The sequence below is a fragment of the Solirubrobacter soli DSM 22325 genome, assembly GCF_000423665.1.
GTDB classification, from domain to species: Bacteria; Actinomycetota; Thermoleophilia; order Solirubrobacterales; family Solirubrobacteraceae; genus Solirubrobacter; species Solirubrobacter soli.
Window position 1 is genome coordinate 1 of record NZ_AUIK01000009.1, and the last position, 56,591, is coordinate 56,591.

The window sequence follows — 56,591 nt, forward strand, 5'->3', positions numbered from 1 at the left end:
GCGACCTGTTCGCGAAGCTCGGGTTCGGTCGCCTCGCCGAAGCGGTCGATGACCTCACCATAGGTGGCGAGCGCTTCCACGAAGTGACCGAGCCGCCCAAACTCAAACCCCTTGTTGGCCAGCGCCATAGCAGCTTGCTCGCGGAGTTCGGGTTCCGTGGCGTCGCCGACGCGGTCTACTACCACGTCATACGCGACCAGAGCGTCGTCGTGTCGGTTGAGTGTCCCAAGCACGGCGGCGCGGTTGAGTAGTGCTTGAGCCACGCTTTCGCGCAGCGCGAGATCGCTCTCTTTGCCGAACCGGGTCACGACGTCGTCATACGCATCCAATTGATCGGCTGGGCGATTGAGATCGCCCAGCACGACCCCCTTATTGAAGGCCGCCATGGCCGCCTGCTTCTGGAGCGCGACGTCGCTGGAGTCGCCGAAGCGGTCCACTACCTCGTCGTAGACCGCGACCTCTTCTTCAAGGCGATTGAGTTCGCCCAGGGCGACACCCTTGTTGACCAATGCCATGGCGACCTCCTCGCGTAGCGCGCCGTCGCTGGCGTCGCCGAAACGCGCCACGACCTCGTCGTAGACCGCGAGCTCATCCTCATGACGTCTAAGGTCCCCGAACGCAACTCCCATCTTTCTCAGTGCCCTGGCGAGTTCACGGGCGGAGACCTCTGGAGCGTTTCGCAAGCGAGCCACTATCTCGCCGTAATAGGTGAGCGCTTCCTCACCTACAAGTGGCGCGGCCTCTCCCGGCTCGTCAGCTAGGACGTTCTCGGATTCATCAACGGTCGAGGAGCGGAGCCCTCGGATCGCCATCGGGGAACCGATTAGACCGACTCGCTCAGCGGCTGGGGCGTTGAACCATGCTTCAAGCGTCTCGATTTCGTGTTGTTCGCTGGCGAATGCGCCGACGGCACGCGATCGTGGCGCAGTCTCGGATGGTTGCCGAGGGACGCTCGCGCGTGCCAGTGCGACCTCGGGAGACGCGAGCTCTGGATCCCTGTCGCCAGCGCGCGCGGCTGCTGCGCCGGCGCCGTGTGACGAATCTTCACGCTTGCTCGCGGATGGACCCGATGCCGAAACGTTTGGCGAGGGCCTTGGCGACGCGCGCCGGTACGCAACGAGAAGCGTCGAACCGAACGCCACGCACACCACCGCGACGGGTACCACCAGAAACGCGACGGGATTGAGCCAGCCTTGCACCAGCGCAACCAGTCCCAAACCGGCGACGCTCACGGCCCCCGAAGCGGCGGCGGCCATCAAGAGCTGCCGGGGGTTCGAGGCCTGCTGTTCCAGCACGTCGGCGAACCGGGCCTTCGCACTTTGATCGGTGCCGCTCATGAAGACGAAGTAAGGTCGGCAAGCCGGAGTACCAGGGCCATGAGCGCGACCGGAGCACCGGCGACCCAGCCGAGCGCCACACCGAGATCGACCCATCGGCTGACTCTTTCGCCCACGTCTGGCTCACCAAGGTTCGCGACAAGTGCAACGGTGGCAGCCAGGCCGCTCACAGCCGCCATAACTCCGCCCAGGACCGCGAACGTTAGGAGAGTGGCCTCGACAAACTTGTCGAGCATGGGCGGATTCTTCACGGCAGCTGAGTAAACCCCGGGCAGGATCACGATCAGACTTTAGGCTAGACCGTGCAGGGCGCGGGTGACGCTCGACGGGATGATTCGGCTCCGGGTTGGTGATCGGACGAACGTCAAGGTCGCTGCCGGGGCGGACGGCGCTCAGCGGCAGTCTGGATAGGAACCTCGTCCTCAGCCGAATGGGCTACCGAGATGTCTGCTCATGTCGGAGTTCAGGCCGCCGGTCTCGAACGTGTGGCGCGGTGCGCGACTCGCATGCCGACCGGACGATTCACAGCGCGCGTGTCGGTCGCGGTTTGCAATCGTCGCATCACGCCGGCGGTGGGCGAAACGCTCCGTGGCCAACGCGCTTGGCGGCCACTCTCCGCGCGCGCGTCCAGCTTCTCGTTAAGTCTGCGCCTTGAGTTGGGTGCATTTCGTTCGAAGAGTTTCATGTACCGCCCCGGCGATCTGCTCGGAGATCAGTGCCGCGATTCGCGCCCGCGCCGCTGTGCCACCCCCCTCGACATCCACGCAGCGGTTGGTCTTGCGCACCGACGCGAGGATCGTGTCGAGGTCGAGCGAGCGAGACCATGTGCGGTACCTCCCATGAAGATCAGACGAACCACACCCGACGACGCCGACGCGCTCGTCCGCATCCACGCCGACATGGGCGCGTACTACGCCCAGCTCGCGCCGGAGCTCTTCCACAACCCGGACCTGGAGGGCTTCGAGCTCGTCCTCGCCGAGGAGATCACCGACGACCTGCACGCGCTGCAGCTCGTCGCGGAGGTCGACGGCGAGGTCGTCGGCGCGCTCGACGCCCGGCTGGAACCCCCGCACCCGGGGGCGCGGTTCGCGTTCACGCGCGACCTGTTCGCTTCACGGCTGAAGATCGAGTACGTGGCCGTCGCGGCGGCGCACCGCCGCAGCGGGGCGGGAACCGCGCTCGTCGAGGCGGCCGAGGCCTGGGGCCGCGAGCACGGGGCGGTCGTCGCCGAGCTGACGACCTACCAGGACTCCCCGCTCGCCTACCCCTTCTGGACCGAGCGGGCGGGCTATGCGCCTCGCAGCGTCAATCTCAGAAAACCGCTCTGAAACGGTGCGGTAACGCTCGAGTGGTGACGTGTCCTGGCATGAAGGCACTCGTTTACGGCGGGGCCGGGCAGCGGTCCTGGGACAACGTGGCCGATCCGGGCATCAAGGATCCGACCGACGTGATCGTCAAGGTCGACACGACGACGATCTGCGGCACCGACCTGCACATCCTCAAGGGCGACGTGCCGGCGGTCACGGAGGGCCGCATCCTCGGCCATGAGGCCGTCGGCACGGTGGTCGAGACGGGCGCGGCGGTCACGTCGCTCAAGCAGGGCGACCACGTCCTCGTCCCCGCGATCACCTCGTGCGGGCACTGCTCGTACTGTCGCGCCGGGATGGCCGCGCACTGCGAGACGGTGGGCGGGATCGGCTGGATCTTCGGCCACCTGATCGACGGCGTGCAGGCCGAGTACGCGCGCGTCCCTTACGCCGAGACGTCCGTGCACGTGGTGCCCGAGGGCGTGTCCGACGAGCAGGTCCTCTTCCTCGCCGACATCCTCCCGACCGGCTACGAGATCGGCGTCCGCAACGGCGGTGTCAAGCCCGGCGACACGATCGCGGTCGTCGGCGCCGGCCCGGTCGGCCTGGCGGCGATGATGACCGCGGCGATCGCCGGCGCGGCCCGGATCATCGCCGTCGACCTCGAGCCCTCACGGCTCGAGCACGCCAAGCGCTTCGGCGCGACCGACGCGGTCCTCTCGGGCGACAGCGCCGCCGCCGAGATCCTCGAGCTCACCGGCGGTGGCGTGGACGTGGCCATGGAGGCCGTCGGCGTGCCGGCGACGTTCGACCTGTGCACGCAGATCGTGCGCGCGGGCGGCACCGTCGCCAACATCGGCGTGCACGGCGCACCGACCACGCTGCACCTCGAGGACCTGTGGATCAAGAACATCACGATCACCACCGGCCTCGTCTCGGGCGACACGATCCCGACGCTGCTCAAACTCGCCCGCGGCGGCCGCATCGAGGCCGAGAAGCTCGGCACCCACCACTTCAAGCTCGACCAGATCCAGGAGGCCTACGACGTCTTCGGCGCCGCCGGCGAGCACGACGCGCTGAAGGTCGTGATTCAGGCCTGACCTCGCGACTCAGCGGTTCGGCACACGCGGCCAATCGAGTTGGTCGAGCGCGGCGTCGGGCACTCGGCCGACCTGATCGATCGCCTCGTCGAACTGTTGACTCAGCCAGGCCAACCCGGCCGGCGTGAGCCGAACCGCAGGGTGCTGGCGGATTGCCTTGCGAGGGTTCGTGTTGCCGGTCCCGCTGAGCGCGTTTTCGTTCGTGCTTGCGAACGCTCTGCTCCCGAGTTCGTCCATGAGCTCCGACAGCGGAACGCCGTTGCTCAGGGGCCCGGCGATGAACTCTGCGCCGTGGACGCGAGCGTAGTGCGGCCACTGCGCCTTCCACGGGCGGCGGCGAATGTCCGCTCGGGTCGCGTCGTCGCGCCCGGGCATGTAGGCCAGCGCCGTTGCCCGGCCGAAGACGAGCAGATCGTTCGGCCCGCTCACCAGCCGTCCCAGGTACACGGTGTCGCCGTCATTGACGCTCTTCGGTCGCCGGTTGTGCGGATATGTGCACGCCCAGTGGCATCCCGACCGTCGAACCTCTTCGATCGTCTCGACGTCGCGCGAGACCCGGTTGTCGCCTTCGCCGAAGAACTTCACGAATCCGCTGCCCGAACCCGATCGGGCACTGACCGGTGGAGCGACTTGCGCCATAGGACTCGCAGCACCGTAGTCTCGAAGACCCGCGGTCAGCTTCGGGCGACTGCCTTGAGCGATGATCGGCTCCAGGAGGTCGTCCCACTCCTTCAGCCGCTTGAGCGTCAGGTCCGGCTTCGCCTGTCGCCACAGGTCGTCGAAGTACCGGTTCGCCGCCGTGACGAACTGCCTCTGGTCTGACACGCACCCGAACTCCTGGTTCTGGTGCATGGCCGCGATCGTCAGGTTCGCCGACGTGACGATGGCGCGTGCCGAACCGCAGACGTACAACTTCGCGTGGAGCCCCTGAACTCCGCGGACACGGCCGCCGGCGAGGAGAATGCGGCGCAGAGCGGCGGTGTCGCTGACGCCACTCGCGAAGTCGGCGAGATTGAAGCGGGTGATGACGTCGATCGCGGCGGGACGCCGACGGCGCAGGAGCGCCTCGAGCGCCGCGTCCTTGATGAACGGCGCCACGATTCTCAGGCGACTGCCGTCAGCTTGGATTCCGTCGCGGATCTCGGTGAGCCAGCCAGAGTGGATCAATCGCACTGCGGACAAGGCGCGAGCGTACTCAATCCAGTCAGCTTGTGCTGCCTAATGGGTGATTCAGGCCTGGTAGCGGCGCCACTTGGCGAGGAACTCGTCCGCGTCCAACTGCGCCAGGTCGGCGCGCAGGGCGCGGGCGAGCTTGCCCGTGTCGCGTGGGCGGGTGTCCCAGAAGAGGATCACCTCGCCGGTGTCGATCTCGATCACCTCGACCTGCTCGATCGCGTCCGAGGGCCGGAAGAACCGGCCCTGGCGGTGGACGATCAGCTCGTAGGCGCGGTTCGCTCTCATGCCGGGATCGCCCGCTCGCCGGAGAGCACGTGGCCGTCGATCCAGATGGCCGGGAGCTCCGTCACGCCATCGGCGGCAGCGCGCGTGTTGGCCGCCTCCAGCGCGCGGGCGGTGGAGGCCATCTCGACGCCCTTGATCACGGCGTTCGGGTGCATCTCGCACGCGGCCGCGGCGATCAGCACGTTGTCGGGCACGCTCAGGTCACGGCCGGCGGCGAACGCCTGCCGCAACGCCGCGAGCGAGAACGCGACGCCGCGCCCGATCCACTTCGCATAGGTCGCCGCCAGCAGCGCCCAGGACTGATCCTCCGCCGGGAACGGCGACGGCCAGCGCAGCCGCATCAACCCGAGCTCGGCCGCGCGCCGCTCGACGTCCTCCTGAAAGGACGCGACCTCCTCGGCACAACGGAAGCCGAACGACCCCACGCCCACCGGAATCCACTCGGGCACCTCGCCGAGCGCGGTCAGTGCGCGCTCGGCAACGAGATAGGACTCCGGTGAGGCGAAGTCGTAGTAGAAGCGGGGCTGCTGCGAATCAGCCGTGGATGAGCCAACCGTCGGCGGCACGGGCAGCCTCCATGACGCCCTCGGACAGCGTCGGGTGACCGTGGACGATCCGCGCGACCTCGGCGTATCCGCCCTCGAGCGCCTTGGCGTTGACGAGCTCCTGGATGAGCTCGGTCGCCTTCGCGCCGACGATGTGGCCGCCGACCAGCTCGCCGTATTTCTTGTCGCCGATCACCTTGATCAGGCCGCCGCGGTCGCCGTAGACCGTGCCGGCGCCGACGGCGCCGTACTGGACCTTGCCGACGACGACGTCCATGCCGGCCTCGCGGGCCTGCTCCTCGGTCAACCCGAAGGAGGCCACGTTGGGCGTGCAGAACGTCGCGCGGGGGATGTCGACGTACTCGATCGGGTGCGTGTCCAGGCCGGCGGCGTGCTCGACCGCGATCACGCCCTCATCCGAAGCCTTGTGCGCCAGGGCGGGACCCGGGACGAGGTCGCCGATCGCGTAGATCTTGTCGGCGCTCGTGCGCAGGTTGCCGTCGACCTCGATCAGGCCGCGCTCGGAGAGCTTGACGCCCGCCGCCTCGAGGCCGAGGGCCTCGACGTCCGGTCCGCGGCCGGCGGCGATGATCAGGTACTCGGCCTCGCCGGTCTCGTCGCCGTAGGAGAACGTGACCTTGTCGTCGTGCGACTGGACGTCCTTGACGAGCACGCCGGTGTGGACCTTGATGCCCTGCTTGCCGAAGGAGCGGTTGGCGATCTTCGAGATGTCCGCGTCCTCGGTCGGCAGGACGCGGTCCAGCGCCTCGAAGAGCAGGACCTCGGTGCCGAGCCGTGCATAGGCGGAGGCGATCTCGGTGCCCGACGCGCCCGCGCCGAGCACGGCGATCTTCTTCGGCAGCTCGCTGAAGGCCCACGCCTCCTCGGTGCCGACCACGCGGCCGCCGAACTGCGTGCCCGGGACGGGCTTGGGGACGCTGCCGGTGGCGAGGATGATCGCCTTCGACGCGGAGTACGTCTCGTCGCCGACCTTCACGCCGCCGTCGACCAGTGAGCCGACGCCTTCGATGTAGTCGATCTTGTTCTTCTTGAACAGGCCGCTGACGCCGCCGGTGAGGGTCTTGACGACCTTCTCACGGCGCGCGGAGACCTTGGAGAAATCGACCGTGCGCGAGGGGATCTCGATGCCGAACTCGTCGGCCTCGTCGACCTCGGACAGGATGTCGGCCACGCGCAGCACCGCCTTGGCGGGGATGCAGGCGTAGTTGAGGCAGCGGCCTCCGACGGAGTCCTTCTCGACGACAGCGGTCTTCATCCCGAGCTGGGCGGCACGGATCGCGGCGACATACCCACCCGGCCCGGAGCCGATAACGATGCAGTCATATTGCTCGGGCATAAGGGCGGTGACGTTAGCGGGTGAGCAGCAGAATCACCGCGACGGTGAAACCACCGATAACAACGATCCATCGCAGGACCTCGGACGGGATGTGGCGTCCGTAGCGCGCGCCGACCTGCGCGCCCACCACCGATCCGACGGCGATCAGCGCCGCCGCCTCCCAGGCGACGCCGGCGACGGCGATGAAGAGGATCGCCGCGACGCCGTTCGCGACTCCCGCCAGGACGTTCTTCAACCCATTCAGGCGCTGCAGGTCGTCGGCGAAGCAGAACCGCAGCAGCGACATCAGGATGATCCCCTGCGCGGCGCCGAAGTAGCCGCCGTAGATGCCGGTGGAGAACGACGCCGCGGTGCCGCCGACGAGGTTGTCGTGGTCGGCGTGCTGCTGCGTGGGCGTGCGCTTCGGGAGCGCCATCAGGACCACCGCGAGCAGGATCAGGATCGGGACGACGGCGTCGAACACGCTGCTCGGCAGTTCGAGCAGCAGGATGCCGCCGATCAGCGCCCCGGCGCTCGTCCCGCAGGCGAGGATCAGTGCTCGTCGCCACTGGCCCTCCAGCTCGCGCCGGTAGCCGATCACGCCCGACACGCCGCCCGGGACCAGCCCGACCGTGTTGGAGACGTTCGCGACGACGCTCGGGTACCCGACCGCGAGCAGCACGGGGAACGTGATCAGCGAGCCGCTGCCCACGATCGCGTTGACGCCGCCCGCCGCGAAGCCCGCGGCGGTCACGGCGATCGCTTCCAGGAACGTCACTCCCGCGGCACCTGCAGGCGCGCCATCACCCGCACCAGCAGCCAGAACACCGGCGCGCTCAGGCCGATCACCGCGACCGCGACCAGGACCCCGAGCAGGTTGCTCGCGAACGCCAGCGAGAGCGCCGAGACGATGATCGAGATCGCCAGCAGCGCCTGGAAGAGCAGCAGGACGAGGTAGATCCGCGCCCACAGGCCGGCGGCGAGCGCGAACATCGCCAGCGCCCAGACGACGCCCGCCGCGGGCGACTCCCCGCCGGCTCCGACCGCGGCGCCGACGAGGCTGGCGAGGCCGATGAAGAGCGCGAGCGCGACCGCGAGCTTGATGCCGAGCGGGCGCTCATCCGGCCCGAGCGGCTCCAACTGCGCCTGGATCGCCTCGGTCTTGGCGCGCGAACGCGCATACCCGCGCGCCATGCCGGACTCGGGCGCGGCGTCCTCGCGCGGCTCAGCGCCCGGCGCCGACATGACCCTCCAAGGCGGCTCGCAGCGCCCGCGCCGCGGCTTCCGGGTCCTCGGCGTCGGTGATCGCGCGGACGACGACGATCCGGGTCGCGCCGCGCTCGACGACCTCGTGCACGTTGCCTTGGTCGAGGCCGCCGATCGCGAACCACGGCTTGGTCACGACGCCAGATGCGAACGCGACGTAGTCGAGACCCGCGGCGGGGCGTCCCGGCTTGGTCGGGGTCTCGTGGACCGGGCCGACCGCGAGGTAGTCGACGTCCGGGTCGGCCATCGCGGCGACGGCCTGGTCGGGCTCGTGGGTGGAGCGGCCGACGATCCGGTCCGGCCCGACCGCGGCACGCGCGATCTTCGGCGGGTCGTCGTCCTGGCCGACGTGGATGCCGTCGGCGCCGCACTCGTCGACGAGGTCGGGGCGGTCGTTGAGGATGAACAGCGCGTCGTGGCCGGTGAACGCCTTCGACGCCTCGACCAGTTCGGCGTCGGACAGGGACTTGTCGCGCAGCTGGATCAGGTCCACCCCGCCGCGCACGGCGGCCGCGATCCAGTCCCGCGGTCGGGCCGGGCAGACGAGGTAGAGGCGGGCGGCGGCGAGGCGCTCTCGTGGCGTCACCCATCAGGGGATACCATGAAGGGCTGAACACGGGAGCCCGCCGTCGGGCTGAGAGGGCACCACCGGGGTGCCGACCGTCGAACCTGATCCGGGTCGTACCGGCGTAGGGAGGCCGTAAGCAGTGCCAGCACAGTCCGAGAGCTTCGACGTCGCCGTCGTCGGTGGTGGCGCGATCGGGCTCGCATGCGCCTTGCGGGCGCAGCAGCGCGGAGCCCGCGTCTGCGTGATCGACCCCGGCGCGCCCGGAGCGTGGCACGTCGCGGCGGGGATGCTCGCCCCGGTCTCGGAGGCCGAGTTCGGCGAGCGCGAGCTTCTGGAGCTGGGCCTCGAGAGCGCAAAGCGCTACACGGCCTTCTGCGCGTCGCTCGACGACCCCGGCTACCGGACGGTGGGAACGCTCGTCGTCGCTCGCGACCGCGACGAGGCGGAGGCTCTGGACCGCCTGGCGTCCTTCCGGCGCGAGCTCGGCCTGCCGGTCGAGCGGCTGCGCCCGACGCAGGCGCGCAAGCTCGAGCCGGCGCTCGCGCCGACGATCCGGCTCGCGCTCGACGTCGAGGGCGACCATGCGATCGATCCGCGCAAGCTGGTCGCGGCCTTGTCGCGGGCGTTCACGGGATCGCGGGTCGCCGCGCGGGCGACCGCCCTGGCGTTGTCCGGCGATCGCGTCGTGGGCGTCGAGACCACGGACGGGCACGTGCGCGCCGACCAGGTCGTCCTGGCCGCCGGCGTCGACAACGCGAACATCGAGCTCCCGGCGCACGCCCGCGTTCCCGTCCGCCCGGTCAAGGGTCAGGTGCTGCGCCTGCGCGATCCACGGAGACACCGCCCCCACCCACCCCTCGTGGAGCGCACGATCCGCGGGGAGTACGCGTACTTCGTCCCCCGCGGCGACGGCCGCTACGTGCTCGGCGCGACGATGGAGGAGCGCGGCTGGGACACGACGCCGACCGCGGGCGGCGTCTACGAGCTGCTGCGCGATCTGAGCGAGATCGTCCCCGGCATCCTCGAGCTCGACATCGAGGAGCTGATCGCGGGCCTGCGTCCCGCCACGCCCGACAACGTGCCGGCGATCGGCCGCGGCGTATTGGACGGCCTGATCTGGGCCACCGGCCACTTCCGCAACGGCATCCTGCTCACGCCGGTCACGGCCGACCTGGTCGCCGCCGCGCTGGCCGGAGAGCCGCTGCCCGAGTTCGCGACCGCGGCCGACCCGCGCCGCTTCGAAGGAGTGCTGGCATGAAGGTCCTGCTCAACGGCGAGTCCGCCGAGTTCGTCGACGGCGCGACGGTGAGGATGGCGCTCGAGGCGCTGGACCTCCCGGGCGCAGGCCGCGGCGTTGCGGTCGCGGTCGACGCCGAGGTGGTCCCGCGCGGACAGTGGGACGCGACGCAATTGCACGAGGGGGCGCGGGTGGAGATCCTGCGCGCGATCCAGGGAGGCTGAGATGGCCGTCACCGACACCAGCACCGACGTTCTGACCATCGCGGGCACGGAGCTCTCGTCCCGCCTGCTGCTCGGCACCGGAGGCTTCCGGTCGCTCGACGCGCTCGCGGGCGCGCTGGAGGTCTCCGGCTCGCAACTGGTGACCGTCGCGCTGCGGCGAATCGATCCGACATCGCGCGGCTCGATCGTCGACGTCCTCGACCGGGCCGGCGTGCGGCTGCTGCCCAACACCGCGGGCTGCTTCACGGCGCGTGATGCGGTGCTGACCGCGAAGCTCGCCCGCGAGGCGTTCGAGACCGACTGGGTCAAGCTCGAGGTCGTGGGCGACGAGCGCACGCTCCTCCCCGACGCCGTGGCGCTGCTCGAGGCCGCCGAGGAGCTCGTCGACGACGGCTTCATCGTGCTCCCGTACACGAACGACGACCCGATCCTCGCCCGCCGCCTCGAGGACGTCGGCTGCGCGGCCGTAATGCCCCTCGGCTCCCCGATCGGCTCCGGCATGGGCCTGCTCAACACGTACAACCTGCGCCTGATCCGCGAGGCCGCCAACATCCCCGTCGTCCTCGACGCGGGCATCGGCACCGCGAGCGACGCCGCCCTGGCGATGGAGCTCGGCTACGACGCGGTGCTCTGCGCGACCGCCATCTCCCGCGCCGAGGACCCGGCGACGATGGCTCGGGCCATCCGCCTCGGGGTCGAAGGCGGCCGCCTCGCCTACCGCGCGGGCCGCATCCCCCGCCGCCTCTACGCCCAGGCCTCCACCCCCGAGGACGGCGTGGCGCAGTTTTGATGCACTTTTGGTGCAGTCACGTGTAGACCCGTAACGCGTGTTCGGGACAAGCTCCCGGCATGTGGTCGCCAACACACCCAGCAGGTGCTTCCGCGACCAGTGACGCGCGCGCGGCGCGACTCGCCGCGGGCCAATGGAGTGTCCTGACGCTCGACAACCTGCGCGCGTGCGGCTTCACTTACCGCCAGGTCCAGGGCCGCGTCGAGCGCGGCCTTCTCCACCCGCTCTACAAAGGCGTCTACGCCTGGGGGCACCACAACATCCCGATCGAAGGGCGCTTCTTGGCCGCGGTCCTGGCGTGCGGGCCGTACGCCGTCCTGTCGCACTACTCCGCGGCGGCGCTCCACGCCCTCGTGCGCTGGGACGGTCGGCCGTTCGAGATCACTGCGCCGTCCAAGCATTCCCATCCGCGGATCAAGGCGCACCGGAGCCACGACGTCGAGCGAGTGATCGTGAAGGGCATCCCCGTCACGCCGAAGCTGCGGACTGTCATCGATCTCGCGCGGGTGGAGGACGACGAGACCTTCAAGCGCGCGCTCCGCGCAGCCAAGCTCAGCGGTGAGGAGCTGGCCCAACTTCCACGTTCCATTCTCGACCTCGGAGCTGTGCCCACACGGAGCGCGGTAGAGGACAGCGCGTACGACATCGTGTGCGGGAGCGGGCTGCGGCCGCCGGCGGAGGTCAACGTGCCGTACCGGCTGGCGTCCGGAACCGTCTATCCCGACCTGCGCTGGCCCGAGCTTCGACTGATCGTCGAGGTCGACAGCGCGGAGTGGCATGACGACCCGCTCGCGCAGGTCGCGGATCGCAACCGCCAGGCCGAGCTCGAAGCGGCCGGCGAGCGGGTGCTGCGCGTGCGCAAGCGGGAGCTCAGGCACCCGCGGTTCGTCGCGCGCCTGCGCGCCGCGGGTGTGCCGGATGCGTGAGGTCTACTTCTTCTTGGCGCGCGCCGTGTAGGACTTCGGCGCGCGGATGATCTTCTTGATCCGCTTCACGTAGTCCTGGACCTCGACGACGCCCTGCGCCACGCGGGTGAGCGTGGTGGTGCAGCTGTCCTGGACGAGCCACTTGGTGCCGCGGACGGTTGCCGCGGAGTACTGGCCCTTGGTGCGGAACTTGCCCTTGCCGTCGCCCCAGAGCTTGCGCGACTTCGGCTTCTTGGCGGCGATGGTCGCGTCGGACTTCTTGGCCTTCGGGCAGCCGGTGAGCTTCTCGGTGAGGGTCAGCACGGTGTAGCCGCCGGAGTGCGAGAGCTTGAAGATGCCGTCGTAGAACTTGGCGACGCCGCCGTCGGAGCGGGTGATCTCGACGGTGCCGTTGCGCGCGTCGACCTCGGCGCCGTTGCGGATCAGCGACGGGCTGAGCGGGACGAACGTCTTGGCGCCCGGCTGCTTGACCAGCACGGTGCCGGTCACGGGCTTGGCTTCGACGCTCTGGTTCGCGACGGGCGGTTGCGTCCCGGTGGGCGCGACCGTCGGCGTCGGCGTGGGGGTCGGCGTGGCCTGCTGCACCACCGTCACCGTGAACGCGCGCTGGGTGAGCTGCGTGTTGCCGGCCGCGTCGGTCGAGCGGACGAAGAAGACGTAGTCGCCCGGCGCCAGACCGGAGAACGCCTTCGGCGAGACGCATGCGCCGAACGAGCCGACGGCGCCGGCAGGCCCGTCGAGCCGGCACTCGGTCTTGGCGGCGTCGACGGCGGCGAAGCCGAACTGCGGCGACGGGTCGGTCGTCGGGCCGCTCGGGCCGGAGACCTCCGGGGCGGGCGGCGGCGTGGTGTCGAGCACGAACGTCTGGGTCGCGGGCGAGGCGTCGACGTTGCCGGCGGCGTCGATCGCCCGCACGTCGAAGGTGTGGCTGCCCGCGACAAGGGCGGAGGTGGTCACCGGCGAGGCGCACGCGGTGAAGGCCGCGTTGTCGAGGCTGCACTCGAACGTCGCGCCCGCCTCGCTGGAGAACGCGAACGTCGGGGTCGTGTCGTTGGTCGGCGACGCGATCGGGGTCAGCGTCGTGTCGGGCGCGGTGGTGTCGACGGTGAACGTCTGCGATGCGGGCGTGGCGTCGATGTTGCCCGCGGCGTCGATCGCCCGCACGTCGAACGTGTGGCCGCCCTGGCTCAGCGCCGCCGTCGTGAACGCCGACGTGCAGGCCGTGAAGGCGGCACCGTCGACGCGGCACTGGAACGTCGACCCGGCCTCGTCCGAGGAGAACGAGAACGTCGGTGTCGTGTCGACGGTCGGTGAGGCGATCGGGGTCAGCGTCGTGTTTGGGGCGGTGAGATCGACCACGAACGTGCGCGAGGCGGGCGACGGGTCGGGCGTGCCGGCGGCGTTGAGCGCGCGGACGTCGAACGTGTGCGTGCCGACGCTCAGCACGCCGGTGGTGAACGGCGACGTGCAGGCGGCGTAGGCGGCGCCGTCGACGCGGCACTGGAACGACGCCGAGCCGCCCGACCCGCTGAACGAGAACGTCGGCGTCGTGTCGTTGGTCGCCGTCGGCCCGGCGGTGATGTCGGTGTTCGGCGTCGTGGTGTCGACCACGAACGTCTGCGTCGCGGGCGTCGCGTCGACGTTCCCGACGGCATCGATGGCGCGCACGTCGAAGGTGTGGCTGCCGTCGCTCAGCACCCCGGTCGTGAACGGCGACGTGCAGTTCGTGTACGTCGCGCCGTCGACGCGGCACTGGAACGACGACCCGGGCTCCGTCGAGGTGAACGTGAACGTCGGCGTGTTGTCGTTGCCCGGGTTGTCGGCGCCGACCGTGATCGTCGTGTTCGGCGCGGTCGCGTCGACGGTGAACGTCTGCGACGCGGGCGTGGGGTCGACGTTGCCCGCGGCGTCGACGGCGCGCACGTCGAACGTGTGGCTGCCGTCGTTGAGCGCCGCGGTCGTGAACGCCGAGGTGCATGTGGCGAAGGCGGCGCCGTCCACGCGGCACTGGAACGTCGCACCCGCCTCCGAGCTGAACGTGAACGTGGGCGTGCTGTCGTTCGTGGGCGTGACGATCGGCGTGAGCGTGGTGTCGGGCGCCGTCGTGTCGACGGTGAAGGTCTGGGACGCGGGCGTCGGATCGATGTTTCCGGCCGCGTCGATGGCGCGGACGTTGAAGGTGTGGTTGCCCTGCAACAGCGCGTCGGTGGTCAACGGCGACGTGCAGGACGTGAAGGCGGCGGTGTCGACGCGGCACTCGAACGTCGAACCCGCCTCCGTCGAGCTGAACGAGAACGTGGGCGTCGTGTCGTTGGTCGGCGAGGCGATCGGCGTCAGCGTCGTGTTCGGCGCCGTGGCGTCGACCGTGAACGTCTGCGAGGCGGGCGTGGGGTCGACGTTCCCGGCCGGGTCGATCGCGCGCACGTCGAACGTGTGCGAGCCGTCCGCCAGTGGCGCGGTCGCGGACCCCGGGATGCACGCCGCGAACGCGGCGCCGTCGACGCGGCACTGGAACGTCGAGCCGGACTCCGTCGAGGTGAACGTGAACCCCGGCGTCTTGTTGTTGGTCGGCGAGCTGATCGGGGTCAGCGTCGTGTCCGGCGCCGCGGTGTCGACCCGGAAGCTCTGCGAGGCGGGCGTGGGGTCGGTGTTCCCGGCGCCGTCGACCGCGCGCACGTCGAACGTGTGCGAGCCGTCCGCCAGCGCCGTGCTCGTGAACGGCGTGGTGCACGTGGCGAACGCGGCGCCGTCGACGCGGCACTGGAACGACGAGCCCGCCTCCGTCGCGGTGAACGCGAACGTCGGCGTGTTGTCGTTGGTCGGCGTCGTGATCGGCGTCAGCGTGGTGTCCGGCGCGATCGTGTCGACGGTCCAGGTGCGTGAAGCGGGCGTGGCGTCCGTGTTCCCCACGGCATCGGTCGCGCGCACGTCGAAGGTGTGCGAGCCCTGCGCGAGCCCGGTGTAGCTCACCGGGCAGGCGGCGAAGCCGCCGCCGTCGAGCTGGCACTGGAAGGTCGAGCCGGCCTCGGTGGAGCTGAAGGTGAACGCGGCGGTGGTCGACGCGACGCTGCCGGTCGGCCCGCCGGTGATGGTCGTGTCGGGCGCGACGGTGTCGACGGTCCAGGTGCGCGAGGCGGGCGAGGCGTCGGTGTTCCCCGCGGCGTCGATCGCCCGCACCTGGAAGGTGTGCGAACCCTGCGCCAGCCCCGTGTAGCCGACCGGACACGTGGCGAAGGCGGCGCCGTCGAGCGCGCACTGGAAGGTCGACCCGGCCTCGGTCGAGCCGAACGTGAAGGTGGCCGAGGTGGATGCGACGGTTCCGCTCGGCCCGCCGGTGATGTTCGTGTCGGGCGCGACGGTGTCCACGGTCCACGTACGAGATGCGGGCGAGCCGTCGATGTTGCCCGCGGCGTCGATCGCCCGCACCTGGAAGGTGTGCGAGCCCTGCGCGAGGCCGGTGTAGCCGGTCGGGCACGTGGCGAAGGCGGCGCCGTCGAGCACGCACTGGAAGGTCGACCCGGCTTCCGTCGAGCTGAAGGTGAACGTCGCGCTGGTGGACGCGACGCTGCCGGTCGGCCCGCCGGTGATGCTCGTGTCGGGCGCTACGGTGTCGACGGTCCACGTGCGCGAGGCCGGCGTGGCGTCGGTGTTCCCGGCCGCGTCGATCGCCCGCACCTGGAAGGTGTGCGAACCCTGCGACAGCCCGGTGTAGCCCACCGGACAGCTGCTGAACGCGGCGCCGTCGAGGGCACACTCGAAGGTCGACCCGGCCTCGGTGGAACCGAAGGTGAAGGTGGCGCTGGTGGACGCGACGCTGCCGGTCGGGCCGCCGGTGATGCTCGTGTCGGGCGCGACGGTGTCGACGGTCCACGTGCGCGAGGCCGGCGTGGCGTCGGTGTTGCCGACGGCGTCCGTGGCGCGGACCTGGAAGGTGTGCGAGCCCTGCGCGAGCCCGGTGTAGCCGACGGGACACGACGAGAACGCGGCGCCGTCGAGCGCGCACTGGAAGGTCGAGCCGGCCTCGGTCGAGCTGAAGGTGAAGGTGGCGCTGGTGGACGCGACGGACCCGGTCGGGCCGCCGGTGATGTTCGTGTCGGGCGCGACGGTGTCCACCGTCCAGGTGCGCGAGGCGGGGGTGGTGTCGGGATTGCCGGCGGCATCCACGGCGCGGACCTGGAACGTGTGTGAGCCCTGCGCGAGCCCGGTGTAGCCGACCGGACAGCTGCTGAACGCGGCGCCGTCGAGGGCGCATTGGAAGGTCGATCCGGCCTCCGTCGAGCTGAAGGTGAAGGTCGCGCTGGTCGAGGCGACCGTGCCGGTCGGGCCGCCGGTGATCGAGGTGTCGGGCGCGGTCGTGTCGACGGTGAACGAGCGCGACGCGGGCGTGTTCTCGGGCGCGCCCGAGGCGCTCAGCGCGCGGACCTCGAAGGTGTGGGCGCCCGGGGCGAGAGCGGCGGTCGTGAACGGCGACGAGCACGCGGCGAAGCTCGCGGTGTCGACCCGGCACTGGAACGACACCGCTCCATTGGCGCCGGTGAACGTGAAGGTCGGCGTGGTGTCGTTGGTCGGCCCTGCCGGCCCGCCGGTGATGGTCGAGTCGAGCGCCGCGACCGTGAACGTGCGCGTCGCGGGCGTCGAGGACGGGAAGTCGGCGTCGCGCACCGAGAACGTGAACGTCCCGTTCGCCAGGTTCGTGTAGAGCGCGGCGTTGGACTTGTAACACGCGGTGTAGCCGCCCGCCTGGCCCGGGCCGGTGAGCTGGCACTCGGGCGTCGCCGTCGGGTCGCTCGAGGAGAAGTCGATCTGCGCGCTGTCGCTCGAGATCGTCCCGCTCGGCCCGCCAGTGATCGTGTACGTCGCGGGCTGGTCGAACTCGTACGCCCCCGAGTCGCACGCGCTGCCCTGTGGGCGGTAGAAGCCGCGCTGGTCGAGCGTCCCGGCCGTGCAGTTGGTGGCCGACACCACGAGCCGGTCGATCGCTGGGCTGCTGGAGGCGAGGACGAGCACGTCGACATCGCCGCCGGCGTTGGACAGCTTCGTGTCCAGGCGCGGATCCGCGGTCAACGTGAAGCCGCAGGTGTCGTTGTCCTCGACGTTGTAGCCCCCGTCCGTCGGGCGCAGCGTGGGCGCGCAGTTGGTGGTCGCGCCCGACGGGTTCACGTTGCGGGCGAGGATGCTCCCCGCCACCTGGATCGAGCCCGTGACCTCCTGGGTGATGCCGCCGACCAGCGAGCGCAGGCCGCCGGTGTTGTCGGCGATCGTCGTGCGCAGGATCGAGGTCAGGCCGCGGTTCGTGTTCGCCAGGCCGCCCGGGGCGCCGGTCGCGCCGGTGTTGTCGAAGATCGTCGAGTCCGAGATCCCCACGAACGTGATCGGGGTCACCTCGGCGCCGCCGATGTTGAGCACGCCGGTGCCCGTGTTGGTGTCGATCAGGCTGTGCGTGATCGCGATCCGGCCGCCGGAGAGGTTCGCGACGCCGCCGTCGCCGGAGCCGGTCACGCGGACGTTGTCGAGGGTCGTGATCCCCTGGTTGAGGACGCCGCCGCCCTGGGCGAACCCACCGCCACCGCCGGCGCCGTTGCGGATCGAGAAGTGATTGAGGTTGACCGTCGCGCCCGCGCCGACCCGCAGCCCCCGGTACTTCGCGCCACCGTCGACGATGTTCGTGCGGGCACTGACGCCGTTGATCGTCATGTCCGAGAAGGCCGCGAGATCGTTGTTGATGTTGATCGTGCCCGCCGGCACGTTGATGACGTCCGCGACGTCCTTCGTCGACTCGGAGGCGGCGATGGCCGCGCGCAGGCTGACGCAGGTGTGCGCCGTGGCGTTGCACGACGTCGTGGCGTCGCTTGACCCGTTCGTGACCGTCCACGTATCGGCCTGGGCGGGTGCGGCCAGCGCGAGCGCGGCGAACCCTGCGATGAGAGCAGCGCGCAGGCGCATCTCAGGCGACCCTAACCGGAACCCGGAGCGTCAGGCAAGAGCCATTCGAACAGGTCAGCCGCGTCTCTTTGCTCGGGCGGTGTAGCGCTTACCCGCACGGACGATGACGGTCTTGTGCTTGACGAGGTCCTGCACGGAGACGACGCCGCTCACGACGCGGGTGACCGTCGTCGTGCACGTGTCCTGGACGAGCCACTTGGTGCCGCGCACGGTGGCGGCGCTGTAGGAGCCCTTGGTCCTGAACTTCCCCTTGCCGTCGCCCCACAGCTTGCGGGTCTTGGGCTTCTTCGCCGCCAGGAGCGAGCGACGCGAGCAGTCGAGCTTCTCCGACAGCGTGAGCGTCGTCAGCCCGCCTGACCGGGTGAGCCGGAACAGCCCGGCGTAGAAGCGGGCGCTGCTCCCGGCGGTGTCGGTGATCTCGACGACGCCATTGCGCGTGTCGATCTCGGTGCCGTTCTTGACCAGCGCCGGATCGAACGGGACGAACTTCCCGCCGACCCTGATCGTGACGGTGCCGCTCACGACCCGCACGCCGCCGCCCTGCGGCGTGGGCGTCGGGGTCGGCGTGGGCGTGGGAGCCGGCGTGGCCTGCTGCGTCACGACAGGGGTCGGCGTCGGCGTCGGTGTGGGTGTGGGCGTCGGGACCACCGGGACGGCGTACTCGTAGGCGCCCGCGTCGCACAGCGGCCCCTGCGGGCGGGCGACGCCTCGCTGATCGGACGTCCGCCCGCCGCACGCGGCGACGTCGACGGCCGAGCTGTTGGCCGCGATCGCGAGCGCGGGCGGCTCGGAGCCGTCGAGGCTGCCCGCGAGCTGCGGGTCGGTGTGCACGCCGCCGAGCCCGCACTGGTCGGTGGCATCGGGGGTGACGTTGCCACCGTCGTCGGTCGCCGCCGATGCCAGGCTGCAGTTGGCCACGACCGTCGTCGGCCCGCCGCCGAGGTTGATCGTGCTCAGGTTGCCGGCGACGATCGAGCCCTGGAACCGGGCGTTGGTGCTGCCGGCGAAGATCCCGCCGATCCCCGTCGGTGTGCCCGCGCGGGCCGTGTTGCGCGTGAGCGTCACCCCGCGCAGCACCGGCGGCTGGCCGGCGTTGTTGTCGATCGCGATGCCGCCGCCGTTGCGGGCGCCGTTGGCTTCGATCGTCGAGTCGCTGATCGTGATCGGCGTCGCCGTCGTCTGACCCTGCACGTAGAGGCCGCCGCCGGAGGCCGCGATCCCGGTGCCGGTGGTGAAGTTGTTGTCGATCAGGCTCGCGCGGATCGTCAAGGACGCGGCGCCGAGCGCGCCGATGCCACCGCCCTGTGGGGCCGTGCCGCCGGTGATCCGCGCTCGGTCGAGCGTCAGCGTCGCGCCGCTCTGCACCAGCAGGTTCCCGCCCTGCCCCGCCCCGAGCGTCCCGCCGCGCAGCGTGAGCCCGGTCAGCGTGGCGCCCGCGCCGGTGCCGATCACGAGCGCGCGGGTCCCGGACGGCGGCTCGATCGAGGTCGAGTTCGCTCCCGCGCCCTGGAACGTGATCCGGGTGGCGTTGGAGGGGACGGTGAGCGCGCCGAGCGCCGCGGTCACGGCGTACACCCCCGCGGGTATGACGATCACGTCGTCGGCGGTCGTGCCGTTCGCCGCGGCGGCGGTGATCGCGGTCCGCAGCGTGCAGATCGCCGGCGTGCAGCCTGCGGCGCCGGCGGGGTCGGCCGTCGTCGTCACGGTGAACGTCGCGGCCTGGGCCGGGGCGGCTGCCGCGAGCGCGGCGAGACCGGTCAGGACGGCGGTGCGCAGGCCCATCTGGAGATCGACCCTAACCCCGTGCTCGACCGCTCGGCAAGAGCCGAACGGGCGAGTCGTTCGGGCACTATTTGCGCTTCTTGGGCACCGCGAGGTACTTGCGCCCGGCCCGCACGAGCACGGTCTTGCGCTTGACCGTGTCGCGCACCGAGACGACCCCCTGGGAGACGCGGGTGAGCGTCCCCTCGCAGGAGTCCTGGACCAGCCAGCGGGTGCCGCGCACCGTCACGGTCGCGTAGAGCCCGCTCATCCGGAAGCGTCCTCTCCCGTCACCCCAGACCTTGCGCAGGCGCGTCCCGGTCTTCTTCGCGCAGGAGCCGAACGGCTGGCTGAGCTTGAGATCGACGACGTCGTCGGCGCCCTGGGTGACGACGAAGACGCCGCCGAAGAACTCCGCGCGGTGGGCGGCCTTGCCGCCGGTGGCCGCGGCGATCAGGCGGACGCGCCCGCCGCGCGCGTCGATCTCGGTCCCGACGGGGATGCCCGCGACCGTCCCGAGGTCGAGCAGCGCGGTCGTCGCCGGGCGGCGGACGAAGACCTTCCCGCTCACCGTGCGCGCCACGAGCGTGCGCCCGAGCTCGACGGACGGCGCGGCGGCGACCACCGCCGGCGGCGTGGACGCAGGTGTCGGCTCCGCGGTCGCCGCGGGCGTGACCAGCGGCGGAGCGACGGTGAACGTCTTCGTCGTCGCCGTCGAGCGGTTGCCGGCGGCGTCGAGGGCGAGGACCGCGAACCGGTGCTCGCCCACGTCGAGCCCGGTCAGCCGCTGTGGCGAGCTGCACGCCGCGAACGCGGCGCCGTCGACCGAGCACTCGAACGTCGCGCCCGCCTCGCCCGTGAAGGTGAACTCGGACGCGCCGGTCTGGGTCGCCTCCACCGGTTCCGGCGCCTGCGTGTCGATCGTGACCGAGACGCTGTCGCTCTGCTCGTTCCCGGCGCGATCTGAGGCGGTGACCTGCAGCTCGTGGGTGCCGTCCTGGAGCTCGCGCAGCTCGAACGGCGAGTCGCAGCCGAGCACCTCGGACGTCGTCTTGTCCGGGAAGACGTGCACGCAGTCGAAGACCACCGGCTCGTTCGCGCTGAACTCGACGTCGAACGTGAAGTGGTTCGTCGGGCTCGCCGGCACGGCGCCGAAGGTGATCGCCGGCTTGGTCGTATCGACCGTGATGACCCGCGGGTCCGAGGCCGGCGAGGTGTTGCCCGCGGCGTCCTTGGCCACCGCGGTGAACGTGTGCGCGCCCTCGCTCAGCTCCGGCGGGGTGAAGGCCCAGGTCCCGCCCATCGCCGTGACGGGCTGGAACTCGGTGTTCCCCTCGGAGACGGTGACCGTCGTGCCGGGCTCCGTGCTCCCGCCGAGCGTGATCAGGCCGCTGTTGACGAAGTCCGCGACCGGGACGTCGATCGTCGGCTTCGCGGGCGGGCCGGTGTCGACGGAGAAGTGCCGGTCGGCTGAGGTCGCCGTGTTGCCGGCGGCGTCGCGCGCGACGGCGGTGACCGTGTGCGGGCCCTGCGCGAGGCTCGTCGCGTCGAAGGACCACGTGTTTCCTTGCACGACGGCGTCCCCGAGCTCGGTCGCGCCGTCGAACACCTTGACGGCGGGCGCCTCGGTCGTGCCGCTGATCGTCACGCTCGTCTGGTTGAGCTGCGCGCCCTCGGACGGCGAGACGATCGCGGGCGCGGGCGGCGCGACCGTGTCGATCACGATCGCCACCGCGCCCTGGGCGATCTGCGCGCCGTCGACGTCGAACGCGGTCACCTGGAGCTCGTGGCGCCCGTCGACGACGTCGCGGAACTCGAACGGGGACGTGCAGCCCGGCATCGGCGTGGAGTTCCCGTCCGGGAAGACGTGGACGCAGTCGAACCTGACCGCGTTCGGCCCCGCCGAGAAGCCGACGTCGAACGTCACCGTGTTGGTCGGGCTCGCCGGGACGCCGGTGAACGTCACGTCCGCCCGCGCGGCAGGGGCGAACACGAGCAGGACCAGCACGGCGACGACGAGGCGCATCTACTTCTTCTTAGCGCGGGCGATGTACGACTTGCCCTTGCGGAGCGTCTTCTTCACATGCCGTTCGAAGTCCTCGACCTGGACGACGCCTTGGGCGACCCGCGTCAGCGTCGTGGTGCAGGTGTCCTGGACGAGCCACTTGGTGCCGCGCACGGTGGCGGCGCTGTAGGAGCCCTTGGTGCGGAACTTGCCCTTGCCGTCGCCCCAGAGCTTGCGCGACTTGGGCTTCTTGGCCGTGGCGGTCGCGTTGCCCTTCTTGGCCTTCTTGCAGTCCAGCGGCTGGCTGAGCGTCGCCGTGGTGATCCCGCCGCTCTGGCTGATCTTGAAGCGGCCGTCGGAGAACGTCGCCTTCTCGCCGGTCGAGGTGGTGATCGTGACCGAGCCGCGCGTCGCGTCGATCTCGGAACCGTTCGGGATCACCCCCGGCTTGAGCGGCACGAACTTCCCGGTCTTGGGATCCTTGATCAGGACGGTGCCCTGCGGCTCGGCCTCGACGCTCTTGTTCAGCACGGGCTCGGGCGAGGGGGTCGGGGTCGCTGTGGGCGTGGGCGCCGGCTGCGTGGATCCGATCGTGAACGCCCGCGTCGTCGGCGTGCTCGCGTTACCGGCGGCGTCGACCGCGCGAACCGCCAGCGTGTACTCGCCCGCGCCGAGTCCGGCGGTGCTGTAGGGCGAGGCGCAGGCGGCGTACGGCGCGCCGTTGAGCGAGCACTCGAACTTCGCGCCGGGCTCCGAGCTGAACTCGTACCCGTCCGAGACCCCCGGCGCGCTCGGGGCGGTCTTGTCGATCGTGAAGGTCTGCGTGATCGTCGCGTCGTCGGGCGCCTCGATCTCGAGCGTGTAGGTGCCGTCGGCGAGCTCCTGAACCGTGTACGGCGACGTGCACGCCGCGCCGGACTGCGGGACCTCAACGATCGAGCAGTAGTAGCTGGAGTACGGGCCGCCCCAGGTGAACGTCGGCGCGTGGTTGCTCGGTCCGTCGGGGACCGACAGGAAGCGGAAGGCCTGGTACTCCCACGCGCCCGCGTCGCAGGCGGCGGAACGCGGGTGACCGACCTGGTCGGTCGGCGAGCAGGTGCCGCCGATGTCCATCGCCGGGCTCGGCCGGTCGAACTGCAGCACCTCGGTGTCGCCGCCGTCGAGCACCAGTTCGGGGAAGACGTGGGCGTTGGCGTCGCTGACGTCGCCCGTGCCGTCGAAGTTGCAGGTCGTCCCGCCGTCGTCGACGTTGTAGCCGAGGCTGACGATCCCCGCGCCGCAGTTGGAGTTGGCCGAGCCGACCGTGTTGCCCGCCAGCAGCGAGTTGCGGACGGAGATCGTGCCCTGCGCGTTGATGCCGCCCGTGAAGCCGTTCGCGGTGTTGTACGCCACCGTCGTGCCGACGAGCGTCGTCCGGTCGGCGTCGTTGCCCCACTGGTTGATCGCGCCCGTGTTCCCGGCGCTGTTGTAGGCGATCGTCGTGTTGCTGATCGCCAGGTTCGCGGCCGCGCCGCCGTCGCCGCCGAAGTTCACGATCGCGCCGCCGTCGGAGCCGCCCTGGTTGGCCGCGTTATGGGCCAGCAGGCTGTTGCTGATCGTCATCGTGCCGTTGCGGTTGCCGAGCCCGCCGCCGCTGTACGCGGAGCCGCCCGTGACCCGGACGTGGTCGAGCATGACGGTGCTCGACTGCGCCAGCAGGTTGCCGCCGAAGTACCCGGCGGCGGCGGTCGCGGTCCCGCCGGCCATCGTCAGGCGCGAGATCGCCGCGGTCGTGCTCGCGATCTGGAACACGCGCGAGCCCTGCGCCGCGTAGAGGTAGGTCTGGTTCGCGTCGGCGCCGGTGATCGTGACCTCGGTCGTGAGCTGCAGCGGGCCCTGGGTCAGCGCGTACTCGCCGGCGGGGATCTGGATCGTGTCCGGCCCCGGGTTCTGCTCCGCCGAGACGACCGCCTGCCGGATCGAGCACGACGTCGCGCACGTGCCCGTGTCGTCGTCGATGGTGTTGACGACGTACGTGTCCGCCGCCGCAGGGGCGGCGAACGCCAGCAGTGCAGCGACCGTGGTCGCCAGGATTCCGTTCCAGCGCATGCGGTGTCTATCGCCTCGGTCTCGCGGTGTAGGTCTTGCCCTTGCGCAGGGTGATCGTCTTGCCCCGGACGGCGTCGCGGACGCTCACGACCCCCGTGGCGACCGTCGTCCTCGTGTAGCGGCATCCGTCCTGCACAAGCCACTTGGTACCGCGGACCGTCGCCGCGCTGTATTGGCCTTTCGTCCGGAATTTGCCCTTTCCGTCACCCCAGAGCTTGCGCGTCTTGGGCTTCTTTGCCGCCGCGGAGGCCAGTTTGCGGCCTCCTGGACACCCCGTCAGCTTCTCGGTCAGCGTCAGCGTCGTGATGCCGCCGGACTGCGAGAGCTTGAAGATCCCGCCGTAGAAGAGCGCCTTGCCGCCGTCGGAGCGGGTGATCTCGACCTTGCCGTTGCGGGTGTCGACCTCGGCGCCGTTGGCGATCACCGACGGATCGAGCTTCTTGAACGTCTTCTCGCCCGGGAGCTTGACCAGCACGGTGCCGGAGACGGGCGCGGCCCCGACGCTCTTGCCCGCCACGGGCGTGGCGGTCGGCGTGGGCGTGGGCGTCGCGGTGGGCGTCGGCGTGGGGGACGCCGTCGGCTGCGGCGTGGCGGTCGGGGTCGGCTCGGGCGGCGGCGCCATGTACTCGAACGCGCCGGAGTCACAGGCGGGGCCCTGCGGGCGGGCGACGTCACGCTGGTCGACCGTGCCCGCCGGGCAGTTGTCGCCGAGCGGGACGCGATCCACGGCCGGGCTCGTCGGGTCGATGGCGAGCACGTCGGTGTCGCCGCCGCCGTTGGCGAGCGCGGTCGCGAGGTGGGGGTCGCCGGTGAAGTTGAAGCCGCAGGTGGCGTCGTCGGAGACGTTGGCGCCGCCGTCGGTGGGTGCGGTGCCGCAGTTTGCCAGCGCTCCTGTGCTGCCGTGGTTGCGTGCCACGATGCTTGCGATCACCAGGGCGTTGGCCGTGGCCGCGAGCTGGAGACCGCCGCCCAAGCGCCCGCCGGTGTTGTCCGCGATCGTCGAGCGCAGCACCCGCAGCAGGCCCTGGTTGCTCGATGTGACCGCGCCAACCGCGCCGGTGTTGTGGAAGATCGTCGAGTCCGAGATGACCGCGAAGGTCACGGGCGTCACTTCCGCACCGCCGACGTTGAGCACGCCGCCGCCCGCATTGGTGTCGATGAGGCTGTGATAGATCCCCATCGAGCTGCCCGTGAGGTTGGCGACGCCGCCGGCGGCCGAGGCGGTGACCCGCACGTGGTCGAGTACCGTCGTCCCCTGGTTGAGGACACCGCCGCCCTGCGCGATCTGCGCGCCGCCGCCCACCCCGTTGCGGATCGTGAAGTGGTTGAGCGTCGCGTTGCCGGTGGCGGTGACGTGCAGGCCGCGGGACTTGCCACCGCCGTCGATGACGTTCGAGCGGGCGCTGACGCCGTTGATCGTCATCACCGACTGCACCACGAGCTCGCTGCCCAGCGTGATCGTCCCGGCGGGGACGTTGATGACGTCGGCGACGTTCTTCGTCGCCTCGGAGGCCGCGATCGCCGAACGGAGGCTCGGGCAGGTGGTGCCGGTGCAGGCCGCGCTCGAGTCGCTCGACCCGTCGGTGACCGTGAACGTGTCGGCCTGAGCGGGGGCCGCGAGCGCGAGCACGGCGAGAGGTACGACAAAGAGGCGGCGCATCCGGACCGGACCGACCATAACCCGCGCCAGTAGCTTCCTGCAACCGACGGAAGTCTGGGTCATCGCCGCGCCCGCGCGACGTAGCGCCCGCCCTTGCGAACGGTCTGCTTCTTGTGCGTGACGAGGTTCTCGACCTGGACGACACCCTGGGTCACGCGGGTCGTCGTCGACGTGCACGTGTCCTGGACGAGCCACTTCGTGCCCCTCACGGTGGCGGCGCTGTAGGAGCCCTTGGTCCTGAACTTCCCCTTGCCGTCGCCCCACAGCTTGCGCGTCTTGGGCTTGGCGGCCGCCGCGCTCGCCTTGCCGCGCTTCGGGCAGCTCAACGCCTCCGTCAGCGTCAGGGTGGTCAGGCCGCCCTTCTGCGAGATCTTGAAGATCCCGTCGTAGAACACGGCCTTCTCATTGGTCGAGGTCGTGATCTCGACGCGCCCCTTGCGGGTGTCGACCTCCGAGTTGTTGCGGATCACCGACGGGTCGAGCTCGACGAACCGGGACGCTCCCGGCTGCTTGACCAGCACCGTCCCGCGGACCGGCGTGGCGCCGACGCTCGTGTTGCGGACGGGCGTGGGGGTCGGGGTCGCGGTGGGCGTGGGGGTCGGGGTCACGACCGGCGGCGTCGGCGTGGGGGTCGGCTCGGGCGGCGGCGGCTGGTACTCGAACGCGCCCGCGTCGCACGCGTTCAGCTGCGGGCGGGCGACCCCGCGCTGGTCGACGGTCCGCCCGCCGCAGCTCGCGGCGTCGACCGCGGAGCTGTTGGCCGGGATCTTCATGACCGGCGGCTCGAACGAGTTGTCCGGGACGAGGTCGAGTTGCGGATCGACGTGCACGCCCCCGAGGCCGCACTGGTCGGTGTCGGGGGTCACGTTGCCGCCCTCGTCGGTCGCGCCGTTGGTGATGTCGCAGTTGGACGGCGAGCTGACCGGGCCGCCGCCGAAGTTGACGGTCCGCGTGTTGCGGGTGAGGATCGAGCCCTGGAAGGCGACCTTGACGCCGGCGGACGCGACGCCGCCGGCCCCGGCCGCCGGGGAGACGGCGCGGGCGTTGTTGCCGGCGAACGTCACGCCGCGGAAGCCGACCGTTCCCGAGTTGGTCACCTGGACCGCGCCGCCGTTGCCGGCCGAGTTGCCGAAGAACGTCGAGTCGGAGACCGCCACCGTGGCGGGGAACGTCTGTCCTTCGACGTAGAGGCCGCCGCCGGCCGCGGCCGATGTCGTGCCGGTCGCGTTGTTGCCGTCGATCAGCGATTGGCGGATCGTCAGCGTCGAATTGAGCGAGCTGCCGGTGATGGCGACGCCGCCGCCGGTCGGCGCGTTCCCGCTGACGATCCGCGTGCGCGTCAGCGTGACGGCGGCGCCCGATACGAGCAGGTTGCCGCCCGAGCCGGTGGCGACCCCGCCGCGCAGCGTGAGGTCGGAGAGGCTGACGATCGCGTTGGAGCTGACGAGCAGCACGCGCACGTTGAAGCCGGTCTGCGGCTCGATCGAGGTCCCGTTCGCGCCGCCGCCACGCACCTCGATCTGCTGGTTGCTCGCGATGCTCAGCGCCGGGAACTGCGAGCTGAGGACGTACTGCCCGGCGGGCACCGTGATGACGTCCAGCTCGGCGGTCCCGTTCCCGTTGGCCGCCGTGATCGCGCCGCGCAGCGAACAGGTGACCGTGTTGCACACCGTGTCATCGGTCGCGACGTTGACCGTGAACGACGCCGCCCGCGCGGTCGCCGGCAAGAGCCCGACGGCGACCAGCGCGAGTGCGAGGCGTGTGAGCAAGGCGCTGACGGAAACCACGAGCGCCCCCGGAGTTGCGGTCCTACTTCTTCGACCGTGCCACGTACTTCTTGCGGACCGTGATCTTCTTGTGGGTGACGAAGTCCTCGACCTGCACGACCCCCTGCTTGACGGTCGTCGTGGTCGTCGTGCAGGTGTCCTGGACGAGCCACTTGGTGCCGCGCACGGTGGCGGCGCTGTAGGAGCCCTTGGTGCGGAACTTGCCCTTGCCGTCGCCCCAGAGCTTGCGCGACTTGGGCTTCTTGGCCGCCGCGGTCGCCTTTCCGGACGCGGCCTTCTTGCAGTCCAGGGCCTCGGACAGCGTCAGCGTCGTCACGCCACCCTTCTGGGAGATCTTGAAGAGGCCGTCGAAGAACTTCGCGTCATCGCCCTGCGCGGTCGTGATCTCCACGGTCCCCTTGCGGGTGTCGACCTCGGAGCCGTTCTTGATCGTGCCCTCATCGACCTCGACGAACTTGTTCGAGCCCGGCTCCTTGACGAGCACCTTGCCCTTGACCGGCTCGACGCCGACGGTCTTGTTGGGGACCGGGGTCTCGGCCGGGGTCGGCGTCGGGGTCGGCGTGGCCGTCACGACCGGCGTCGGCGTAGGCGTCGGCGTCACGACCGGCGGCTGCTCGGACGGCGGCGTGCCCGACAACTCGAACGCCCCCGCGTCGCAGGGCTGCGTCGCGGGATCGGTCACCCGCGTATAGCTGCGCTGGTCGGTGCCGATGAAGCACGGCTGGACGTAGTCGACCGCGGGGCTATTGGAAGGGATCGTCAGGACGTCCGTCGGCCCGCCCTGGGGGGAGAGCGCCGCGGCCAGGCCCACCCCGATCCCGCTCTTGTTGTTCGCCGGGTTGAACGCGCACGACGACCCGTCGTCGACATTGAACTGCGCGGTGGCGAACGAGACGCCGACGCAGTTCGTCCCCGAGTTGGCGGCGAAGATGGTTGCGAGCGCGTCCACGTCCTGCGCGCTGCTGACCGAGAGCCCGCCGCCGATGTTGCGCGCGAGCGTGACGAACGAGAGGGAGAGCTGGTTGCCGGTGTCGCCCTCCGAGCGGATGCCGGCGCCGTCTCCGTCGGTCACGCGGTTGGCCGCGATCGTGGAGTTGACGACCGTCAGGTCGGCGGGGCCGACGGTGCTCTGGTTGAGGATGCCGCCGCCGAACGACGACGCCGTGTTGTTGTCGATCAGGCTGTTGACGACGTTGAGCGTGCCGCTGTTGGCGATGCCGCCGCCTTCGTGCGCTGTGCCGCCCGTCACGCGCACGTTCGAGAGCGAGAGCGTCGTGCCCGAGCTGGTGACGATGTTCCCGCCGTTGGCGCTCGGACCGGCGGCCCCGCCTTGGATCGTCAGGTTGAGCAGCGTCACCTGCGCCGTCCCGCCCACCGTCGCCACCCGCGCCGAGGATCCGGCCTGGATCACCGTGTCCCGGGTGCTGTCGCTGAAGATCGTGATGTCGGACGACAGCAGCAGCGCGCCGTTGGAGAGCACGTATGGCGAGCCGGAGTGCAGCACGATGCCGTCCGCCCCAGAGCTCCCATCCGCGGCCGCGACGGCGTCGCGGAGCGTCGCGCATTGCCAGGCCCCCGGTGCGATGGCGTTGCACGGAGCGGTGGGGCCGGAGTCGCTCCGGCCGACGACGTCGAACGAGTCGGCGTACGCGGCGGGCACGTACAGCAGGGCGACGGCGATGACCAAGGCGGGGAGGAGACGGCGCATGAGCACGACATCGACCTTAACCGCCGTCTCTTTGACTAAGCAACCCCGGTCAGCGCCCGCACCCGCCAGACATCGCGCACGGCGAAGCCCAGCAAGGCGATCGCGACGCCGATCGCCGAGCCGATCAGCACCACCTCCGCGGGGCCGACGGCCTCGCCGATCGGGCCGGCGAGCATGTAACCGAGCGGCAGCAGGGCCAGCGAGCCCATCCAGTCATAGCTCGACACCCGGCTCAGCGCGTGCGGCGGGATCCGCTGCGCCATCGTCGTGTGCCACCAGACCTCGAACAGCGCCAGGCCGACGCCCGAGAGCACGAACAACGCGACGAGCAGCGGGCGGGGCGCGCCGGCGGCGAAGACGACGATCGCGATCGGCCAGCCGAGGACGACGGCGAACGCCGCGAGGATCGGGCGGTCCGGGCGCCAGCGCATGCCGATCAGCGCGCCCGCGATCGTGCCGACGCCGAGCGCCGCGGCCAGCACGCCGAAGAAGCCGCGCGAGCCGTAGACGTCGTCCGCCACGGTCGCCCCGAGCACCACGTAGGGCGCGAACACGAAGATCAGCAGGAAGCTGAAGATCGCGACCGTCGCCCACACCCACGTGCGGGCGCGGAACTCCTTCCACCCCTCGCGCAGGTCGACGAGCACGGAGGAGGACGCCGCCTTGACCTCGCCGCGCCGGCGGGGCTTGACGCGGATCAGCAGCGCCGCGGACACGAGGAACGTCGCGGCGTCGAGCGCGAACGCCCAGCCCGCGCCGACCCCGAGCACGAGCGCGGTGGCGAGCGCGGGTCCGGCGAACTCCGCCAGGGTGTTCACGAGCGAGGTCGCGGCGTTGGCCTCCTGCAGCAGGTCCTCGGGGACCGTCTGCGGCATCAGCCCGGTGTAGGCGGGGCGGAAGAACGCCTCGGCCGCGCCGAACACCGCCTCGATCACGACGATGTGCCAGATCTCGACCGTCCCTGAGAGGATCAGGACCGCGAGTGTCCCGTGGGCGCAGAAGCGGATCAGGTCGGTTCCCACCATGACCTTGTTGCGGGGCAGCCGGTCGGCCCAGACGCCGCCGAGCAGCACGAACGCGACGAGCGGGAGCGCGTGCGCGGCGAGCACGAAGCCGACGTCGGTGGGGGTGCCGATCTCGGTCACGTACAGCGCGAGCGCGACGAACACCAGCCGGTCGCCGAGCGTGCTCGCGGTCTGCGCCAGCCAGAGCAATCGGAACTGTCGCTCTCGCAGAACCTTCACCATCGCGTCAGCCATCATGGAGGGTGGATGGAGCTGGACGAACTCTTTGATACCTGGGAGCGCGCCTGGTCCGGTCGCGACCCGCGTGGGTTCGAGTCCGTCTGCGTCGGCGGCGTCCACTACGAGGACCCGCTCACGCCGGAGCCGCTGATCGGCGCGCGCGAGCTCGCCGGCCACGCGCGCAGGCTGTGGGAGGCGATGCCCGACGCGCGGGTGAACTCGACCGGCGCGCGGGTCTCGGACGGCACGTTCGCCTGTGCGCCCTGCCGGCTCCTCGGCACCCACACCGGGCCGCTCGGCCGCATCCATCCGACGGGCCGCGAGGTCGTCGTGCACGCGATCGTCTACGCGGAGCTCGAGGACGGGCTGTTCAAGCGCGTGCGGGCGTTCTACGACGTCTACGCGGCCGCGATGTCGCTCGGCGTCCTCCCCAAGCCGGGCACGGCGGGGGAGCGGGCGCTGCTGATGATCCGGGGCTTCGGGATCAGAGGCTGACGCGCACGGGCGGGTGGTCGGAGAGCCGGCCCCGCTCGAGCACCTCGAACGTCGCCGCGCCGTGCCCGTAGAGGTGGTCGACGTGGTTGCCGCCGAGCCACGTGTAGCCGGCGAGCTCCGGCCGTCCGCGGAGGTTGAGGTCGCCGCCGAACAGCGTCGCGTCGGGGAACCGCGCCCTCGCCCGCTCGACGTCGCGGCGCGCCCACTCGTCGCGGTGGGTCGACGCGTGCAGGTTGACGATCCACCCATGGCGGGTTCGAACCGCGTGCGCGTACCGGCGCTCGGGCCACCACGTGAGCCGCTGCGTGGCGTGATCGAGGATCTCGCCGCGCACGAGGATCGCGTTCGCTCCGCCGCCGTTGGCCTTGAGGATGTCCGGGTTGCGCTCGCTGATCGCGCGGCGGATCGGGAGTCCGAAGTTGCGCGACGTCAGCACGTGACGCTCGTTCGCCCGCGCCGCGGCCGCCAGCTTCGGCGGCCACCACGGCGGCACCTCCTGCAGCAGCGCGACGTCCCATTCCCACGCCGCGAGCGCCGCGGCGAAGTCATCGAGCAGTGACGTCCCGGCGGGCTTCGGGCTCCGTCCGTGGTAGAGGTTCCAGGTCAATGCCCGCACCCCAACACTTCATCACCGGCGCAGAGCTCGACGCGGACAGGCTGTCTTTGTTGCTCCACCGCGCCGCTCGGCTCAAGGAGGCTCCGCGCTCCTCGCGGGCGCTCGACGGCAAGACCGTCGCGCTCGTGTTCAACAAGCCGTCCACCCGTACCCGCACGTCCTTCGAGTCCGGCGTCTTCGAGCTGGGCGGGCACCCGATGGTCCTGCGTCCGGACGAGATGCAGCTCACCCGCGGCGAGTCGGTCCGCGACACCGCGTACATCCTCTCCCGCCACGCGGCGCTGATCGGCCTGCGGACCGGTGACGAGGCCGAGATCAACGGGTTCGCCGAACATGCGAGTGTTCCCGTTGTGAACATGCTCTCGCCGCTCCACCACCCGTGCCAGGCGCTCGCCGACCTGCAGACGATGGCCGAGGCGCTCGGCTCGCTCGAGGGCCGCGTGCTCACCTACGTGGGCGACGGGAACAACGTCGCCCGCTCGCTGGCGATCGTGGGTGCGTTGGCGGGTGTCGAGGTGCGTGTCGCCGCACCCGCCGGCTACCAGCTCCCCGAGGGCGAGACGCCCGCGGTGCTGTTCGACGATCCGGCCGAGGCGGTCGCCGGCGCCGACGTCGTCTACACCGACGTGTGGGTGTCGATGAGCGACGACGAGGCCTCCGCCGCGGCGCGCCGCGAGGCGCTCGCGCCGTTCGCGATCGACGACGCGCTGCTCGACAAGGCCGCGCCGGGGGCGTTCGCGCTGCACTGCCTCCCGGCGCATCCCGGCGAGGAGATCACCGAGTCCGTGCTCTACGGCTCCCGCCAGCGGATCTGGGACCAGGCCGAGAACCGGCGCCACGCCCAGAAGGCGCTGCTCGAGTTGCTCGTTTCGACCGACGGGCAGGACGGGTAGGTGTCGGCGGCCATGCCGCAGGCGAAAAAGGGGCCGGAGGAGGAAGTGGAGAACGCGAGCCGCAGTGTCCTGAACCCACTCGACGTGATGGTGATCACGCGCGAGCGCCTCCAGGACACGCTCGACGACGCGGTCCGCCGCGGCCGGATGACCCGCGACGACGCGACCGACCTGTTGGCCGAGATCGTCCGCCGCGCGATCTCCGCCCCGACCGACCGCGTCATGCGCGAGGTCCGCCGCGTGACGGGCGCGAACGACCTCTTCCCCATCGACGACTACGACGAGCTCACCGCCGCCCAGATCGTCTCCCAGCTCTCAGAGCTCGCGAAGGACGAGCTCCGGCGCGTCCGCGACTACGAGCGCCGCAACGCGAACCGCAAGACGGTCCTCGCGGCGCTGGACGCGAAACTCGCCTAGACGCCGGCGGGGGTGTGCGACGTTCCTCCCCTCCAGAGGGCGTTTCGTCACACACCCCCTTGGCGTGGCGCGCGTCGCCGGCCGGTACCACGTCATCTCGCTCGACGAGTTGCACGCCTGAACATCTGCCGCCGCCGGAGGTCAACCGCGCGAACGGCCGCTACGTCCCTGACTTCCGCTGGCCGGCCTACGGCGTGATCCTCGAGGCCGACAGCGTCCGCTTCCACGACCACCTCCTCGCGCGGCCGGACGACGCCGCCCGCCAGGCCTTCCTCGAGGCACGCGGCGAGCGCGTCGTTCGCACGACGTGGGAGGAGATCACCACGCGTCCGGGCGCGGTGGTCGCGCGTGTCCGCCGGGCGATGACCGCGAGTGTCGACTTACGCGGGTACAGCGCGAGAAAGTCGACACTCGCGAGCGGTCAGTAGCGGTCGCCGACCGGCGCGGGGAGTGCGTCCAGCTCGGCGAGATCCTCGGCGGTGAGGGTGAGCGTCGCCGCCGCCGCGTTCTCCTCCAGCCGCGTGCGGCGCTTGGTGCCTGGGATCGGGATGACGTGGTCGCCCTGGGCGAGGAGCCACGCGAGGGCGACCTGGGCGGGCGTCGCGTCGTGGCGGGCGGCGACCGCCCGCACGACCTCGACGAGCGCGAGGTTGGCGTCCATCGCGTCGGGCTGGAAGCGCGGGTTGTTCTTGCGGAAGTCGCCGGGTGGGAACTTCTGGCTCGCCAGCTGACCCGTGAGGAAGCCGCGGCCCAGCGGCGCGAACGGGAGGAACGCGGCGCCGTGCTCGGCGCACCACGGGACGACCGAAGCGAACGCGTCGCGGGTCCAGAGCGAGCCCTCGGACTGGACCGAGGCGACCGGGTGGATGGCGTGGGCGCGCTCGAGCTCGTCCACGCTCACCTCGGACAGGCCGATCGCGCCGACCTTCCCGGCCGCGACGAGTTCGGCCATCGCGCCCCAGGTCTCCTCCAGCGGGACCTCAGGATCGACGCGGTGCAGCTGGTAGAGGTCGACGAAGTCGGTCTGTAGGCGCCGCAAAGACCCCTCGATCGCGGACCGGACGTGCTCCGGGCGGCCGTCCTTGCGCAGGACGTACTCGGCCTCGTCCTCGACGACGAGCCCGCACTTGGTGGCGAGGACGACCTCGTCGCGGCGGCCGGCGATCGCCCGGCCGACGAGCTCCTCGTTGGTGTACGGGCCGTACATGTCGGCGGTGTCGAGCAGGGTCACGGCCAGCTCGATCGCCCGGTGGATCGTCGCGATCGACTCCGCCTCGTCGCGCTCGGCCGCGCCGTACGCCCACGTCATGCCCATGCAGCCGAGCCCGATCCGCCCGGTCTCGCGTCCCGCGATCTTCATGCCTTGAGCCTAGGGCTGCGGGGCGGGCGTGACCTCGATGTGGGCGAGGTTGACCGGCATCGGGCGCGAGGTCGCGAACGCGATCACCTCGGCGACGTCCTCCGAACGGATCGCGGGGATCGCGTCGAACATGCCGTCGAGCTCCTCGCGCAGGCTCCCGGTGACGTGCTCGCGCAGCTCGGAGTGGGTGAGCCCCGGCTCGACCGTCGTGACCCGGACACCGCGCGGCGCCCACTCGAGACGGACGTTGCGGGTGAACTGCGTGGCGAACGCCTTCGAGCCCGTGTACGCCGAGTAGCCGGGGAAGCTCTGGCTGGCGCCGATCGAGCTCACGACGACGAGGTCGGCGGGCGCGCCGCGCTCGGCGGCGGCCAGCAGGCCAGGCCCGAAGGCGCGCACGGTGTTGACGAGCCCGACGACGTTCGCGTCGATCATCCGCGCGAGGTCGCCGACGTCCGACACCTCGGCGGGCGAGGGCAGCATCACGCCCGCGTTGGCGACGACGAGGTCGAAGTCCCCGGCCATGTCGAGCGCGGCGACGTCGGCGGCGACGAAGTCCCCGCCCAGCTCGGCGGCGAGCGCCTCGATGCGGTCCCGGCGGCGGGCGACGAGGGTGACGTGGGCGCCGGCGGCGGCCAGGGCGCGCGCGGTGGCGGCGCCGATTCCGGAGGAGGCGCCGGTGATGACGGCGCGGCGATCAGCAAGGTCCATGCCGGCCATGCTGCGCCCGCCACGGCGGCCTAGCCAGGCGTCACCGCAACCTAGGACGCACAGACCCACCCACGCGCGCGCACCGCGCGGCACACTGCAGACATGGCCGAGCTCGGTGACTTCCTCCGCTCCCGCCGCGCGCGCCTGCAGCCGCAGGACGTCGGGCTCCCCGACCACGGCCGCCGTCGCGTCCCCGGGCTGCGCCGGGAGGAGCTCGCCCATCTCGCCGGCGTCAGCGTCGACTACTACGTGCGCCTCGAACAGGGCCGCGACATCCAGCCCTCGGACTCCGTCCTGGACGCGATCGCGACCGCTCTGCGTCTCGACGACGCCGAACGCGCGCACCTGTTCACGCTCGTCCGCCCGCGCAAGCGCGCCCGCCGGCGTCCGAGCGAGCGGGTCCGGCCGACCGTCCGCGAGCTCGTCGAGCGGATGGCGTTCCCCGCGTTCGTCCTCGGCCGGCGGATGGACGTCCTCGCCGCCAACCCCGCCGCGACGGCGCTGCTGTGCGGGATGCGCGAGCGCAACATGATCCGCTCCTTCTTCCTCGACGATGGCGCCCGCTCGCTCTACCCGGAGTGGGAGGCGGTCGCGGCCGACAGCGTCGCCCACCTGCGCCTGACCGCGGCCGAGGACCCGGACGACGCGCAGCTCGTCGAGCTGATCGGCGAGCTCAGCGTGCACAGCGCACCCTTCCGGCAGCTGTGGGCGCGGCACGACGTCAAGGCCAAGACGTTCGGCGTCAAACGCTTCGAGCACCCGCAGGTCGGCCCGCTCGCGCTGCACTACGAGACACTCAGGCTCCCTGACGCGGGTCAGTCGCTCGTGACATACACGCCCGTGGACGCGCGGTCGGAGACCGCGCTGCAGCTGTTGGCGCCGCTAGGCCGTGAGCAGGATCGGAGCGGCGTCGGTGACGACGATCGTGTGCTCGAAGTGCGCCGACGGTGAGCCGTCCTCCGTGCGGATCGTCCAGCCGTCGTCGTCCACGTAGACCTCGCCCGCGCCGGCCGCGATGATCGGCTCGACGGTGATCACGAGCCCGTTGGTCAGCTCGGGCCCGTCCCAGGCGATGTTCGGGACGTCGGGCTCCTCATGGATGCGGCGGCCGATCCCGTGGCCGGTCAGCTCCGCGCAGACGCTGAACCCGCGGCGCTCGACCTCGGCCTGGACCGCGGCGCCGATCGCGCCCACGTTGTTGCCGGCGTGGGCGGCGTTCAGCCCGAGCCGCAGCGCCGACTGGGCGGCCGCCGCGAGCCGCTGCTCGCGCGGCTTGACCTTGCCCACTAACGCGGTCCGGCACGCGTCGGCGTAGAAGCCGTCCAGCTCGGCGGTGACGTCGAGCTTGACGAGCTGCCCCTCGCGCAGCCGGCGCTTGGACGGGATGCCGTGCACGCACTCGTCATTGACGGAGATGCACGTGGTCCCGGGGAAGTCGTAGTCCAGGCGCGGGCCGGAGCGCGCGCCGTGGCGGGCGAAGATCTCCGCGGCGACGTCGTCGAGCTCGACGGTGGTCACGCCCGGACGGACGCGGCGCGCCATCTCGCGGATCGTCTCCGCGACGACGCGGCCCACAGCGCGCAGTGCGGCCAGCTCATCAGGTTCATCGATCGACACCCTGTCATCCTCACACATCTCATGTCATCGGCAACCTTCACCCGGCCGTCGCGAGGCGACGTGCTGGAGCTCACGATCGATTCCCTCGCCCACGGCGGCAACGGTGTCGCCCGCCGCGAGGGCTACGTCGTGTTCGTGGCCGGCGGCATTCCCGGCGACACGGTTCGCGCCGTCGTCGGCAAGTCCAAGAAGGCGTACGCGGAGGCGCGGGCGATCGAGATCGTCACGCCCTCGCCGGACCGCGTCCCCGAGTTCGCGGACCATCCGGGCGCCCCTTGGCAGGTCCTGCCCTACGAGCGCCAGCTCGCCATCAAGGCCGAGCAGGTCGAGGACGCGCTGCGGCGGATCGGCAAGCTCGACGGGTTCGACGTCGAGCCGATCGTCGCCGCCGAGGAGCCCTGGCGCTACCGCAACAAGGTCGAGTTCTCCTTCGGGACCGACGAGGAGGGCGGGCTCGTGTGCGGCTTCCACGCGCCGGGCCGGTGGAACGACATCGTCGACATGACCGACTGCAAGCTGGTCAGCGAGCGCGTGAACGCGCTGCGCGAGCAGGTCGTCACGTTCTGCCGCCAGCAGGGCCTGCCGGCCTGGGACCGCAAGACCCACCGCGGCCTGTTGCGCAACCTCGTGATCCGCGAGGGCCGCCGCACCGGCCAGACCCAGGTCCGCCTGATCACCTCCCCGGGCAAGATCGACGTCGACGCCTTCATCGCCGCCGTCGACTGCGACGGCCTCTGGTGGACGCAGACCGCCGACCTCGGCGAGAGCACCTACGGCGGCGAGTCCTCGCTGCTCGCGGGCGCCCCGCAGCTGACCGAGCGCCTGAACGACCTCGACTTCCTGATCTCGCCCGAGGCCTTCTTCCAGACGAACACCGAGATGGCCGAGAAGCTCTACGGCATCGCGATCGAGTTCGCGGGTTTGCGCGGGAGCGAGAAGGTCTTCGACCTCTACTCCGGCATCGGCACGATCGCGCTGAGCCTCGCCGCCCGCGCCCGCCAGGTGATCGGCCTCGAGATCGTCGAGCCCGCCGTCGCCGACGCGCTCGAGAACGCCCGCATCAACGAGATCACCAACGCGAGCTTCTACGCGGGCGACGCGCGCCTGGCGCTGCGCGAGCTCGTCGAGCGCGAGGGCAAGCCCGACCTCGCGATCATCGACCCCCCGCGCGCGGGTCTCTCGCAGAAGATCGTGCGCCGGATCGTCGAGGCCGCCCCGTCGCGGATCGTCTACGTCTCCTGCAACCCGACCACGCTCGCGCCGAACGCGGCCCAGCTGGTCGAGGCGGGCTACGAGCTCAAGCGCGTCCGCCCGGTCGACATGTTCCCGCAGACCCCCCACATCGAGTGCGTGGCGCTGCTGGAGGCGGGCCCGAACGGGGTCCGCAATCCAGACCGCGAAGATTGAGTGATTGCCGCGTCCGAGCGGGTTCGAGGCGCACTACATCAAGGGCGGGACGATCGTCCTCTCCGACCGCGGAGGGTGACGATCTCCGGTGGCGGGAAGACGTTGGCGAGCGGCGTGTCGCGGGCGCGCTAGGCGCCGCCGAACGGCGGGATCTGACGGAACGCCGCGGGGCGCGGATCGTCGGGCGTCGGCGGGCGCTCGGCGGCCTCGATCGTCTCCGTCGTCTCCTTGGGCTCCTCGACGGCCCGGTACTTGCCGGAGGCGTCCAGCTGGACCTTCAGGGTGAGCTTCGGCGGCTCGCCGGCCGCCTCGCGCGGAGCGCGCTCGTAGCGGGGCATACGTTCGAGTCTAGGCCGCTTCGGCCCAATACTGACCGTCGGCGCGCGTGAAGCGCCCCAGCGCGTTGCCGAGCTCCGCGTAGACCTCGGCGTTGAGGCCCATCCCGAGGTGGGAGGCGCGCACCTCGATCTGCTCGGCGGCGGGATCCAGGCAGGCGCGCCAGTCGACCACGCCGTCGGTCTTCGAGTACAGCGCGGTGAAGCCGACGCCGGCCGGGAAAGCGTTTGCCAAGTCGGCGCGGAAACGCTCGCAGCAGGCGCCCCGCCAGCACGAGACGCGGAACATCCCAGGCACCTTGCCGGTGCCCAGCGCGCCCACGACGAGCACCTGGGCGAGCACGAACGGGTGGGCGGAGAGCTGGTTCACCGTGGGTGAGCCGAGGGTCACGATGCCGCTCACGAGGTCCGGCCGGCGGGTCGCCAGCACCCGGGCGATGACGCCGCCGCGGCTCTGCCCGACGACCGCCACGCGCTGCCCGGTCTCGGCGAACAGCTGCTCGACCCGCGCTTCGAGACGGCCCAGATATTCCTCGCTACAGCCCACATTCGCGCGGATTCCGGCCCGGTGGGTGCGGTAGCCGTTCTCGCGCAGCCAGCGGGTCAGCGTCGCCAGCGAGCCGTCCCCGGCCATGAAGCCCGGGATCAGCAGGACGGGCCGGCCGGCGCCGTCGGGGACACCGCCGCCACGCCACACCGAGCTCCTGAAGAGGACGGCCGCTTCGAGACCCGCGCGGCTCTCGCGCCAGAGCGGGGGGATATAGGGAAGCGATACGCCCACGTCCACTTAATACCCGATTCACCCACGGAACGTCACCCCGCGAACGGGGAGTACCGTTCGGCGGAATGCGTGCCGCCACCATCCGCGACGGCCGAATCGAGGTCGTCGAACACCCTGATCCTGAACCCCAGGACGGACAGCTGCTCGTCCGCGTGAAGGCCGCCGGGCTCAACGGCGCCGACATGATGCAGCTGGCCGGCTTCTATCCCGCGCCGCCGGGCGCTCCAGCGGACATCCCCGGCCTCGAGCTCGCGGGCGAGGTCGTGACCTGCGGACGCCGCGCCGGCCGCTTCGAACCGGGCGATCGCGTGATGGCGATCGTCGCCGGCGGCGGCCAGGCGGAGCTCGCGGTCGTGCACGAGCGCACCGCGATGCCCGTTCCGGACGAGCTGGACTGGACCGCAGCGGGCGGTGTGCCGGAGGTCTTCACCACCGCGCACGACGCGCTCTTCACCCAGGCGGGGCTGACCGTCGGCGAGCGGCTGCTCGTCCACGGCGCCGCGGGTGGCGTCGGCATGGCCGCCATCCAGCTCGGCGTGATGGCGGGCGCGCGGGTCACCGCGACCGTGCGCAACGAGCACGCGCGCCATCAGGTCGCGGCGCTGGGCGTCAACGCGATCGAGCCCGAGGCCTTCGTCGAGGAGGGCGAGTACGACGTGATCCTCGAGCTCGTCGGCGCACCCAACCTGTCCGGCAACCTCGACGCGTTGGCGACCGGCGGGCGGATCTGCATCATCGGCGTCGGCGCGGGCGCGACGACCGAGATCAACCTGACCAAGCTGATGGGCAAGCGCGGGCGGATCCACGGCTCGACGCTGCGCAACCGGCCGATCGAGGAGAAGGCGATCGCGGCGCGCCTGATGGAGAAGATGGTTCTGCCGGGCTTCGCGTCCGGCGATCTCTCCGTCCCGGTGACCGAGACCTTCGCGCTCGAAGACGCCCCGAAGGCCTACGAGCGCTTCCAGGCCGGCGGCAAGCTCGGGAAGATCGTCCTAGAGGTCTAGCCCCACCAAATCGGCGTCGCCCTTCGCCCACTCGCGCGCCTTCGGGTTGAGCTCGAAGGCGCGCTCCACGTGCGCCCGCGCATCCTCCAAGCGCCCCGCCCGGGCGGCGTAACACCCCAGCTGGTACTGCAGCGGCGCGTTGTCCGGATGGTGCTCAAGGCCCTCGGCCGCGATCGCGTACGCGCGCTCGTAGTCTTTCGCGCGGTAGGCGGGCTCGGCGAGGTACCAGTACTCGAACGGCGACGGCGGCCCCGCGGCGCCCGGCTTGCCGCCGATCACCATCACGGTCGTCTCGTCGGCGGCCGCGACCGCCGCGCGGCGCTGCTCGGGCCGCGCGAACAGGAACGTGCCGGCGGGCGCGTCGACCGTCTCCCCGTCGAGCGTGAAGGTGGCGTGGCCGGTCATCACCACGTAGAGCTCCTCGTGGTGGCCGGAGCCGTCGCCCTGCTCGTCGTGGTCCTCGATGACGGGGTCGCCGGCGTTCTCGGCCGTGTAGGCGTTGATCCCGAACGCGCTCACGCCGAGCCGGCGCGCGATCGGGCGGTAGATGCCGTCGGCCAGCGGGATCCGCTCGAGGTCGCCGAGGTTCAGTACGGGGGGAAGTCCGCCCACCACGTCCCCAATTCACGGAAGGCGCGCCAGAAGTCCCGCTTGGCCGACTCCTCGTCGAGCGAGCGGTCGATGTCGGGCACGTACAACGCCTCGATCGACGGCGTGAGCCGTTGGACCAGACCCGGCGCCTCGAGCACCTCGCGCGCCAGTGGCAGCTGCAGCTCGTTGAGCACGTCGAGCGCGTCGGTGCCCATGACCACGACGATCTTGGGCTGCACGATCGCGATCTCCTCGACGAGCCGCGCGACGCACTCGGGCGCCGCCAGCAGCGGGTCGGCGACCGGGCACTTCGCGCACAGCGTCCCGTAGACGACCAGCGGGTCGATGTCGAGCCGCTTGAGCGACTTCATCAGGGCGGTCCCCGCACGGCCGTAGAACGCGACGCCCTCCTCGACCTCCGCGGGGGTGGGCGCGTGCTTGAGGAGCATCACGTCGGCTTGCGGGTGGCCAGAGCCGAGGACCGGCATCAGGTTGCCACGAGGGCAGCGGTCACAGCTCTGTAGCTCGCGAGTGAACGTGTTGAGCTCGCGGATGGCGCGCTCCAGGTACTTCTCGCGGATCTCGTCGTCGGTGGCGGGCATTGCGCCGACCGGTTTCACCCCGGGGCCGGGTTCCCCTCCACTCTGCAACTCACTGCCCGCCGCGCCCCGCGACGGCCTTGGCGACCTTGCGGTCCCGCCTGGCCTTGCGAGCGCCGCTGGGCGTGCCCTTCGTCTGGAGGAACTTCAGCGCCTGCACGTGGGCGTAGCGCAGCGAAGAAGGCTTGGCGGCGATGTCGGCGTCGCGCAGCGACTCGAGGAACTCCTCCGGCCCGTCGAAGTCGCGCATGCTGATGCGGACCGCGCCGAGACCCTGGGCGACGTGTGCATCGGTTCCTGCACCGCCGACGATCCGGTACTTGGCGGCGAAGCGCACCGCCTCCTCGTTGAACGCCGGGATCGCGATCCGCGGGTTGAAGACCTCGATCGCGTCGATGTCGGACACGATGTCGAGCATGTGCTCGTAGTCCGGCACGCTGTGCATCCGGTCGAACGGATGTGGCACGTAGACGAGCCCGCCCTGGCGCTTGATCTCGGCGATCGTCTCGGCCATCGTCATCCCGCGCGGGATCTTCTCCTCCAGGAAGAGGCCGATGACCTCGCCCTGGTTGGCGGTCTTGACCTCCTCGGCGACGATCACCTTCACCCCGTACTGGGCGGCCTTGTCGCGGGCGTCCAGCGCGCCGGAGATCTCGTTGTGGTCGGTGACCGCGATCGCCCCCAGGCCGACGTCGCGCGCGGTCGCCAGCAGGACGTCCACGGGGGTCGCGCAGTCGTTGGAGTGGTCGGTGTGCATGTGCAGATCGACCTCGATCAGCTTGCGCTTGGCCAGCCGCGCGCGGACCTCGGGCTTGGGATCCGGGTCGTGGCGCAGCGCGGCCAGGCGCGCGTAGATCGCCTCGACGTTGTCGGTGACCTTGCTCCAGGCGAGCTCCTCACGCGCCTGAGCGCCACGGGACGCCAGCTGCGCCCGCAGCCCGTCGTCGCGAACGATCCGCTCGAGCTGCTCGGCGAGCACGCCCACATCGCCGAACTGGAAGAGCAGCCCGAGGTCGCCCTCGCGCAGCACCTCCTCGTACACCGGGACGCGCGCCGCGACCGGCACGGCTCCCGCGCCGAGCGCCTTCACCAGCACGCCGGGGGCGGTGACCTGGCCGAGCGACGCGGCGACGACGACGTCGGCGCTCGTGAGCGCGGCGTCCTCGTCGTCGACGATCTGGACGCGGTTGCGCAAGCTCGACCGCAGCGTCGGGACGGCGCCGGTCTTCGAGTAGACCACGGCCTCCCACGGCAGCTCCTCGGGCAGCTGGCGCAGCGCGCGCAGGAAGAGCCGCAGCGCGCCGCGCTCCTCGCGGTCGGAGAACGCGATCCGCACCGGCGACCCCTTGGGCCGCTCCGCGCGGGTCTCGCTCGTCACTCCCGGCGGCAACAGCTCATAGCCGGCGGGGAAGAAGCGCGACATCAGCTCCGCCGTCGCCTCGTAGGACGCCGTGCGGGCGTCCATCCGGCCGAAGAACAGCTCGACGAACTTGCGCGCGACCTGGGTGCTCAGGACCCGCTCCGCGGGCGCGTGGAAGGAGCCGACGTTCAGCGCGCGGCTATGGCGGAGGGCGACGCTCCCCGCGCTCGGCGCCCACGGCTCGTGCACGTGCACGAAGTCCAGCGGCGCGATGCTCAGCACGTCCTCGATCGTGCGCGCGATGTCGATCGGCGGCGCCGGGTTGATCGCCTTGCGCGTGCTGTTGAACAGCAGCTCGCCGACGCCGAGCACCCGCACCCCGCCCTCGGGGTCGAACAGATCCTCCGGGTTCTCGCGCGCCGACCGGATCAGCTTCCGCGACTCGCGCACCAGCGACGGGTTCCGGCTCGGGGCGAGCAGCAGCACGCGATGGCCGCGTTGCGCGAGCTCCCGCGAGACCTCAGCCGCGAACGTCCCGACCTCGTTCGCATCCTCGATGGGATGCGGCGCGACCTGGGCGATGGCGAAGCGCTCTGCCACTGCCCGGGAGGCTAGCGGACGCCGTTGCGGTGGGCCCAGAGGGCCGCGGCGGTGCGGTCGGTGACGCCGATCGCGGCGAAGATCTTGGTCATGTGCGCCTTGACGGTCTTCTCGGTGATTCCGAGGGCGCGGGCGATCTGCTTGTTCGGGAGGCCGTCGGCGACGAGCTTGAGGACCTCGCGCTCGCGGGCGGTGAGGGTCGCGCCGACGGTCTCGCGGGTCAGGACGGCGTGGGCGGCGCGCGGGTCGAGCGGTGAGTCGCCGCGGGCGGCGGCGCGGATGCCGCGCAGGAGCTCGTCCGGCTCGGCGTCCTTGAGCAGGTAGCCGCAGGCGCCCGCGTCGAGGGCGGCGAGCACCTGGGCGCGGTCGCTGAAGGCGGTCAGCACGACGACCTGGGTCGCGGCGCTCGCGTTCAGGACGCGGCGGGTGGTCTGGATGCCGTCCAGCCCGGGCATCGCGAGGTCGACGAGCGCGACGTCGGGCTTGAGGTCGCGGGCGAGCGTCGCGCCGGTGCTCCCGTCGCCCGCGTCGCCGACGACCTCGAGCTCGGGATCGGAGGCGATCAGGCGGGCCAGGCCGGCGCGGACCAGGGCGTGGTCGTCGATCAACAGGACGCGGATCACAGCTTCAGCAGGATGCTCGTTCCCCGGCCCGGCGTCGAGCGGATCTCGAGCGCGCCGCCGTGTTCTCGGGCGAGGTCGTCGAGGAGCCGCAGGCCGAGGTGGGGGCGGTCGTCGGTGGGCGCGGCGAAGCCCTGGCCGTCGTCGACGACCTCGAGCGTGCGCTCGGTCACCCGGACGGTCACGGACTGCGCGTTCGCGTGGGCGGCGACGTTGCGCAGGGCCTCGTGGGCGGTGCGGTAGAAGAGCGCCTCGGTGTCGCGGCCGAGCTGGAGCCCGTCCGCGATCTCCAGCTTCGTCTCCAGCTGGAGCGGAGCCAGCAGGTCGCTGAGCGCGCCCGCCAGGCCCTGGCGGTGCAGGTCCTCGGGGTAGAGCTCGACCGAGAGCGTGCGCAGCCGGCGGATCGCCTTGCGGACCTCGGCGCCCGTCTCGTGCTCCTGCGCGGCGCCGAGCGTCAGCGAGACCGCCACCAGGTCCTGCACGACCCCGTCGTGGAGATCGCGGGCGAGCCTGCGCCGCTCGTGCTCGGACGCCGTGACCGCCTGGTGCTGCGCGCGCTGCAGCCGGCGGGAGAGCCGCGCCCCGAGCGGGATCTGCACGAGCCACAGCGCGAGCAGGACGCCGACGACGATCGGGATCACGTCGCGCCAGACGCGGTGGGTCTCGGCGGCGATCGCGCCCTCGCGCAGGTAGGTCTCGAACAGCAGGTGCTCTCCGCCCGGGCCTCTGATGCCCAGATAGACCTCGCGCAGCGGACCCTCGCCCCGCTCGAACCGGTTCTCCGGGCGCGTGAGGTCGCTCAGGTCGGCGTGCACGCCCGGGTGGCGGAACAGCTCGCGCTCGTCGGGCTCGAGCGTGTAGCGCTTGCCGATCAGCCGCGGCTCGTCGGAGTAGACGACCCGCCCGCTCTCGTCCCAGAGCTTGACCCGCACGACCGGATCGCGCAGCACGTTGCGGCGGACGACGCCGTCGAGCCGGGCGAGCGCCGCGGGGTCCTCGCGCAGGACGCCCGGCTCGATCGCGGGCGCCACCACGGCGTTGCCGGCGAGCTCGGTGAGCTGCTTGGCGTCGAACAGCGCCTCGTCGCGGGAGATGTGGCGGACCGCCAGGACGCCCACCACGGCGACCACGACCACGAAGAGCAGGCCGCTGAGGGCGAACTGGGCGACAGGTGAGCGCACGGTCGTATACGACCAAAGTCGGATGGGAAAATGGACCCGATTCGCGGGACCGTGGAGTCATGCCTCCCCGCATCTCCCTCCCCCTCCTCGCCGTCGGAGCGGCAGCGGTCCTCGCCGGCTGCGGCTCGACAGCCTCTGGCTCGACCGGCGGCTACGGCGCTCCGGCCGCCGCGAGCTCCGCGGCCGTCGTCAGCGGCCACGTCCAGACCCTGAAGCTGACCGCCGACCCGGGCGGCGCGCTGCGCTTCAACACCACCCACCTGACCGCCAAGGCGGGCAAGGTGAAGATCGTCCTCACCAACCCGAAGTCGGCCGGCATGGCGCACGGCATCGCGATCCAGGGCCACGGCTCGAGCCCGGTCGTCGCCGCGGGCAAGACCACCTCGGTCACCGCGACCCTCAAGAAGGGCAAGTACACGTTCCTCTGCCCCGTCCCCGGCCACGCCGCGGCGGGCATGAAGGGCACGCTGACCGTCAAATGACCGAGCGCAGCACGACCCTGACGATCGCCGGCGTCTCGGCGATCGGCCTGATCCACCTGCTCGACAGCGTCGGCACCTACCACGAGACACGCTGGCTGTTCTGGGCCTACGTGCTGCTCATGGGGGCGACGATCGTCGTCGCGGCGGCACTCCTGCACCACCCCGACCGCCGCGCCTTCACGGGCGCGGCACTGGTCGCCGCGGCCCCGCTCTTCGGCTACATCCTCAGCCGCACCACGGGCCTCCCAGGCGCCGACGACGACATCGGCAACTGGACCGACCCGCTCGGCCTCGCCTCGCTGTGGGTGGAGGGCGCAGTCCTGCTGACCGCGGGCTACGCCCTCGCTCCCCGAACGGTGGCCCGACCCCTGCGGGTCGAGCCACTGGAGACCTAGGCCCAGAGCCCGCTGAGCGGAACCGCGGCGAGCCGGTCCTCGAACGGAACCGTGCTCTCACCCATGTACAGCAGCACGCCGGCCTCGAAGCGCTCGCCGAGTCGCTCGTCCAGGTGGAAGGGCTGAGCGGCGACGCGCTAGGAGACCTTCTCCGACGCCTTCTCGGAGGCCTTCTTCTCACGCGCGGCGCGGCTGACCTTCTCGGCACGCGCGTGCTTGGCGATGAAGGCCTCCGTGTCGGCGCGGGCCTGGTCGTCCGGCCGCTGGTTCATCGGGGACTTCATGAGGTACGAGCTCGGGCCGTCGAGCTGGCCGCCGATGCCGTGGTTGAGAGCCAGCTTGCAGCAGCGGGCGGCGTCGATGACGATGCCGGCCGAGTTCGGGGAGTCCCAGACCTCGAGCTTGAGCTCGGCGGTCAGCGGGACGTCGCCGAAGGCCGCGCCCTCGAGGCGGATGTGGGCCCACTTGCGGTCCTCGAGCCACGGCACGTAGTCCGACGGGCCGACGTGGACGTCGTGCGCCGGCATCTCGTGGTCGACGATCGAGGTGACCGCGTTGGTCTTGGAGATCTTCTTGGACTCCAGGCGCTCGCGCTCGAGCATGTTGTAGAAGTCCATGTTGCCGCCGACGTTGAGCTGCGACGTGCGCTGGAGCTCGACGCCGCGATCGCCGAACAGGCGGGCGAGCTGGCGGTGGACGATGGTCGCGCCGACCTGGGACTTGATGTCGTCGCCGACGATCGGGAGCCCGGCCTTCTTGAAGCGGTTGTTCCAGTACTGCTCGCGGGCGATGAACACCGGGATGCAGTTGACCATCGCGCAACCGGCCTCGAGGATCTGCTCGACGTACCACTTGGTCGCCTGCTCAGAACCCACGGGCAGGTAGGAGACGACGACGTCGGTGCGGGTCTCCTTGAGGACCTCGACGATGTCGACGGTCGAGCCCGGCGCCTTGGTGATCTTCTCGGACAGGTACTTGCCGAGGCCGTCATGGGTCATGCCGCGCTGGACGGGGACGCCCAGGTGCGGGACGTCCTCCTTGACGAACTTGATCGTGTTGTTCTGGCCGGACCAGATCGCCTCGGAGAGGTCCTTGCCGACCTTGTCGGCATCGATGTCGAACGCGGCCGAGAACTCGATGTCCGAGATGTGGTAGCCGCCGAGGTCGACGTGCATGAGGCCCGGAACGCGGGCGGTCGGATCAGCGTCCTTGTAGTAGTGGACGCCCTGCACGAAGGCGTTCGCGCAGTTGCCGACGCCGATGATCGCGACGCGGACCTTCTCGTTCTGATAGCGGCTCGTGCCGTTGGTGCTCAAATCGATTCCTTCGCAGGAGGGGGACCGTCCGGGCTAAGAAACCCTGCTAGACGGCTTCAGTTACAGGCTTCGTCAGCTCGGAGCGCACATGGAAGATGCGCTGGAAGACCGTGACCACGGCCATGATGGCCAGCACGTAGACGGCCGGCTCGATGGCCTTGAGGTCCCCGAACACGAGGCCCGCAGAGAGTACGACGACGCGGAACGCTCGGTCGGCGATGCCCACTTTGCACTCGACGCCGAGCGCCTCGGCGCGGGCGCGGGTGTAGGAGACCATGATCGACGCGATCACCGCGATCACCACGGCGGCGACCGCGATGTCGTTGCTCAGGATGAACGTCAGGTCCTCGTCCTTGGAGAACTGGTAGGCGACCGCGGCCAGCACGACGCCCTCCTCGACGCGGTCCAGCGTCGAGTCCAGGAACGCGCCGAACGGCGACGCCTTGCCCGACATCCGCGAGTAGCGGCCGTCGAGCGTGTCGCACACCGAGCCGACGATGAACGCGATCCCGCCGGCGATCCACCAGCCCTGCCAGATCAGCGCGGCTGCGACGACGCACAGCGCGAAGCCGGTGAGTGAGATCGCGTTCGGCGTGAGCCGCGACTCGATCAGCCGGTTGCGGATTTCGGTTTGATAGTCGCGGGTGGCCATCGGCCGGGCAGACTATCCGGCGCGCGCCGGGGCGGGAAGGGCCTCCGGTTCCGGATCCCACGCCCAGGCGGTCGGCCGCACCCGCGCGAACACCGTCTGCGCCGCGATCGCGGAGACGCCGGCGACGAGTGCGCCCGTGGCGGCGTCGAAGATCCAGTGGTTGGCCGTGAGGACCACCACGGCGGTGACGACCGGCGCGTAGAAGGCCCAGACGACCTTCGTCGCCCGGTAGCGCGCCATGCGGATCATCGGGACCGCGAGCATCAGCGCGAAGCCGACGTGCATCGACGGGACGGCGGCGTAGGGGTTGAAGAGCGCGTTGACGTTGGAGTCCGACGAGACGCCCGTGAAGTCGCTCACGGAGTCAACGAACCCGAGCTCCGGCAGCATCCGCGGCGGCGCGGTCGGGTAGATGACGTAGCCGACCAGCGCCAGCCCCATCGCCACCATGAACATGTTCCGCACGAAGTAGTAGTGGTCGTTGCGGAAGAGGTAGATGAAGGCGAGCGTGCACGTCGTCACGACGAAGTGCGTGTTCAGGTACATCCAGCTGCCGATGTCATCGATGAAGCCGGTCCCGATCGCCCAGTGCTGGACGGACGGCTCGACGAACACGTGCAGGGACTTCTCGAGCGACACGATGTCGCGAGCGTGGGCGAACGCCGCCGCCGACTGATCCCAGACCTCTCCGCGCACGAGCCGGTAGACCCAGTACGCGCCGCAGAACAGGACGATCTGCCACAACAGGTCCGCCGCACCCCGCGGCAACAGCTTCTTCACCATCGCCGAACGAGGCTACCCACGAGCTTCGCGCGAGCGCACGGGGGCTAACACCCCTTTGCGTCTCTGCCTCGCTCCAGTCCGAACTTCGCCTGGACGAGGATCACGCCGCCGTCATTGCGCGGCTCGACCTCGGTCCAGCCGCCGTCGGCGCGCGCGAGGCAGGCGTCGCTGGTCGACCAGTACTTCGTGTAGCGGTACCGCACGACGGTCGTCTTGGAGGCGTCGACCATGAACCAGTTCGGCCCGGCGGCGAGCAGCTTGCCGCCGTTGGAGGCGACCGGGTCGGTCCCCTGGACCTCCCAGATCCGCCAGCGCGGCGACTCGTACGCGAGCTTGAGGAACTTCGCCCCGCGCTCGAGCACCTTCTTCTCCGCGCGGGCGGAGTAGTCCAGCGGCGCGTTGGGCAGCGCGACCCAGTGGATCGCGTTGTCCGCGAGCCACTGGTGGTACGTCGCGGCGGTGAGCGGCTTGTTGTCGTAGAAGATCGGGTTGGCCTTCTGGTCGAGCTGACGCTCCCACCCGCGGGCGAGCGGGACGACCTTGGCGAGGTCGGCCGCCTCCCAGTGGTTGACCGTCATCGGCACCTCGACGCGCTCGCCGGGCTTCGCCACGCGGGCGAGGTAGTCCCGCGCCTCGGCCTGGAACGCCAGGCGCGTGCTCGGGTCCCCGTGCGCCTCGGCGACCGCGCGGACCGCCGGCAGCCACTGCAGGTAGAGCAGCCCGACGCCGACGACGGCCAGCGCGAGCACGGGGACGCGCTTGCGATGGGCGAGGGCGAGGACGCTCGGGCCCGCGAGCACGCCGAGCCGCAGCGCGTTCTGCCCGAACGGCGACGGCACCGCGAAGGCGGCGATCAGCACGACCAGGTAGAGCAGTCCGCCGGCCCAGAGCGTCCGCCGCCCCGGCGCGAGCAGCGCCACGCCGGCGGCGGAGATGACGAGCATCGGCCAGAACGCGGTCGCCGTGAAGCGGTCGGTCCCGCCCTCCGGGAAGAGGAGGTAGAGCCCGATCCCGCCCGCCAGGCACGGGACGCCGAGCCACAACGCCTGCGTGAGCGCCTTCGGCCCGTCGGCGATCAGCTTCGCCGCCGCCCCGAGCATCAGGAACACGCCCGCGACGGGCGAGGCCAGCATCGCGCACAACGCCAGCACGCCGGACAGGACGCGGTGCTTGGACCTCCCCGCCGACCAGGCCGCGACGGTGAGCGCGATCCCGAGCAGGAACGGCATCCGCCCGATCAGCACGTTGCTGAGCACGCCGGCGGTGAGCAGCCACGTCGCGACGGCGCCCGCGGTGGGCGTCGGCGCGGCCGCGCGCGCGAACGGGCTGAAGAGCAGGACGGCGGCGACGGCCGAGAGCACGCCCACGTACGCGGGCCCGATCGCGGCCGCCAGCGGCGCGAACAGCAACGAGTACCCGAGCACGTGATGCCCGCCGTACCACTGCGCGTTCCAGACCGTCAGCCCCTCGTGCTGGAACAGCCACGCGCGATAGGAATGCGCGGCCATGTCGGCGGTTGCCGGCTGGGCCAGCAGATAGACCGCGCAGACGATCGCGCAACCCAGCGCCGGCGCGAGGGGATGCTCGAACGCGCGCCGCATGGCGCGGAGAACCCTAGCGCCCTATCGGGCGCCCGCGATGAGCCTTCTAACGGGCGGAGGCGAAGTCAGCCGTCACGAAGCACTTGCGCGACCCGCTGCGGCCCACCCCGATGCGACGGAACGACTTCGAGAGCATCACCTTGCGATGCGGGGCCGAGTTCAGCCACATGTTCACGATCGAGGTGGCGTTGCAGCCCGACATCCACGCGAGGTTCTCGCCCACCTTGCGCGAGCGGACGTAGCGGCGGATGCGCTTGGAGTAGTCGCCGTGGCCGATCGTGTTCGAGCGCCGCATCGCCCGCGAGTGGGCGTCGGCGGCGCGGCCGAGCGCGCGGGTGGAGCGCAGCTTCGGCAGGCCGTAGGACGCCCGCGCGGTGTTGAGCGCGCGGATGATCTTGGCCTCCGTGGCGTCGTGGGACGCGGACGCGCTCGCGGGAACGACCAGCAGACAACAGATGATTAAGACGGCAAGCGACAGACGCCGCACCGACGTGACGGACATGGGGCTCTCCCTGGGAATCGCGCACCCGACCAAGGCGCACGGCTTTTTCACGGGTCTCGGACCCGCGTTCCTGAGCAGTCCATCGCCGGAACTCGACCAACCCGCGAATCGTTCGCGGGCCCCGCAACCTAAAGGTCGCGAGGACGGTTTTCGTACATAACGCGGTTCTTCAGTAAGAAATCATACCCCGAAGAGTGCTTTTTCCCCAAATCGGGGTAGTCAGCCGCGAGCGACTAGCGTCTGCCGTATGTCCGCGCCCAAACGCGCCCGCGTTCGACGCATTCGCGACCGTCTCCGCGAGGTCTACGGTCGTCCATTCGCGCCCCCGCACGGGCACGGTCTCGACGAGCTGATCCTGACCGTCCTCAGCCAGTCGACGAACGACCGCAACCGCGACGTCGCGTTCCTCGCCCTGCGCCGGGACTTCGCCGACTGGGAGGCCGTCCGCGACGCCCCGAACGCCGACGTCGAGCGCTCGATCCGGCCCGGCGGGATCTCCAAGGTCAAGTCGGTCCGGATCCAGGAGATCCTGCGCGAGGTCGACATCCCCACGTTCGACGAGCACCTGGCCTCCCTGAGCGTGGACGCCGCGCGCGACGAGCTGGTGGCGCTGCCGGGCGTGGGCCGCAAGACCGCCGCCTGCGTCCTGCTGTTCGCCTACGGCATGCGCGACATCCCGGTCGACACCCACGTGTCGCGCGTCGGCACCCGCCTCGGCCTCTTCCGCGAGGGCGCGCCGTTCGAGGAGCTGCACGACGCGATGCTCGAGCTCACGCCGAAGGGCGAAGAGCTCGAGTTCCACGTGAACCTGCTCCGGCACGGCCGCCGGACGTGTCATTCAAGGCGCCCTAAATGTGACGAATGCGCACTTCTGCGCATGTGCCCCTTCGGCTACAATCTGCGCCAAGCAGACTGAGATTTTCAAGAGGAGCACACCTTATGGCAAAGACGATCGGGATCGACCTCGGAACCACCAACAGCTGCATGGCGGTCTTCGAGGGCGGCGAGCCGACGGTGATCGAGAACTCCGAGGGCGGCCGCACCACTCCGTCGGTCGTCGCGTTCACGCAGAGCGGCGACCGTCTGGTCGGGACCGTCGCCAAGCGTCAGGCGGTCACCAACCCCACCAACACGATCTTCTCGATCAAGCGCTTCATGGGCCGCAAGGAGGCCGAGGTGCGCGAGGAGGAGTCGATCGTGCCCTACACGGTCGTGTCCGGCCCGGGCGGGGACGCGCGCGTCGAGGCCGACGGCAAGCAGTACTCGCCGCCGGAGGTCTCCGCGATGATCCTCCAGAAGCTGAAGGCCGACGCCGAGGCGTACCTGGGCGAGACCGTGGACTCCGCGGTCATCACCGTCCCGGCCTACTTCAACGACGACCAGCGCCAGGCGACCAAGGACGCCGGCCGGATCGCCGGCCTCGAGGTCAAGCGCATCATCAACGAGCCGACCGCGGCCTCGCTCGCGTACGGCCTCGACAAGGAGTCCGACCAGACGATCCTCGTCTTCGACCTCGGCGGCGGCACGTTCGACGTGTCCGTGCTCGAGATCGGCGACGGCGTGTTCGAGGTCAAGGCCACCGCGGGTGACAACCACCTCGGCGGCGACAACTTCGACAAGGCGATCGTCGACTGGCTCGCGGCCGAGTTCAAGCGCGACCAGGGCATCGACCTGACGCAGGACAAGATGGCCCTCCAGCGCCTCTACGAGGCCGCCGAGAAGGCCAAGATCGAGCTGTCCTCCGCCCAGGAGACGCAGATCAACCTTCCCTTCGTCACCGCGGACGCGTCCGGCCCGAAGCACCTCGACGTGCGGCTCACCCGCGCCAAGCTCAACGAGCTGGCCTCGAGCCTGATCGAGCGCGTCGTCGGCCCGGTCCGCCAGGCGATGGACGACGCCAAGGACAAGGGCGTCAAGAACATCGACCACGTCGTGCTCGTCGGCGGCATGACCCGCATGCCGGCGGTCCAGGACAAGGTCAAGGAGCTCACCGGCAAGGAGCCGCACCGCGGCGTCAACCCGGACGAGGTCGTCGCCATGGGCGCGGCCATCCAGGCCGGCATCTTCTCCAAGGACGTCAAGGACGTCCTGCTGCTCGACGTCACCCCGCTCACCCTCGGCATCGAGACCAAGGGCGGCGTGATGACCAAGCTGATCGAGCGCAACACGACGATCCCGACGCGCAAGTCGGAGGTGTTCTCGACCGCCGAGGACAACCAGCCGTCCGTCGAGATCCACGTCCTCCAGGGCGAGCGCGAGATGGCGACCTACAACAAGTCGCTCGGCAAGTTCCAGCTGACGGGCATCCCGCCGGCGCCGCGCGGCATCCCGCAGATCGAGGTCGGCTTCGACATCAACGCCGACGGCATCGTGAAGGTGTCGGCGAAGGACCTCGGCACGGGCAAGGAGCAGCAGATCGAGATCAAGTCGGGCTCGGGTCTGAGCGACGACGAGATCAAGCGCATGGTGTCCGACGCCGAGTCGCACGCCGACGAGGACAAGCGCCTGCGTGAGCTCGCCGAGGCCCGCAACCAGGGCGAGTCGGCGGCCTACACCGCCGAGAAGCAGCTCAAGGAGCTCGCCGACCAGATCGACGAGGCCTCCAAGTCCCAGATCCAGGACGCGATCAAGGCCGTCAACGAGGCGGTCAAGGGCGAGGACGCCGAGGACATCAAGGCCAAGACCGAGACGCTGCAGACCGCGTTCCACCGCGTCAGCGAGCAGATGTACGAGCGCGCGCAGGCGCAGCAGCAGGAGGAGCCGTCCACCAACGGCAGCAACGGCGCGTCCTCGGGCTCCTCTGAGGAGGAGGTCGTCGACGCCGAGGTCGTTGACGAGTCGAAGTGATGACCGACGAGACGCCCACCACTGAGGTTGCCGCGGAGGAGGAGGACTTCTCCGCGGCGGCCCCGCCGCATCCTGCTGCGGCTGGATCGGGTGAGGTGTCCTTCGGCGACGCCGAGGCGCCTCCCGCGTCCGAGCTCAAGCTCGCGCAGGACAAGGCGGACGACTATCTCGAGCTGGCCAGGCGCACGCAGGCCGACTTCGAGAACTACCGCAAGCGGATGGCGCGCGAGAACGCCAACGCCGTCGATCGCGGCATGGCGAAGCTGGCCAAGGAGCTCCTGCCCGCGCTCGACCACCTCGAGCTGGCCTTGAAGGCCGCCGAGGGGCACGAGGACGTGATCAAGGGCTTCGCGATGGTCGCCGGCGAGTTGCAGGCCGCGCTCAACCGCGTGGGCATCCAGACGTTCTCGCCCAAGGGCGAGGCGTTCGACCCCAACGAACATGAGGCGATGGCCCAGCAGCCCGTCGAGGGCGCCGAGCCGGGCACCGTGGTCGAGGTCTACCAGTCCGGCTACCGGATCAACGGCGCGGTGCTCAGGCCCGCGCGTGTCGTGGTCGCGGGGTAGCGATGGCGAAGGCCCAGGACCACTACAAGACGCTCGGGGTCGACAAGAAGGCCTCGCAGGAGGACATCAAGAAGGCCTACCGCAAGCTCGCGCGCAAGTACCACCCGGACACCAACTCCGACCCGGGGGCCGAGGAGCGCTTCAAGGCGATCTCCGAGGCCTACGACGTGCTCGGGGACCCGGACAAGCGCAAGAAGTACGACCGTGGCGGCAACGTCTTCGCCGGCGGCAACCCCTTCGGGGGCGGCGCCGGTCAGGGCGGCGGCGCCACGGCGGCGGACTTCGGCTCGTTCTCGGACATCCTGTCGGGGATCTTCAACTCCGGCGGCGGGCGCACGCGCACGAAGCCGGCGTCCGAGCGCGGCAAGGACCTCGAGACGTCGGTGACGCTGTCGTTCGAGCAGGCCACCGAGGGCGCCCAGGTGCCCGTGACCGTGGCCACGCACGCCGCGTGCACGACGTGTCAGGGGAGCGGTGCCCGCCCGGGCACCTCGCCCAAGGTCTGCCCGGTCTGCAACGGCCGCGGCGTCGAGGCCCAGGGCCAGGGCGTGTTCTCCATCACGCGCCCATGCTCGCGCTGCAACGGCTCCGGGACCGTGATCGAGGATCCGTGCCCGACCTGCGGCGGCGAGGGCCGGCTGCGCGAGATGAAGCGCTACCGGGTCAACATCCCCGCCGGCGTGCGCGAGGGTTCGCGCATCAAGCTCGCGGGCAAGGGCGAGGCAGGCTTGCGCGGCGGTCCGGCGGGCGATCTGTACGTCGTCACGCACGTGACCGAGTCGCCGGTCTTCAAGCCCAAGGGCGACCATTTCGAGGTCGAGGTCCCGATCACCGTCGCCGAGGCCCTCGCCGGGGCCGAGGTCGAGGTCCCGACGCTGCACGGCACGAAGAAGCTCCGAGTCGCGCCGGGCACCAAGCACGGCACGGTGCAGCGCCTGCGCGGCGAAGGGCCGCCGATCCTCTCCGGTTCCGGCCGGGGCGACCTGCACTATCGCTTCGTGATCGAGATGCCGACCGATCTGACCGCCGAGCAGCGCGAAGCCGTCGAGCAGCTCTCGAAGGTCATGAACGGCAATCCGCGCGAGCGGATCCTGCGGGCGGCTGGACGGTCGTAGGCATGGCCGCCCGCCGCACCACCACGCGCATCACGGCCCGCGTCGACCACGACCGAGGGGTCTTCATGATCTCGGTCGCGGCCGAGCTGGCCGAGATGCACCCGCAGACGCTGCGGATGTACGAGCAGCGCGGGCTGATCGAGCCCAAGCGCTCCCCGAAGGGCACCCGCCTCTACTCCCAGGCCGACGTCGAGCGCCTGCGGCGGATCCAGGAGATGACGACGGAGTGGGGGATGAACCTCGCCGGCGTCGAGCGGGTCTTCGACCTCGAGGAGCAGCTCGACCGCATGCAGCGCAAGGTCAACATCCTCGAACGCCGCGCCGAGCAGCTCCTGGAGGAGATCGAGCGGCTGGAGGAGAAGCGCGAGTCCGTCAAGGCGGAGATCGTGCGGTACGAGGCTGCGCCGGGTACCGCACTGATTCCCCACGTCAGGCGGGGCTCGTAGCCACCGCTTCGTCGGCGCGCGGCCGGATCACGCCGGTCAGCGCCAGCAGCAGGCTCACCACCGCCACGCCGAGCACGATCGCGATCGCCGTCCGGTAGTCGCCGATCGTCCCGGCGCCGACGACGGCGCTCACGGCGGCGAGAACCGTCGCTCCGCCGAACTGGAACGAGGTCTGGACCAGGCCGGCGGCGAGTCCCTGCTCGTGGTCGGACACGCCGGCGGTCGCCTGCACGTTCAGCGCCGCGTACCCGAGGGCGAACCCGACGCCGAGCAGCAGGATCGACGGCAGGAACCCGACCAGGTAGGGCGTCGCGTCGACGCGCAGGAAGAGCGCGTAGCCGGCGACGAATGCGACCGCCGAGGCGATGATCGGCTTCGCCGTGCCGTAGCGGGTGATCACCGCGCCCATCCGCGGGGCGCCGACGGCGACCAGCAGGCCCGCGGGCAGGAACGCCAGGGCGGTCTCGAGCGCGCTCCACCCGAGCGTGACCTGCAGGTAGAGGGTGGCCACGAACTGGAAGCCGACGTAGGCGCCGAACAGCGCCATCGCGCCGAGGTTGGCCCGGACGAGCGGGGCCGAGCGCAGGATGCCGAGCCGCACGAGCGGCTGCGGCGCGCGGCGCTCGACCGCCACGAACGCGATCAGCAGCGCGACGCTCAAGGCGAAGCCGGCGATCGTCTGCGGCTCGCCCCAGCCCTGCTGGGGCGCCTCGACGACCGTGCGGACGAGCAGCAGCATGCCCGCCGTGAGCAGGACCGCGCCCGGGATGTCGTAGCGGCGCTTGGCGCCGATGTACGGGCGGTCCTTGTCGATGTAGCGCGGGATCGCGAACAGCAAAAGCGCCGCGACCGGGACGGGGAGCAGGAATGTCCAGCGCCAGCCGGCCTCGGTCAGCAGGCCGCCGAACACGAGCCCGAACGAGAACCCGGAGGCCCCGAACGCGTTGAACACCGCCATCGCCTTGTTGCGCGCGGCGCCCTCGGTGAAGGTCGTCGTGATCAGCGA

At 70.8% G+C, this 56,591-nt stretch carries 54 protein-coding genes and 1 riboswitch (1 of these 55 running past the window's edge); of the genes, 20 read left to right on the forward strand and 34 right to left on the reverse strand.

Annotated elements, in window-relative coordinates; translation table 11 throughout:
- Positions 1–1,337, reverse strand: a 1,337-nt coding sequence (locus G569_RS62285; RefSeq protein ID WP_157591864.1) for a tetratricopeptide repeat protein, incomplete at its 3' end; no start/stop codon positions are given.
- Entirely contained in the window at positions 1,334–1,618 is a 285-nt protein-coding gene (locus G569_RS0107020) for a hypothetical protein (RefSeq protein WP_157591865.1), read from the reverse strand. The genes G569_RS0107020 and G569_RS62285, both read right to left, overlap by 4 nt.
- Before the next feature lie 558 nt (positions 1,619–2,176).
- Between G569_RS0107020 and G569_RS63700 the strand changes: the two genes are divergently transcribed.
- Together G569_RS63700 and G569_RS0107030 are read left to right on the forward strand one after the other, a co-directional pair.
- The gene (locus tag G569_RS63700; RefSeq protein WP_053225987.1) at positions 2,177–2,665 is read left to right on the forward strand and encodes a GNAT family N-acetyltransferase; all 489 of its coding nucleotides are present in this window, start codon (positions 2,177–2,179) and stop codon (positions 2,663–2,665) included.
- Between the two features lie 38 nt (positions 2,666–2,703).
- Positions 2,704–3,744, forward strand: coding sequence for a zinc-binding dehydrogenase (locus G569_RS0107030; protein ID WP_028062894.1), 1,041 nt, complete (start codon positions 2,704–2,706; stop codon positions 3,742–3,744).
- Between the two features lie 9 nt (positions 3,745–3,753).
- Here the strand turns inward: G569_RS0107030 and G569_RS46255 are convergent, their stop codons facing one another.
- The 7 genes from G569_RS46255 to thiE are packed head-to-tail and all read right to left on the reverse strand — an operon-like array spanning position 3,754 to position 8,938.
- Positions 3,754–4,917 carry a phospholipase D family protein gene (locus G569_RS46255; protein WP_064750285.1) on the reverse strand — a complete coding sequence of 388 codons (1,164 nt, stop codon included), beginning with the start codon at positions 4,915–4,917 and terminating at the stop codon, positions 3,754–3,756.
- A 57-nt stretch (positions 4,918–4,974) separates the two neighbouring features.
- Positions 4,975–5,205, reverse strand: a complete 231-nt coding sequence (locus G569_RS0107040; RefSeq protein ID WP_028062895.1) for a hypothetical protein — start codon at positions 5,203–5,205, stop codon at positions 4,975–4,977.
- Positions 5,202–5,771, reverse strand: coding sequence for a DsbA family protein (locus tag G569_RS46260; protein ID WP_053225989.1), 570 nt, complete (start codon positions 5,769–5,771; stop codon positions 5,202–5,204). Before G569_RS46260 ends, G569_RS0107040 begins: the two co-directional genes overlap by 4 nt.
- On the reverse strand, positions 5,740–7,107 hold the full coding sequence (gene lpdA, locus G569_RS0107050; protein WP_028062896.1) for a dihydrolipoyl dehydrogenase: 1,368 nt from the start codon (positions 7,105–7,107) through the stop codon (positions 5,740–5,742). The genes G569_RS46260 and lpdA overlap by 32 nt, the downstream gene beginning before the upstream one ends.
- A 13-nt stretch (positions 7,108–7,120) precedes the next feature.
- Positions 7,121–7,864: a sulfite exporter TauE/SafE family protein gene (locus G569_RS0107055; RefSeq protein ID WP_028062897.1), complete on the reverse strand. Its 744-nt coding sequence runs from the start codon at positions 7,862–7,864 to the stop codon at positions 7,121–7,123.
- Positions 7,861–8,331: a hypothetical protein gene (locus tag G569_RS0107060; protein ID WP_028062898.1), complete on the reverse strand. Its 471-nt coding sequence runs from the start codon at positions 8,329–8,331 to the stop codon at positions 7,861–7,863. The genes G569_RS0107055 and G569_RS0107060 overlap by 4 nt, the downstream gene beginning before the upstream one ends.
- Positions 8,312–8,938, reverse strand: coding sequence for a thiamine phosphate synthase (gene thiE, locus G569_RS0107065; protein WP_028062899.1), 627 nt, complete (start codon positions 8,936–8,938; stop codon positions 8,312–8,314). Before thiE ends, G569_RS0107060 begins: the two co-directional genes overlap by 20 nt.
- Positions 8,939–8,957: 19 nt before the next feature.
- Positions 8,958–9,065, forward strand: a riboswitch (TPP riboswitch).
- On the opposite strand from thiE, the gene thiO reads away from it, so the two are divergent.
- The 4 genes from thiO to G569_RS0107085 all read left to right on the forward strand — a co-directional run bounded on the left by thiO (position 9,060) and on the right by G569_RS0107085 (position 12,097).
- On the forward strand, positions 9,060–10,178 hold the full coding sequence (gene thiO / locus G569_RS0107070; RefSeq protein ID WP_028062900.1) for a glycine oxidase ThiO: 1,119 nt from the start codon (positions 9,060–9,062) through the stop codon (positions 10,176–10,178). (Overlaps the previous riboswitch by 6 nt.)
- Positions 10,175–10,381: a sulfur carrier protein ThiS gene (thiS, locus tag G569_RS0107075; RefSeq protein ID WP_028062901.1), complete on the forward strand. Its 207-nt coding sequence runs from the start codon at positions 10,175–10,177 to the stop codon at positions 10,379–10,381. Before thiO ends, thiS begins: the two co-directional genes overlap by 4 nt.
- Before the next feature lies 1 nt (position 10,382).
- Positions 10,383–11,171 carry a thiazole synthase gene (locus G569_RS0107080; protein ID WP_028062902.1) on the forward strand — a complete coding sequence of 263 codons (789 nt, stop codon included), beginning with the start codon at positions 10,383–10,385 and terminating at the stop codon, positions 11,169–11,171.
- Positions 11,172–11,230: 59 nt separating this feature from the next.
- Positions 11,231–12,097, forward strand: coding sequence for a hypothetical protein (locus G569_RS0107085; RefSeq protein ID WP_028062903.1), 867 nt, complete (start codon positions 11,231–11,233; stop codon positions 12,095–12,097).
- Positions 12,098–12,100: 3 nt separating this feature from the next.
- On the opposite strand, the gene G569_RS57440 is transcribed toward G569_RS0107085, so the two are convergent.
- The 8 genes from G569_RS57440 to G569_RS46270 form a co-directional block, all read right to left on the reverse strand.
- On the reverse strand, positions 12,101–18,040 hold the full coding sequence (locus G569_RS57440) for an Ig-like domain-containing protein (protein ID WP_028062904.1): 5,940 nt from the start codon (positions 18,038–18,040) through the stop codon (positions 12,101–12,103).
- 54 nt (positions 18,041–18,094) lie between these two features.
- On the reverse strand, positions 18,095–19,822 hold the full coding sequence (locus tag G569_RS64475; protein WP_028062905.1) for a right-handed parallel beta-helix repeat-containing protein: 1,728 nt from the start codon (positions 19,820–19,822) through the stop codon (positions 18,095–18,097).
- Between the two features lie 67 nt (positions 19,823–19,889).
- Positions 19,890–21,827, reverse strand: a complete 1,938-nt coding sequence (locus tag G569_RS0107100) for an Ig-like domain-containing protein (RefSeq protein WP_028062906.1) — start codon at positions 21,825–21,827, stop codon at positions 19,890–19,892.
- On the reverse strand, positions 21,828–23,894 hold the full coding sequence (locus G569_RS0107105; RefSeq protein ID WP_028062907.1) for a choice-of-anchor Q domain-containing protein: 2,067 nt from the start codon (positions 23,892–23,894) through the stop codon (positions 21,828–21,830).
- 7 nt (positions 23,895–23,901) lie between these two features.
- Complete coding sequence (locus G569_RS62290; RefSeq protein ID WP_157591867.1) at positions 23,902–25,554, reverse strand: right-handed parallel beta-helix repeat-containing protein; 1,653 nt, start codon at positions 25,552–25,554, stop codon at positions 23,902–23,904.
- Between the two features lie 59 nt (positions 25,555–25,613).
- Positions 25,614–27,323, reverse strand: coding sequence for a CSLREA domain-containing protein (locus G569_RS0107115; protein WP_157591868.1), 1,710 nt, complete (start codon positions 27,321–27,323; stop codon positions 25,614–25,616).
- Between the two features lie 40 nt (positions 27,324–27,363).
- Positions 27,364–29,049: a choice-of-anchor Q domain-containing protein gene (locus G569_RS0107120; RefSeq protein WP_157591869.1), complete on the reverse strand. Its 1,686-nt coding sequence runs from the start codon at positions 29,047–29,049 to the stop codon at positions 27,364–27,366.
- 35 nt (positions 29,050–29,084) lie between these two features.
- Positions 29,085–30,296, reverse strand: coding sequence for an MFS transporter (locus G569_RS46270; RefSeq protein ID WP_169542090.1), 1,212 nt, complete (start codon positions 30,294–30,296; stop codon positions 29,085–29,087).
- A 24-nt stretch (positions 30,297–30,320) separates the two neighbouring features.
- Between G569_RS46270 and G569_RS0107130 the strand changes: the two genes are divergently transcribed.
- Positions 30,321–30,788 carry an ester cyclase gene (locus G569_RS0107130; protein WP_028062911.1) on the forward strand — a complete coding sequence of 156 codons (468 nt, stop codon included), beginning with the start codon at positions 30,321–30,323 and terminating at the stop codon, positions 30,786–30,788.
- Here G569_RS0107130 and G569_RS0107135 read toward each other — a convergent pair.
- Positions 30,778–31,404 carry an endonuclease/exonuclease/phosphatase family protein gene (locus G569_RS0107135; RefSeq protein WP_157591870.1) on the reverse strand — a complete coding sequence of 209 codons (627 nt, stop codon included), beginning with the start codon at positions 31,402–31,404 and terminating at the stop codon, positions 30,778–30,780. The two genes, G569_RS0107130 and G569_RS0107135, sit on opposite strands and share 11 nt — an antisense overlap.
- Here G569_RS0107135 and argF point away from each other — a divergent pair.
- The 3 genes from argF to G569_RS0107150 are packed head-to-tail and all read left to right on the forward strand — an operon-like array spanning position 31,395 to position 33,142.
- Positions 31,395–32,297 carry an ornithine carbamoyltransferase gene (gene argF / locus G569_RS0107140; RefSeq protein WP_028062913.1) on the forward strand — a complete coding sequence of 301 codons (903 nt, stop codon included), beginning with the start codon at positions 31,395–31,397 and terminating at the stop codon, positions 32,295–32,297. The two genes, G569_RS0107135 and argF, sit on opposite strands and share 10 nt — an antisense overlap.
- A 12-nt stretch (positions 32,298–32,309) precedes the next feature.
- Positions 32,310–32,714 carry a hypothetical protein gene (locus tag G569_RS0107145; protein WP_157591871.1) on the forward strand — a complete coding sequence of 135 codons (405 nt, stop codon included), beginning with the start codon at positions 32,310–32,312 and terminating at the stop codon, positions 32,712–32,714.
- A 59-nt stretch (positions 32,715–32,773) separates the two neighbouring features.
- The gene (locus tag G569_RS0107150; RefSeq protein WP_028062915.1) at positions 32,774–33,142 is read left to right on the forward strand and encodes an endonuclease domain-containing protein; all 369 of its coding nucleotides are present in this window, start codon (positions 32,774–32,776) and stop codon (positions 33,140–33,142) included.
- On the opposite strand, the gene G569_RS0107155 is transcribed toward G569_RS0107150, so the two are convergent.
- Together G569_RS0107155 and G569_RS0107160 are read right to left on the reverse strand one after the other, a co-directional pair.
- Positions 33,136–34,074 carry an aldo/keto reductase gene (locus G569_RS0107155; protein WP_028062916.1) on the reverse strand — a complete coding sequence of 313 codons (939 nt, stop codon included), beginning with the start codon at positions 34,072–34,074 and terminating at the stop codon, positions 33,136–33,138. The genes G569_RS0107150 and G569_RS0107155 overlap by 7 nt on opposite strands.
- A 9-nt stretch (positions 34,075–34,083) precedes the next feature.
- A complete protein-coding gene (locus G569_RS0107160) occupies positions 34,084–34,785 on the reverse strand; it encodes an SDR family oxidoreductase (protein ID WP_211232924.1) in 702 nt (233 codons plus the stop codon).
- Between the two features lie 102 nt (positions 34,786–34,887).
- Here G569_RS0107160 and G569_RS46275 point away from each other — a divergent pair, with 102 nt between their 5' ends.
- The gene (locus G569_RS46275; RefSeq protein ID WP_064750286.1) at positions 34,888–35,736 is read left to right on the forward strand and encodes a helix-turn-helix transcriptional regulator; all 849 of its coding nucleotides are present in this window, start codon (positions 34,888–34,890) and stop codon (positions 35,734–35,736) included.
- On the opposite strand, the gene map is transcribed toward G569_RS46275, so the two are convergent.
- The gene (gene map, locus G569_RS0107170) at positions 35,668–36,402 is read right to left on the reverse strand and encodes a type I methionyl aminopeptidase (protein WP_028062918.1); all 735 of its coding nucleotides are present in this window, start codon (positions 36,400–36,402) and stop codon (positions 35,668–35,670) included. The genes G569_RS46275 and map overlap by 69 nt on opposite strands.
- Before the next feature lie 21 nt (positions 36,403–36,423).
- On the opposite strand from map, the gene rlmD reads away from it, so the two are divergent.
- On the forward strand, positions 36,424–37,809 hold the full coding sequence (gene rlmD, locus G569_RS46280) for a 23S rRNA (uracil(1939)-C(5))-methyltransferase RlmD (RefSeq protein ID WP_053225991.1): 1,386 nt from the start codon (positions 36,424–36,426) through the stop codon (positions 37,807–37,809).
- Between the two features lie 128 nt (positions 37,810–37,937).
- On the opposite strand, the gene G569_RS0107180 is transcribed toward rlmD, so the two are convergent.
- Positions 37,938–38,147 carry a hypothetical protein gene (locus tag G569_RS0107180; protein ID WP_028062919.1) on the reverse strand — a complete coding sequence of 70 codons (210 nt, stop codon included), beginning with the start codon at positions 38,145–38,147 and terminating at the stop codon, positions 37,938–37,940.
- 10 nt (positions 38,148–38,157) lie between these two features.
- Complete coding sequence (locus G569_RS46285) at positions 38,158–38,925, reverse strand: esterase/lipase family protein (protein WP_157591874.1); 768 nt, start codon at positions 38,923–38,925, stop codon at positions 38,158–38,160.
- 65 nt (positions 38,926–38,990) lie between these two features.
- Between G569_RS46285 and G569_RS0107190 the strand changes: the two genes are divergently transcribed.
- Positions 38,991–39,929 carry a zinc-binding dehydrogenase gene (locus G569_RS0107190; protein ID WP_028062920.1) on the forward strand — a complete coding sequence of 313 codons (939 nt, stop codon included), beginning with the start codon at positions 38,991–38,993 and terminating at the stop codon, positions 39,927–39,929.
- Here G569_RS0107190 and G569_RS46290 read toward each other — a convergent pair.
- Genes G569_RS46290 through G569_RS0107215 form a run of 5 tightly spaced genes read right to left on the reverse strand, consistent with a single transcriptional unit; the run spans position 39,918 to position 44,880 of the window.
- Positions 39,918–40,541 carry a TPR end-of-group domain-containing protein gene (locus G569_RS46290; protein WP_037495224.1) on the reverse strand — a complete coding sequence of 208 codons (624 nt, stop codon included), beginning with the start codon at positions 40,539–40,541 and terminating at the stop codon, positions 39,918–39,920. The genes G569_RS0107190 and G569_RS46290 overlap by 12 nt on opposite strands.
- Complete coding sequence (locus G569_RS0107200; RefSeq protein ID WP_037495226.1) at positions 40,517–41,122, reverse strand: uracil-DNA glycosylase family protein; 606 nt, start codon at positions 41,120–41,122, stop codon at positions 40,517–40,519. The genes G569_RS46290 and G569_RS0107200 overlap by 25 nt, the downstream gene beginning before the upstream one ends.
- Positions 41,123–41,171: 49 nt before the next feature.
- Positions 41,172–43,079 (reverse strand): glycosyltransferase, encoded by a 1,908-nt coding sequence (locus G569_RS57445; protein ID WP_028062922.1) that lies wholly within the window; start codon positions 43,077–43,079, stop codon positions 41,172–41,174.
- An 11-nt stretch (positions 43,080–43,090) separates the two neighbouring features.
- On the reverse strand, positions 43,091–43,702 hold the full coding sequence (locus G569_RS0107210) for a response regulator (protein WP_028062923.1): 612 nt from the start codon (positions 43,700–43,702) through the stop codon (positions 43,091–43,093).
- On the reverse strand, positions 43,699–44,880 hold the full coding sequence (locus G569_RS0107215) for a sensor histidine kinase (RefSeq protein WP_028062924.1): 1,182 nt from the start codon (positions 44,878–44,880) through the stop codon (positions 43,699–43,701). The genes G569_RS0107210 and G569_RS0107215 overlap by 4 nt, the downstream gene beginning before the upstream one ends.
- 59 nt (positions 44,881–44,939) lie before the next feature.
- On the opposite strand from G569_RS0107215, the gene G569_RS0107220 reads away from it, so the two are divergent.
- The gene (locus G569_RS0107220) at positions 44,940–45,362 is read left to right on the forward strand and encodes a plastocyanin/azurin family copper-binding protein (protein WP_028062925.1); all 423 of its coding nucleotides are present in this window, start codon (positions 44,940–44,942) and stop codon (positions 45,360–45,362) included.
- The gene (locus G569_RS46300; protein ID WP_053225993.1) at positions 45,359–45,757 is read left to right on the forward strand and encodes a hypothetical protein; all 399 of its coding nucleotides are present in this window, start codon (positions 45,359–45,361) and stop codon (positions 45,755–45,757) included. Before G569_RS0107220 ends, G569_RS46300 begins: the two co-directional genes overlap by 4 nt.
- Before the next feature lie 137 nt (positions 45,758–45,894).
- On the opposite strand, the gene G569_RS0107235 is transcribed toward G569_RS46300, so the two are convergent.
- Genes G569_RS0107235 through G569_RS0107255 form a run of 5 tightly spaced genes read right to left on the reverse strand, consistent with a single transcriptional unit; the run spans position 45,895 to position 50,611 of the window.
- Positions 45,895–47,073, reverse strand: a complete 1,179-nt coding sequence (locus G569_RS0107235; protein WP_053225994.1) for an inositol-3-phosphate synthase — start codon at positions 47,071–47,073, stop codon at positions 45,895–45,897.
- 46 nt (positions 47,074–47,119) lie between these two features.
- Complete coding sequence (locus G569_RS0107240; protein ID WP_028062927.1) at positions 47,120–47,725, reverse strand: CDP-alcohol phosphatidyltransferase family protein; 606 nt, start codon at positions 47,723–47,725, stop codon at positions 47,120–47,122.
- 12 nt (positions 47,726–47,737) lie between these two features.
- A complete protein-coding gene (locus tag G569_RS0107245; RefSeq protein WP_028062928.1) occupies positions 47,738–48,508 on the reverse strand; it encodes a phosphatase PAP2 family protein in 771 nt (256 codons plus the stop codon).
- A 44-nt stretch (positions 48,509–48,552) separates the two neighbouring features.
- Complete coding sequence (locus G569_RS0107250; RefSeq protein WP_028062929.1) at positions 48,553–50,109, reverse strand: hypothetical protein; 1,557 nt, start codon at positions 50,107–50,109, stop codon at positions 48,553–48,555.
- Positions 50,110–50,155: 46 nt separating this feature from the next.
- Positions 50,156–50,611 carry a CAP domain-containing protein gene (locus tag G569_RS0107255; RefSeq protein ID WP_028062930.1) on the reverse strand — a complete coding sequence of 152 codons (456 nt, stop codon included), beginning with the start codon at positions 50,609–50,611 and terminating at the stop codon, positions 50,156–50,158.
- A 247-nt stretch (positions 50,612–50,858) separates the two neighbouring features.
- On the opposite strand from G569_RS0107255, the gene G569_RS46305 reads away from it, so the two are divergent.
- From G569_RS46305 to G569_RS0107280, 5 genes are read left to right on the forward strand one after another with little or no spacing between them, the layout of a single operon-like run.
- Positions 50,859–51,527, forward strand: coding sequence for an endonuclease III domain-containing protein (locus tag G569_RS46305; RefSeq protein ID WP_053225995.1), 669 nt, complete (start codon positions 50,859–50,861; stop codon positions 51,525–51,527).
- A gap of 23 nt (positions 51,528–51,550) precedes the next feature.
- A complete protein-coding gene (gene dnaK, locus G569_RS0107265) occupies positions 51,551–53,458 on the forward strand; it encodes a molecular chaperone DnaK (protein WP_028062931.1) in 1,908 nt (635 codons plus the stop codon).
- The gene (locus G569_RS46310; protein WP_053225996.1) at positions 53,458–54,024 is read left to right on the forward strand and encodes a nucleotide exchange factor GrpE; all 567 of its coding nucleotides are present in this window, start codon (positions 53,458–53,460) and stop codon (positions 54,022–54,024) included. Before dnaK ends, G569_RS46310 begins: the two co-directional genes overlap by 1 nt.
- Positions 54,025–54,026: 2 nt before the next feature.
- Positions 54,027–55,139, forward strand: a complete 1,113-nt coding sequence (gene dnaJ / locus G569_RS46315) for a molecular chaperone DnaJ (RefSeq protein WP_037495228.1) — start codon at positions 54,027–54,029, stop codon at positions 55,137–55,139.
- A 2-nt stretch (positions 55,140–55,141) separates the two neighbouring features.
- Positions 55,142–55,585, forward strand: a complete 444-nt coding sequence (locus G569_RS0107280; protein WP_053225997.1) for a heat shock protein transcriptional repressor HspR — start codon at positions 55,142–55,144, stop codon at positions 55,583–55,585.
- Here the strand turns inward: G569_RS0107280 and G569_RS0107285 are convergent.
- On the reverse strand, positions 55,569–56,591 hold the 3' portion of the coding sequence (locus G569_RS0107285; RefSeq protein ID WP_028062933.1) for an MFS transporter. 381 nt of this gene lie beyond the right edge of the window; the window shows 1,023 of its 1,404 coding nt (coding positions 382–1,404); the start codon falls outside the window, past its right edge — the gene reads right to left on this strand; the stop codon is at positions 55,569–55,571. The genes G569_RS0107280 and G569_RS0107285 overlap by 17 nt on opposite strands.

Coding starts and splice junctions, on each gene's coding strand:
- G569_RS0107245 (WP_028062928.1), bottom strand. CDS start 48,508: ATGGTGAAGAAGCTGTTGCCGCGGGGTGCGGCGGACCTGTTGTGGCAG.
- G569_RS0107120 (WP_157591869.1), bottom strand. CDS start 29,049: ATGCGCCGTCTCCTCCCCGCCTTGGTCATCGCCGTCGCCCTGCTGTAC.
- G569_RS46300 (WP_053225993.1), top strand. CDS start 45,359: ATGACCGAGCGCAGCACGACCCTGACGATCGCCGGCGTCTCGGCGATC.
- G569_RS62290 (WP_157591867.1), bottom strand. CDS start 25,554: ATGCGCCGCCTCTTTGTCGTACCTCTCGCCGTGCTCGCGCTCGCGGCC.
- G569_RS0107085 (WP_028062903.1), top strand. CDS start 11,231: ATGTGGTCGCCAACACACCCAGCAGGTGCTTCCGCGACCAGTGACGCG.
- thiS (WP_028062901.1), top strand. CDS start 10,175: ATGAAGGTCCTGCTCAACGGCGAGTCCGCCGAGTTCGTCGACGGCGCG.
- G569_RS0107155 (WP_028062916.1), bottom strand. CDS start 34,074: ATGAAGATCGCGGGACGCGAGACCGGGCGGATCGGGCTCGGCTGCATG.
- G569_RS0107040 (WP_028062895.1), bottom strand. CDS start 5,205: ATGAGAGCGAACCGCGCCTACGAGCTGATCGTCCACCGCCAGGGCCGG.
- G569_RS57440 (WP_028062904.1), bottom strand. CDS start 18,040: ATGCGCCTGCGCGCTGCTCTCATCGCAGGGTTCGCCGCGCTCGCGCTG.
- G569_RS0107100 (WP_028062906.1), bottom strand. CDS start 21,827: ATGCGCCTCGTCGTCGCCGTGCTGGTCCTGCTCGTGTTCGCCCCTGCC.
- dnaK (WP_028062931.1), top strand. CDS start 51,551: ATGGCAAAGACGATCGGGATCGACCTCGGAACCACCAACAGCTGCATG.
- G569_RS46275 (WP_064750286.1), top strand. CDS start 34,888: ATGGCCGAGCTCGGTGACTTCCTCCGCTCCCGCCGCGCGCGCCTGCAG.
- G569_RS0107105 (WP_028062907.1), bottom strand. CDS start 23,894: ATGCGCTGGAACGGAATCCTGGCGACCACGGTCGCTGCACTGCTGGCG.
- G569_RS0107080 (WP_028062902.1), top strand. CDS start 10,383: ATGGCCGTCACCGACACCAGCACCGACGTTCTGACCATCGCGGGCACG.
- G569_RS0107280 (WP_053225997.1), top strand. CDS start 55,142: ATGGCCGCCCGCCGCACCACCACGCGCATCACGGCCCGCGTCGACCAC.
- G569_RS63700 (WP_053225987.1), top strand. CDS start 2,177: ATGAAGATCAGACGAACCACACCCGACGACGCCGACGCGCTCGTCCGC.
- G569_RS64475 (WP_028062905.1), bottom strand. CDS start 19,822: ATGGGCCTGCGCACCGCCGTCCTGACCGGTCTCGCCGCGCTCGCGGCA.
- G569_RS0107130 (WP_028062911.1), top strand. CDS start 30,321: ATGGAGCTGGACGAACTCTTTGATACCTGGGAGCGCGCCTGGTCCGGT.
- G569_RS0107255 (WP_028062930.1), bottom strand. CDS start 50,611: ATGTCCGTCACGTCGGTGCGGCGTCTGTCGCTTGCCGTCTTAATCATC.
- rlmD (WP_053225991.1), top strand. CDS start 36,424: ATGTCATCGGCAACCTTCACCCGGCCGTCGCGAGGCGACGTGCTGGAG.
- G569_RS46310 (WP_053225996.1), top strand. CDS start 53,458: ATGACCGACGAGACGCCCACCACTGAGGTTGCCGCGGAGGAGGAGGAC.
- G569_RS0107250 (WP_028062929.1), bottom strand. CDS start 50,109: ATGCGGCGCGCGTTCGAGCATCCCCTCGCGCCGGCGCTGGGTTGCGCG.
- G569_RS46270 (WP_169542090.1), bottom strand. CDS start 30,296: ATGGTGAAGGTTCTGCGAGAGCGACAGTTCCGATTGCTCTGGCTGGCG.
- G569_RS46305 (WP_053225995.1), top strand. CDS start 50,859: ATGTCCGCGCCCAAACGCGCCCGCGTTCGACGCATTCGCGACCGTCTC.
- G569_RS0107180 (WP_028062919.1), bottom strand. CDS start 38,147: ATGCCCCGCTACGAGCGCGCTCCGCGCGAGGCGGCCGGCGAGCCGCCG.
- G569_RS0107145 (WP_157591871.1), top strand. CDS start 32,310: ATGCCGCAGGCGAAAAAGGGGCCGGAGGAGGAAGTGGAGAACGCGAGC.
- dnaJ (WP_037495228.1), top strand. CDS start 54,027: ATGGCGAAGGCCCAGGACCACTACAAGACGCTCGGGGTCGACAAGAAG.
- G569_RS0107060 (WP_028062898.1), bottom strand. CDS start 8,331: ATGTCGGCGCCGGGCGCTGAGCCGCGCGAGGACGCCGCGCCCGAGTCC.
- G569_RS0107200 (WP_037495226.1), bottom strand. CDS start 41,122: ATGCCCGCCACCGACGACGAGATCCGCGAGAAGTACCTGGAGCGCGCC.
- G569_RS0107030 (WP_028062894.1), top strand. CDS start 2,704: ATGAAGGCACTCGTTTACGGCGGGGCCGGGCAGCGGTCCTGGGACAAC.
- G569_RS0107160 (WP_211232924.1), bottom strand. CDS start 34,785: ATGGACCTTGCTGATCGCCGCGCCGTCATCACCGGCGCCTCCTCCGGA.
- G569_RS0107190 (WP_028062920.1), top strand. CDS start 38,991: ATGCGTGCCGCCACCATCCGCGACGGCCGAATCGAGGTCGTCGAACAC.
- G569_RS0107220 (WP_028062925.1), top strand. CDS start 44,940: ATGCCTCCCCGCATCTCCCTCCCCCTCCTCGCCGTCGGAGCGGCAGCG.
- argF (WP_028062913.1), top strand. CDS start 31,395: ATGCCCGCACCCCAACACTTCATCACCGGCGCAGAGCTCGACGCGGAC.
- G569_RS0107240 (WP_028062927.1), bottom strand. CDS start 47,725: ATGGCCACCCGCGACTATCAAACCGAAATCCGCAACCGGCTGATCGAG.
- lpdA (WP_028062896.1), bottom strand. CDS start 7,107: ATGCCCGAGCAATATGACTGCATCGTTATCGGCTCCGGGCCGGGTGGG.